54 protein-coding genes and 4 pseudogenes (1 of these 58 cut by a window edge) are annotated in these 55,485 nt (G+C 66.8%); 35 read left to right on the forward strand and 23 right to left on the reverse strand.

Going from position 1 to position 55,485, the window contains the following annotated elements; all coding sequences use genetic code 11:
- A protein-coding gene (locus WS70_RS23440; protein WP_059598425.1) for an amino acid permease crosses the window boundary here: on the forward strand, positions 1-254 show its end. 1,132 nt of this gene lie to the left of the window's left edge; only the last 254 of its 1,386 coding nucleotides appear in the window; its start codon lies off the left edge, out of view; the stop codon is at positions 252-254.
- A gap of 484 nt (positions 255-738) precedes the next feature.
- On the opposite strand, the gene WS70_RS23450 is transcribed toward WS70_RS23440, so the two are convergent.
- Positions 739-981, reverse strand: a complete 243-nt coding sequence (locus WS70_RS23450; RefSeq protein WP_066483931.1) for a helix-turn-helix domain-containing protein — start codon at positions 979-981, stop codon at positions 739-741.
- A 149-nt stretch (positions 982-1,130) separates the two neighbouring features.
- Between WS70_RS23450 and WS70_RS23455 the strand changes: the two genes are divergently transcribed.
- Positions 1,131-1,421: an H-NS histone family protein gene (locus WS70_RS23455; RefSeq protein WP_162498996.1), complete on the forward strand. Its 291-nt coding sequence runs from the start codon at positions 1,131-1,133 to the stop codon at positions 1,419-1,421.
- Between the two features lie 598 nt (positions 1,422-2,019).
- On the opposite strand, the gene WS70_RS23465 is transcribed toward WS70_RS23455, so the two are convergent.
- Together WS70_RS23465 and WS70_RS23470 are read right to left on the reverse strand one after the other, a co-directional pair.
- A complete protein-coding gene (locus WS70_RS23465; RefSeq protein WP_059472441.1) occupies positions 2,020-2,517 on the reverse strand; it encodes a DUF6632 domain-containing protein in 498 nt (165 codons plus the stop codon).
- Between the two features lie 120 nt (positions 2,518-2,637).
- Positions 2,638-3,522 carry a metal-dependent hydrolase gene (locus WS70_RS23470; RefSeq protein WP_059598424.1) on the reverse strand — a complete coding sequence of 295 codons (885 nt, stop codon included), beginning with the start codon at positions 3,520-3,522 and terminating at the stop codon, positions 2,638-2,640.
- Between the two features lie 495 nt (positions 3,523-4,017).
- Between WS70_RS23470 and WS70_RS23475 the strand changes: the two genes are divergently transcribed.
- Positions 4,018-4,362, forward strand: a complete 345-nt coding sequence (locus WS70_RS23475) for a DUF3088 domain-containing protein (protein ID WP_059472407.1) — start codon at positions 4,018-4,020, stop codon at positions 4,360-4,362.
- Positions 4,363-4,467: 105 nt separating this feature from the next.
- Positions 4,468-5,816, forward strand: a pseudogene (locus tag WS70_RS23480) (LLM class flavin-dependent oxidoreductase).
- Positions 5,817-5,828: 12 nt separating this feature from the next.
- Here WS70_RS23480 and WS70_RS33165 read toward each other — a convergent pair.
- Positions 5,829-6,005: an ANTAR domain-containing protein gene (locus WS70_RS33165; protein WP_231747174.1), complete on the reverse strand. Its 177-nt coding sequence runs from the start codon at positions 6,003-6,005 to the stop codon at positions 5,829-5,831.
- A gap of 76 nt (positions 6,006-6,081) precedes the next feature.
- Positions 6,082-6,363 (reverse strand): hypothetical protein, encoded by a 282-nt coding sequence (locus WS70_RS33170; RefSeq protein ID WP_226382954.1) that lies wholly within the window; start codon positions 6,361-6,363, stop codon positions 6,082-6,084.
- 136 nt (positions 6,364-6,499) lie between these two features.
- On the opposite strand from WS70_RS33170, the gene WS70_RS23490 reads away from it, so the two are divergent.
- Positions 6,500-7,471, forward strand: a complete 972-nt coding sequence (locus tag WS70_RS23490) for a nucleoside hydrolase (protein ID WP_059598448.1) — start codon at positions 6,500-6,502, stop codon at positions 7,469-7,471.
- Here the strand turns inward: WS70_RS23490 and rbsK are convergent.
- Positions 7,461-8,441 carry a ribokinase gene (gene rbsK / locus WS70_RS23495; RefSeq protein WP_059598423.1) on the reverse strand — a complete coding sequence of 327 codons (981 nt, stop codon included), beginning with the start codon at positions 8,439-8,441 and terminating at the stop codon, positions 7,461-7,463. The two genes, WS70_RS23490 and rbsK, sit on opposite strands and share 11 nt — an antisense overlap.
- Before the next feature lie 62 nt (positions 8,442-8,503).
- Between rbsK and WS70_RS31830 the strand changes: the two genes are divergently transcribed.
- The 4 genes from WS70_RS31830 to WS70_RS23510 all read left to right on the forward strand — a co-directional run bounded on the left by WS70_RS31830 (position 8,504) and on the right by WS70_RS23510 (position 13,766).
- Entirely contained in the window at positions 8,504-8,746 is a 243-nt protein-coding gene (locus WS70_RS31830) for a hypothetical protein (RefSeq protein WP_156438268.1), read from the forward strand.
- Complete coding sequence (locus WS70_RS23500) at positions 8,743-9,228, forward strand: hypothetical protein (RefSeq protein WP_059472410.1); 486 nt, start codon at positions 8,743-8,745, stop codon at positions 9,226-9,228. The genes WS70_RS31830 and WS70_RS23500 overlap by 4 nt, the downstream gene beginning before the upstream one ends.
- Positions 9,229-9,783: 555 nt before the next feature.
- Positions 9,784-11,502 carry a VRR-NUC domain-containing protein gene (locus WS70_RS23505; RefSeq protein WP_059598422.1) on the forward strand — a complete coding sequence of 573 codons (1,719 nt, stop codon included), beginning with the start codon at positions 9,784-9,786 and terminating at the stop codon, positions 11,500-11,502.
- Positions 11,499-13,766: a helicase C-terminal domain-containing protein gene (locus WS70_RS23510; RefSeq protein WP_059472412.1), complete on the forward strand. Its 2,268-nt coding sequence runs from the start codon at positions 11,499-11,501 to the stop codon at positions 13,764-13,766. Before WS70_RS23505 ends, WS70_RS23510 begins: the two co-directional genes overlap by 4 nt.
- Positions 13,767-13,873: 107 nt before the next feature.
- Here the strand turns inward: WS70_RS23510 and WS70_RS33175 are convergent, their stop codons facing one another.
- Positions 13,874-14,008, reverse strand: a complete 135-nt coding sequence (locus WS70_RS33175; protein WP_226382955.1) for an HHHH-motif protein — start codon at positions 14,006-14,008, stop codon at positions 13,874-13,876.
- A gap of 315 nt (positions 14,009-14,323) precedes the next feature.
- On the reverse strand, positions 14,324-15,232 hold the full coding sequence (locus WS70_RS23515) for a LysR substrate-binding domain-containing protein (protein WP_059472413.1): 909 nt from the start codon (positions 15,230-15,232) through the stop codon (positions 14,324-14,326).
- A gap of 197 nt (positions 15,233-15,429) precedes the next feature.
- Here WS70_RS23515 and WS70_RS32490 point away from each other — a divergent pair, with 197 nt between their 5' ends.
- The 4 genes from WS70_RS32490 to fliD all read left to right on the forward strand — a co-directional run bounded on the left by WS70_RS32490 (position 15,430) and on the right by fliD (position 20,627).
- Positions 15,430-16,716, forward strand: coding sequence for a branched-chain amino acid ABC transporter substrate-binding protein (locus tag WS70_RS32490; RefSeq protein ID WP_059598421.1), 1,287 nt, complete (start codon positions 15,430-15,432; stop codon positions 16,714-16,716).
- Positions 16,717-16,738: 22 nt separating this feature from the next.
- A complete protein-coding gene (locus WS70_RS23520; protein WP_082716334.1) occupies positions 16,739-17,608 on the forward strand; it encodes an L-2-amino-thiazoline-4-carboxylic acid hydrolase in 870 nt (289 codons plus the stop codon).
- Entirely contained in the window at positions 17,598-18,842 is a 1,245-nt protein-coding gene (locus tag WS70_RS23525; RefSeq protein ID WP_059598420.1) for a Zn-dependent hydrolase, read from the forward strand. The genes WS70_RS23520 and WS70_RS23525 overlap by 11 nt, the downstream gene beginning before the upstream one ends.
- Positions 18,843-19,085: 243 nt before the next feature.
- Positions 19,086-20,627: a flagellar filament capping protein FliD gene (fliD, locus tag WS70_RS23535; protein ID WP_059598419.1), complete on the forward strand. Its 1,542-nt coding sequence runs from the start codon at positions 19,086-19,088 to the stop codon at positions 20,625-20,627.
- Between the two features lie 178 nt (positions 20,628-20,805).
- Here fliD and WS70_RS23540 read toward each other — a convergent pair whose 3' ends face one another.
- A complete protein-coding gene (locus WS70_RS23540) occupies positions 20,806-21,705 on the reverse strand; it encodes a LysR family transcriptional regulator (RefSeq protein ID WP_059598418.1) in 900 nt (299 codons plus the stop codon).
- Between the two features lie 104 nt (positions 21,706-21,809).
- On the opposite strand from WS70_RS23540, the gene WS70_RS23545 reads away from it, so the two are divergent.
- The 4 genes from WS70_RS23545 to WS70_RS23560 all read left to right on the forward strand — a co-directional run bounded on the left by WS70_RS23545 (position 21,810) and on the right by WS70_RS23560 (position 25,700).
- A complete protein-coding gene (locus WS70_RS23545; RefSeq protein WP_059472418.1) occupies positions 21,810-22,487 on the forward strand; it encodes a DsbA family protein in 678 nt (225 codons plus the stop codon).
- Between the two features lie 318 nt (positions 22,488-22,805).
- Positions 22,806-23,753 (forward strand): aldo/keto reductase, encoded by a 948-nt coding sequence (locus WS70_RS23550; RefSeq protein ID WP_059472419.1) that lies wholly within the window; start codon positions 22,806-22,808, stop codon positions 23,751-23,753.
- A gap of 265 nt (positions 23,754-24,018) precedes the next feature.
- Entirely contained in the window at positions 24,019-24,870 is an 852-nt protein-coding gene (locus WS70_RS23555) for a molybdenum cofactor biosynthesis F family protein (protein ID WP_059472420.1), read from the forward strand.
- On the forward strand, positions 24,867-25,700 hold the full coding sequence (locus tag WS70_RS23560; RefSeq protein ID WP_059472421.1) for an SDR family oxidoreductase: 834 nt from the start codon (positions 24,867-24,869) through the stop codon (positions 25,698-25,700). Before WS70_RS23555 ends, WS70_RS23560 begins: the two co-directional genes overlap by 4 nt.
- Positions 25,701-25,726: 26 nt before the next feature.
- Here the strand turns inward: WS70_RS23560 and WS70_RS33180 are convergent.
- A pseudogene (locus tag WS70_RS33180) lies at positions 25,727-26,009 on the reverse strand (SDR family NAD(P)-dependent oxidoreductase); the annotation flags it as partial.
- A 124-nt stretch (positions 26,010-26,133) separates the two neighbouring features.
- On the opposite strand from WS70_RS33180, the gene WS70_RS23570 reads away from it, so the two are divergent.
- The 8 genes from WS70_RS23570 to WS70_RS33920 all read left to right on the forward strand — a co-directional run bounded on the left by WS70_RS23570 (position 26,134) and on the right by WS70_RS33920 (position 35,216).
- A complete protein-coding gene (locus WS70_RS23570; RefSeq protein WP_162499013.1) occupies positions 26,134-26,904 on the forward strand; it encodes a response regulator transcription factor in 771 nt (256 codons plus the stop codon).
- A gap of 190 nt (positions 26,905-27,094) precedes the next feature.
- Positions 27,095-28,597 carry an aldehyde dehydrogenase family protein gene (locus WS70_RS23575; protein ID WP_059472422.1) on the forward strand — a complete coding sequence of 501 codons (1,503 nt, stop codon included), beginning with the start codon at positions 27,095-27,097 and terminating at the stop codon, positions 28,595-28,597.
- Between the two features lie 36 nt (positions 28,598-28,633).
- Entirely contained in the window at positions 28,634-29,980 is a 1,347-nt protein-coding gene (locus tag WS70_RS23580; RefSeq protein WP_059598417.1) for an aspartate aminotransferase family protein, read from the forward strand.
- A 135-nt stretch (positions 29,981-30,115) separates the two neighbouring features.
- Positions 30,116-31,603 (forward strand): APC family permease, encoded by a 1,488-nt coding sequence (locus tag WS70_RS23585; protein ID WP_059472424.1) that lies wholly within the window; start codon positions 30,116-30,118, stop codon positions 31,601-31,603.
- Positions 31,603-32,223, forward strand: coding sequence for a DUF3156 family protein (locus WS70_RS23590; protein WP_059472425.1), 621 nt, complete (start codon positions 31,603-31,605; stop codon positions 32,221-32,223). Before WS70_RS23585 ends, WS70_RS23590 begins: the two co-directional genes overlap by 1 nt.
- An 87-nt stretch (positions 32,224-32,310) precedes the next feature.
- Positions 32,311-33,249: a helix-turn-helix domain-containing protein gene (locus WS70_RS23595; RefSeq protein ID WP_059472426.1), complete on the forward strand. Its 939-nt coding sequence runs from the start codon at positions 32,311-32,313 to the stop codon at positions 33,247-33,249.
- Positions 33,250-33,471: 222 nt separating this feature from the next.
- Positions 33,472-34,674: a porin gene (locus tag WS70_RS23600; RefSeq protein ID WP_059598416.1), complete on the forward strand. Its 1,203-nt coding sequence runs from the start codon at positions 33,472-33,474 to the stop codon at positions 34,672-34,674.
- 227 nt (positions 34,675-34,901) lie between these two features.
- Entirely contained in the window at positions 34,902-35,216 is a 315-nt protein-coding gene (locus WS70_RS33920) for a GNAT family N-acetyltransferase (protein WP_418230169.1), read from the forward strand.
- Between the two features lie 125 nt (positions 35,217-35,341).
- Here WS70_RS33920 and WS70_RS23610 read toward each other — a convergent pair whose 3' ends face one another.
- Positions 35,342-35,953: a LysE family translocator gene (locus WS70_RS23610; RefSeq protein ID WP_059472444.1), complete on the reverse strand. Its 612-nt coding sequence runs from the start codon at positions 35,951-35,953 to the stop codon at positions 35,342-35,344.
- Between the two features lie 96 nt (positions 35,954-36,049).
- Between WS70_RS23610 and WS70_RS23615 the strand changes: the two genes are divergently transcribed.
- The gene (locus tag WS70_RS23615; RefSeq protein WP_059472429.1) at positions 36,050-36,601 is read left to right on the forward strand and encodes a GNAT family N-acetyltransferase; all 552 of its coding nucleotides are present in this window, start codon (positions 36,050-36,052) and stop codon (positions 36,599-36,601) included.
- 137 nt (positions 36,602-36,738) lie between these two features.
- Here the strand turns inward: WS70_RS23615 and WS70_RS23620 are convergent, their stop codons facing one another.
- The 3 genes from WS70_RS23620 to WS70_RS23630 form a co-directional block, all read right to left on the reverse strand.
- Positions 36,739-37,800, reverse strand: coding sequence for an alkene reductase (locus WS70_RS23620; protein ID WP_059472430.1), 1,062 nt, complete (start codon positions 37,798-37,800; stop codon positions 36,739-36,741).
- A 50-nt stretch (positions 37,801-37,850) separates the two neighbouring features.
- Positions 37,851-38,156, reverse strand: a complete 306-nt coding sequence (locus WS70_RS23625) for an ArsR/SmtB family transcription factor (RefSeq protein ID WP_059598414.1) — start codon at positions 38,154-38,156, stop codon at positions 37,851-37,853.
- Between the two features lie 302 nt (positions 38,157-38,458).
- On the reverse strand, positions 38,459-38,866 hold the full coding sequence (locus tag WS70_RS23630; protein WP_059598413.1) for a YXWGXW repeat-containing protein: 408 nt from the start codon (positions 38,864-38,866) through the stop codon (positions 38,459-38,461).
- 588 nt (positions 38,867-39,454) lie between these two features.
- On the opposite strand from WS70_RS23630, the gene WS70_RS23635 reads away from it, so the two are divergent.
- Positions 39,455-40,579, forward strand: coding sequence for a porin (locus WS70_RS23635; RefSeq protein ID WP_059472433.1), 1,125 nt, complete (start codon positions 39,455-39,457; stop codon positions 40,577-40,579).
- Between the two features lie 342 nt (positions 40,580-40,921).
- Here the strand turns inward: WS70_RS23635 and WS70_RS23640 are convergent.
- Positions 40,922-41,140: pseudogene (locus tag WS70_RS23640) on the reverse strand (IS110 family transposase); the annotation flags it as partial.
- A gap of 271 nt (positions 41,141-41,411) precedes the next feature.
- Here WS70_RS23640 and istA point away from each other — a divergent pair.
- The 3 genes and pseudogenes from istA to WS70_RS23655 form a co-directional block, all read left to right on the forward strand.
- Positions 41,412-42,935, forward strand: a complete 1,524-nt coding sequence (gene istA / locus WS70_RS23645) for an IS21 family transposase (RefSeq protein ID WP_082722130.1) — start codon at positions 41,412-41,414, stop codon at positions 42,933-42,935.
- Positions 42,936-42,944: 9 nt separating this feature from the next.
- Entirely contained in the window at positions 42,945-43,727 is a 783-nt protein-coding gene (gene istB, locus WS70_RS23650) for an IS21-like element helper ATPase IstB (protein ID WP_108034042.1), read from the forward strand.
- A gap of 129 nt (positions 43,728-43,856) precedes the next feature.
- A pseudogene (locus WS70_RS23655) lies at positions 43,857-44,179 on the forward strand (transposase); the annotation flags it as partial.
- 477 nt (positions 44,180-44,656) lie between these two features.
- Here the strand turns inward: WS70_RS23655 and WS70_RS23660 are convergent.
- Positions 44,657-45,055, reverse strand: a complete 399-nt coding sequence (locus WS70_RS23660; RefSeq protein ID WP_059472454.1) for a GreA/GreB family elongation factor — start codon at positions 45,053-45,055, stop codon at positions 44,657-44,659.
- Positions 45,056-45,568: 513 nt separating this feature from the next.
- Between WS70_RS23660 and WS70_RS23670 the strand changes: the two genes are divergently transcribed.
- Positions 45,569-45,910 carry a DUF4148 domain-containing protein gene (locus WS70_RS23670; protein ID WP_059472453.1) on the forward strand — a complete coding sequence of 114 codons (342 nt, stop codon included), beginning with the start codon at positions 45,569-45,571 and terminating at the stop codon, positions 45,908-45,910.
- A gap of 197 nt (positions 45,911-46,107) precedes the next feature.
- On the opposite strand, the gene WS70_RS23675 is transcribed toward WS70_RS23670, so the two are convergent.
- Positions 46,108-46,572: a CBS domain-containing protein gene (locus WS70_RS23675; protein WP_010118439.1), complete on the reverse strand. Its 465-nt coding sequence runs from the start codon at positions 46,570-46,572 to the stop codon at positions 46,108-46,110.
- A gap of 176 nt (positions 46,573-46,748) precedes the next feature.
- On the opposite strand from WS70_RS23675, the gene ribA reads away from it, so the two are divergent.
- On the forward strand, positions 46,749-47,402 hold the full coding sequence (gene ribA / locus WS70_RS23680) for a GTP cyclohydrolase II (RefSeq protein ID WP_059472452.1): 654 nt from the start codon (positions 46,749-46,751) through the stop codon (positions 47,400-47,402).
- Here the strand turns inward: ribA and WS70_RS23685 are convergent.
- From WS70_RS23685 to WS70_RS23700, 3 genes are all read right to left on the reverse strand, one after another.
- Complete coding sequence (locus WS70_RS23685) at positions 47,365-48,165, reverse strand: hydroxymethylglutaryl-coenzyme A reductase (RefSeq protein ID WP_059472456.1); 801 nt, start codon at positions 48,163-48,165, stop codon at positions 47,365-47,367. The genes ribA and WS70_RS23685 overlap by 38 nt on opposite strands.
- Before the next feature lie 88 nt (positions 48,166-48,253).
- Positions 48,254-48,865 carry an N-acylhomoserine lactone synthase BspI1 gene (gene bspI1, locus WS70_RS23690; RefSeq protein WP_059472451.1) on the reverse strand — a complete coding sequence of 204 codons (612 nt, stop codon included), beginning with the start codon at positions 48,863-48,865 and terminating at the stop codon, positions 48,254-48,256.
- Between the two features lie 207 nt (positions 48,866-49,072).
- Positions 49,073-49,516 (reverse strand): DUF4902 domain-containing protein, encoded by a 444-nt coding sequence (locus tag WS70_RS23700; RefSeq protein ID WP_059472450.1) that lies wholly within the window; start codon positions 49,514-49,516, stop codon positions 49,073-49,075.
- Positions 49,517-49,589: 73 nt separating this feature from the next.
- Here WS70_RS23700 and bpsR point away from each other — a divergent pair, with 73 nt between their 5' ends.
- The gene (gene bpsR / locus WS70_RS23705) at positions 49,590-50,309 is read left to right on the forward strand and encodes an autoinducer-binding transcriptional regulator BpsR (protein WP_059472449.1); all 720 of its coding nucleotides are present in this window, start codon (positions 49,590-49,592) and stop codon (positions 50,307-50,309) included.
- 30 nt (positions 50,310-50,339) lie between these two features.
- On the opposite strand, the gene WS70_RS23710 is transcribed toward bpsR, so the two are convergent.
- From WS70_RS23710 to WS70_RS23725, 3 genes are all read right to left on the reverse strand, one after another.
- On the reverse strand, positions 50,340-51,056 hold the full coding sequence (locus WS70_RS23710; RefSeq protein WP_059472448.1) for an MgtC/SapB family protein: 717 nt from the start codon (positions 51,054-51,056) through the stop codon (positions 50,340-50,342).
- A 618-nt stretch (positions 51,057-51,674) separates the two neighbouring features.
- Positions 51,675-52,838, reverse strand: a complete 1,164-nt coding sequence (locus tag WS70_RS23720) for a metallophosphoesterase (RefSeq protein ID WP_059473924.1) — start codon at positions 52,836-52,838, stop codon at positions 51,675-51,677.
- Positions 52,839-52,891: 53 nt separating this feature from the next.
- Entirely contained in the window at positions 52,892-53,476 is a 585-nt protein-coding gene (locus WS70_RS23725) for a malonic semialdehyde reductase (protein ID WP_059474045.1), read from the reverse strand.
- Positions 53,477-53,608: 132 nt separating this feature from the next.
- On the opposite strand from WS70_RS23725, the gene WS70_RS23730 reads away from it, so the two are divergent.
- Both WS70_RS23730 and WS70_RS23735 read left to right on the forward strand, forming a co-directional pair.
- Positions 53,609-54,235, forward strand: a complete 627-nt coding sequence (locus WS70_RS23730; protein WP_059473925.1) for an alpha-ketoglutarate-dependent dioxygenase AlkB family protein — start codon at positions 53,609-53,611, stop codon at positions 54,233-54,235.
- 78 nt (positions 54,236-54,313) lie between these two features.
- Positions 54,314-55,264 carry an IclR family transcriptional regulator gene (locus WS70_RS23735; protein WP_059598486.1) on the forward strand — a complete coding sequence of 317 codons (951 nt, stop codon included), beginning with the start codon at positions 54,314-54,316 and terminating at the stop codon, positions 55,262-55,264.
- The last annotated feature ends 221 nt before the right edge of the window (positions 55,265-55,485 follow it).

The following is a 55,485-nucleotide window of genomic DNA, read 5'->3' on the forward strand; positions in this document are numbered from 1 at the left end:
TCGCGCAGTTGCGCTTTCGCCGCCGCGTGTCGGTCGAGCGTCTCGCGCGGCTGCCGCTGCGCGTGCCGTTCCATCCGGTGTCGTCGCTCGTCGCGCTCGCGTTTCTCGCCTTCGTCGTCGTGCTGATGGCGTTTTCGCCCGACACGCGCGTCGCGCTCGTCATCGGGCCGCTGTGGATCGCCGCGTTGACCGTGTATTACTACGCGTATCAAGCGGGGCGGCGCGCGCAGTTGACGTCGCCGACGGACGGGTGAGCGTAGCGCGGCGCCGGACGAGGGCGATCGGGCGACAACGGGCACGCGTTCGCGCGCTCGTTGTCGATTGCGCTGGCAGGCGTGTTATCGCGTCGCTGCGCGACGGATGCGTTCGTGCGTTCGCGGCTGTTTCATCGTTCGATTTGCAAGGGAAAAGCGCGCTGCGGGTGTGCTCGATGTCGGCACGCGATGCGGCTTCCGATTGCGTGCGGGAGTTGCGGACGTGATCGCAAGCGCGACGTGTCGCGTTGGCCCACGCGATCGATTCGGCCGCGCCACGGAAAGCGCCCGCAAAGCGATCCGCACCGCACGTGTCATACGCCACGCATGCGGCGAACCTGCGCATCGCGCATCACACGCAATCCGTACGCGCGATGCGTGGCATGAAGGAAGACATGTGAACGAACACACCGACAAACGACGCGACAGGTGCTGCTCGCGATTCAAATCGTTTCAAATGGCGAGATGAAGCTGCGCTCGTCTTTCAGACGCCCGCATCGATTAATTCCGATACGGCCTGGTTGGGCTCGACGCCGCAATGACGACACCAGTCGAGATAAAAGAGAATATCGACATAACGTTCTCCTCGTTCGATCTTGGAGAGATAGGACTGGTCGATGCTCAGACGCTCAGCCAATTGAGTCTGGGTGAGGCCTGCCGCTCTTCTCAGCGCGCGCAAATGCGTGCGTAGAATGACATAACGAGGGTGATGAATGGAAGGGAGCATGGGCGAATGCTCCCTGCTGAATCGAAATAGTCCACCTTGGCCTAATTGGGCTATGATAGCCGAAAACTGACTTCGACACTATTCAACACAACAACGCGGTTTTCGATTGTCGGTCGAAAAGAGGCAGTGGAATCTACGGGGAAATGGTAATGGCAACATACAAGGAATTGCTTGCCCAATTAGATGTTTTGAAGCAGCAGGCGAAGACCGCGCGCGCGGTCGAACTGCCCGACGTGCTCGTCGAGCTCCGCAGAAAGATCGTCAAGTACGGTCTCACGCAGAAAGATCTGTTTCCGCCGCGTCTCGGACGTCCGAAGAAAGCCGACGCGCTGCCGAAGCCGCGCTATCGCGATCCGGAAACGGGCGCGTCCTGGACGGGGCGCGGCCGCGCGCCCGCGTGGATCGCGGGGCAAGATCGCGAGCGATTCCTGATCGAATAGCGCACTGACTGTGATCGCACGTGATGCGCTTCGTGCGCGTCTGGCCGCGGCGCGCTGTCGAGTAGGGCGTCGCTTGTGCGCGTTCGTGCGTTCGTGCATTCGCACGTTTGCGAATGAGGTCTTCGCGAATGACGATAGTGTGCGTTCGCGCATGCAGCCCGTGCAGTTTCGATCGACATGATGGGATGCGTGGCGGTTGCCGTCGGCATCGGCGACATACGACGTTCGTGTAATTCGAGGCATCCGAAGCATCGATCCGATATCCGATGCCGACGTCACGACACGTCGCCGCGCTTGTGCGACGACGTGACGATCAACGCGCGGCGTCCGTCCGCGCAGTCCCGACGCGCTCGCCGAAGCGCTCGTAATTCTCATGCGGCTGCGTGGGTTCGCGCGACGGCGAAGTTTGCTTGCCGTCGGCGATCGATGCGCGTCGGGCATGTTCGGCGATACGTCTCGTCTCGTCGAGCCGAGTCGAGCCGGACATCACGCAACGCAGCATCGCGCAACGTCGGGCCCACCGCCGTCATGCGCGATCGGAAATCGCGGCGCAACGTCGGGCCCGGCACCCGTTCGTGCGTATGCGCGAGGCGCCCGGCTAGCGTCCGGAATTCGAGATCCGCAGCCTTGCCGCCTTGCTCCGGGCCGGAATCCACGTCGCGGCAAACAGCGCGAGCGCGACCCCGCCGAGCGCGACGTCGCCCACCAGATGGATGTGCTCGCCCGGCATTATCAGACCCTGCACGAACATCAGGCCGAAATGAGCGACATTCGCGACGACCGTGAAGTCGAGAAACAGCTTGTGCTCGAACAGATCGTTGGCGGCCTCCCACAGGAAGACGCCCCACACGACGTAGATCGCCGAGATCATCAATTCGTAGTGCTCACCGCCACCGTGCACGCCGCCCCACCGCACGAGGCGCAATATCAGAAGGCCGACGGGATCGCCCGCGACCTGATGGTCGATGCCGAGCAGGATCGTGACGATCGCCGTGCCGAAGAACAGCAGGAACGACACGCCGAGCAGGCGCGTGATCAGCGATAGCCACGGCGAGGCTTGCGGCCAGTCGCGCCGCTGTATCGAATTCGAAGACATGAAATACACCGTTTGCGTGAGATTGGACGTGCCGAGCGATTCGACGCGAGGCCGCCGCGCTCGTGCTCGCGGACGGCGCAGCGATCGCCAACGCATCGCGTGTCGGCGATCGCGCTTCGCTCAGCTCGCTTGGACCGTCATCGGATGCAGCGGAATGCGCCGCGGCGCCGCATTGGCCGCATATCGCGCATTGCTCGCGTCGATGTTCGCGAGCAGCCGGTCGAGCGTCGCGAAGTGCCTGCGGTTGTCGTGATCCCAAGGATGGAAGCCGGGCTTGAAGTAGGCAAGCGTTCGCGGCGTCAGTTTCACGAGGCCCTTCGCGAAGAATCTCGCGAACGCCCACTTGCCGGAGACCTTGCCGTGCATGCGCCGGTGCGCGTTCATGAGCGCGATGTGGAAATAAAAGTTCGTTCCCCAGAACACGGCGCTCGTCAGCACCATCGATCCGACGCGCATCAGATAGCGCATCGGCCCCGGCTTCATTACCGCGTTCCACACGTCGAACGCGACTGCCTTGTGCTCGGTTTCTTCCATCGAATGCCAGAGCCACATGTTCGCGTACGCGTCGGCCGAGTCGTGGAAATGCTCGAAATTGCTGAGCAGCATGTCGGTCATGATCGCTGTGTAGTGCTCGAACGCGATCGTCTGCGCAAGCCGAAGCGGCGGCGGCAACACCTTCTGCATCAGGCCCGTGAATTTCCAGAAGCCTCGGTCGAGCCGGTGAGCCGGATAGCCGGCGGCTTCGGCGACGTCGTTGAATTCGACGTGTTCGCGGCTATGCATCGCCTCCTGCCCGATGAAACCCTGGACCTGATTCAGTAGTTCGGGATCCTGAATGCGATCCCGATAATGGCGGACCGAATCGATGAAAAAGCGCTCGCCTGCCGGGAACATCAGCGACAGCGCGTTGAAGTAATGCGTGTTGACCACGCCGTTCACGTGCCAATCGCCGATGCGATCGGGCGGAAGGGCGAAGCGGACGTCGCGGCGGACAATAGCAGGCATCGGGTCTCTCCATATCTTGCGAATCGATGGTGCGTCCGCATCGAATTGGCGCATCGCGGGCGGACACGGAAGGTCGAGCCGTCCTGGTTCCGTGCGCGGAATCCCGGTGACTCTTTTTGATAACGATCGTTACGCAATGAACGCTACGCCGCGATTTGATCGTTGTCAACTGGGTCAGTGTTTGATGTATTGACTGGGCGGCCCAGGGCGGAACGATTCCGTCGACGAGGGCGTTGATCACACGGGTCCGTTTGGCCGGAGACTCGAGCCCGGAGCTTCAGGGCCGGCGCGTGCCCGATACGTTGTGCAATGCAGCAGCGCGTCGAGACCCACCGCGTGGCGTGCCTTGCCATGACGCGTCGATCACGCCGCCGCCGCCCGCTTAACGCCGCCGCGCATATCGATCTGCGGATAAATTCGTGGCGGCTCGCATCCGACCGGCCCAGAATCGTCGGCATTCCCAACGACACGCTTCGCAAGCGAGGCCGACCGCCGATGAGCCGAGATCTGTTGCTCCTGCTGGAACCCGGGTTTACTGATCCCCAACACCCGGGCGAGCGTTTCGTCTGCCCCGGCAGCGTGCCGATCGAAGGCTTGCTCGCGAGCGATCCGTCGAAGCAGGCGCGTCTCGACATTCGACGGCTGCCATTCGCGCGGCCGCGCGAAGCGGCGATCGCCGCGCTCGACGCCGATCACCAGGGGCTGCCCGCGCTCGTCTTCGGCGACGATGCGCCGCCGCCCGACGATGCGCTGACGCTCGGCGACAAGCGCTTCGTTACCGATTCGCGCCGCATCCTCGAACTGCTCGCGGAGCGGCACGGCTTTCCGAAGCTGCATTGAGCGGCGACGCGGCCCGAGAGCGGCGCGGCCGCGCAGTGTGAGTCGAAGCGCGCATCGACGCACGCCGTCGCCAGTTCGCCGTTTCCGCGCCGCTTTCCACGATCATTGACGACCCACGTCCTGAAACGGCCGCCGCGCCGGCGATTGCATCTGAACGTCAACATCCTGCATTCGGGCTTCGTACCGTCCGCGTGGCGGGTCGACGAAGCCGATCCGCGCGCGTTCGTCGACGTCAGGCATTACGTGCGCGTCGCGCGGATCGCCGAGGCGGCGAAGTTCGACGCGGTGTTTCTCGCGGACAACGCGGCGATCGTTGATCAGATCGACTTTCGTCCGATCACCGCGCTCGAACCGGCGATCCTGCTCGCGACGATCGCCGCCGCGACGACGCATATCGGCCTCATCGGCGCGGCGTCGACGAGCTACAACGAGCCGTTCAATCCGCACGCCGCTTCGCGTCGCTCGATCACGCGAGCGACGGACGCGCCGGCTGGAACGTCGTGACGACGGCCGATCTCGGCTCCGCGCGCAATTTCGGCCTGGACGCGGTGCCCGATCATGCGCAGCGCTATGCGCGCGCGGCGGAGCTCGTCGACATCTTGAAGGCGCTGTGGGACAGCTGGGACGACGATGCGCTCATTGGCGACAAGGCGAACGGCCGCTTCGTCGACACGCGCAAGGTGCGGCCGATCGCGCACCGCGGCGCGCATTTTCGCGTGCACGGGCCGCTGAACCTGCCGCGTCCGCCGCAAGGGCATCCGGTGCTCGTGCAGGCGGGCGGCTCGGCCGACGGGCGCGCGTTCGCCGCGCGGCACGCGGAGGCGGTGTTCTCCGCCTCGCAATCGTTCGACGAGGCGCTCGGCTATGCACGCGAGCTGAAGGCCGCGGCGGCCACGTTCGGCCGCGGCGACATCAAGGTGCTGCCGGGTCTCACGACGATCGTCGGCGCGACCGACGCCGACGCGCTGCGCCGCCGCGACGCGCTCGTCGACCTGATCCCGCTGCGCTACAGCCTGAACCGGCTCGCGGGTACGCTCGGCGTGCCGGTCGAGCGGCTCGCGCCCGACGCGCCGCTGCCCGACGATCTCGCGCTGCCGGACGGCGGCAACGGCGATCACACGTTCTTCGAGGCGACGCTCGCGAGCGCGCGGCGGCACCGCTACACGGTGCGTGAGCTGATGCGCGCGATGGCGAGCGGCGCAGGGCATCGGGTGATCGTCGGCACGCCTGAGCAGATTGCCGACGACATCGCGCATTGGCTCGAAGCCGGCGCGGCCGACGGCTTCAACCTGATGCCGGACGTGCTGCCGGACGGCCTGCAGGATTTCGTCGACGGCGTCGTGCCGATCCTGCAGCGGCGCGGGATCTGCCGCACCGAATACGAAGGGACGACGCTGCGCGATCATCTCGGTCTCGTGCGGCCAGGTAGTTCGGGCGGACGCGAGCGCGCGTGAGCCGCGATCCGCTCAGTCGGGCCGCTTCGGCGGCGCATGCGCCTGCTCGATCTGCTCGGCGAGCCGATGCGCGGCGATGCGCTTTTTCGTCGCCTGTCGCCCGATTTGCCGATACGCTTTCTCTTCCCTGATTCCATGTATTCGTAATAGCGGCGTCTTCGCGTCGTCGAGCGCGCGCTGCGATTCCACCCGCTGCTCGAGTTGCGCGATTCGCCGCGATGTTCATCTTCGCGCCAGCGCCGGCGGCATGCGAGCGCCATCGCGCTCAGGAGCCCGAACGACCGGACGGGCGTCGACAGCATGCATTCGACGTCGATTCGTAGCAGCATGTCGAGAATCGCCGGACTCTCATGGTCGCGATCGCGCAGACAGGCGGGCGTCCATCGTCCTCGAGCCACGGGATCGACAAATCGGGCCGCACCGCCAGCACGACGAGCACGACGAGCACGACGAGCACGACGAAATCGGCGCGCTCGGGCAGCGCGGCGGGCGACGGCCATCGCCGTTGCGGCGGCGGGAACGATCGATGCATCGCAGCGGTGATCATGCGAATCGCGGCGCGAGTGCGAACGACGCTTCACGCGACGCAACGCCGGCGCGCAGCGAAGCAGCGGCGCGGGTATCATTCGACGCTTCCGAGCCATCGCGCGGCGGCTTCGTGCCGCGCCCACCACGGGATACCCATGAGCTTGCACAAGATCATCTATGACACGGACCCGGGCGTCGACGATTCGATGGCGCTCGTGTTCCAGGTGCTTCATCCGGACATCGAACTGCTCGGCGTGACGAGCGTGTTCGGCAACGCGACGATCGACACGACGACCCGCAACGCGCTCTATCTCGCGGGCCGCTTCGCACCCGGCGTGCCCGTCGCGCGCGGCGCGGCGGCGCCATTGCGGCGGCCGGCGCCCGAGCCGCTCGGCGGCATCCATGGCGACGACGGTCTCGGCAACACGGGCCTCAGCTTGTCCGTCGACGTCGCGCACGCGCCGAATCTCGATGCGCGGCCCGCGCATCGCTTCATCATCGACACGGTGCGCGCACATCCGCACGAAGTCACGCTGCTCGCGGTCGGTCCGCTGACGAATCTTGCCCACGTGCTCGCCGAGGACCCCGAGGTCGCGACGCTGGTCAAGCAGGTCGTCATCATGGGCGGCGCGTTCGGCACCGCGGGCGTGCTCGGCAACGTGTCGCCCGCCGCCGAGGCGAACATCTTCGGCGATCCCGACGCGGCGGACATCGTGATGTCGGCGTCGTGGCCGCTCGCGATCGTCGGGCTCGACGTCACGCAGAACACGATCATGACGACCGAGTACCTCGCCGCGCTGCGTGACGACGCGGGCGACGTCGGCCGCTTCGTGTGGGACGTGTCGCGCCATTACGAGGCGTTCCATTGCGCGAGCGCGGGGCTCGCGGGCATCTACGTGCACGATTCGTCGGCGGTCGCGTACGTGGTCGCGCCGCAGCTGTACAAGACGCGCACGGGCCCGGTGCGCGTGCTGACGGGCGGCATCGCGGCCGGCGAGACGATCCAGAAGCCGGCGACGATGACCGTGCCTGCGCCGGACTGGGACGGGCGGCCGCCGCGCGACGTGTGCGTCGGCGTCGATGCGGACGCGATGCTCGCGCTTTATCGGAAGACGCTCATCGGCTGACGGGCGGCTTGCGGCTCGCGGAGGATGTCGTGCTCGATGCGGCGTCGAAGCCGACCGTCTGCAGGAAGCGCTCGAACGTCGCCGCGTCCGCGTACGATTTCTGCGTGCCGAAGCCCGTCACCGAATGCGCGGCATATGCGGATGCGAGCCGCATCGCGGCGGGCACGTTGCCCGTCGCGACATAGTGGCGCGCGAAGCAGCCGATGTACGCATCGCCCGCGCCCGTCGTGTCGCGCGCATCGACCGCGACGGGCGGCACGCGCACGATTCCCGTGCGCGACACGAGCAGCGAGCCTTTGTCGCCGAGCGTGACGAGCACGTTCTTCAACCCGCGCTTGACGAGCGAGCCCGCCGCGCGCGTGACCGCATCGAGCGTGTCGGTCGACATGCCCGACACGAGCGCGAGCTCGGTTTCGTTCGGCACGAGGAATTCGAGCTTGGCGAGCCGCGCGAAGTCGAGGCCGGAGACGCCGGGCGCGGGATTCAGCAGCACCGGGATGCCGCGCGCGGCGGCGAAATCGATCGCATAGTTGACCGTATCGATGTCGATCTCGAGTTGCAGCACGACGAGGCGGCTCGCCTCGATCTTCGCGGCCGCCGCGTCGATGTCGGCCGGCCTCAGATGCAGGTTCGCGCCCTTGACGATCAGGATCCGGTTGCGCGAATCGGGGCTCACGAAAATCGGCGCGACGCCGCTCGATACGCCGGACACGCGGCGCACGTGCTCGGTATCGATGCCGACGCGCTCGAAGTTGCGCAATGTGTTGTCGGCGAACAGATCGTCGCCGACCTTCGACACCATCACGACACGTGCGCCGAGCTTCGACGCGGCGACCGCCTGGTTTGCGCCCTTGCCGCCGCAGCCGATCTCGAAGTTCGGCGCTTCGAGCGTTTCTCCGTCGGCCGGCATCCGCGTGACGTAGGTCACGAGATCGACCATGTTGCTGCCGATTACGGCGATCGTCTCCATCTGTGGTGTCCTCGGAATGGTTGTCATGATTATCGTGATTGTCGTGATTGTCGTGCGAGCGCGTGTCGGAACTCGCCTCCGAATGGAATCACATCGGCGGCGCGCACTCAATCGTTTTTGCGGGCGCGGTGCAATCGATGCGGGCAGCCGCGATCGGTCGCCTGTTCGTTCGTGCGCGGCTTGAAAGACGTTTTGGCATCCGACATTTTTACGTGGGCGCAGCGAAGTCGGGGACAATCGCGGAATCCGGCGAATCGGCTGGTATAGTGGCGCGCTTTGTTGCCGATGTCGTTGTCAGTGAATGAATAAGTTGTTTCTCGTGCTCAAATGGTCTTTCGTATCGCTGATCGTCGTCCCGGCGACGGCGAGCCGGGCCGGCGGACAGAACCCGTTCGACATGGCCGACGTATCGCCGCACACGTTCGCCGCGAAAGAGATCAATCGATCGGCCGCCGATGCGTCGAGCTACGGATCGCCCGTGACGTCGGTGTTCGGTGATGCGAAGGGCGCGCTGCCATCGTTCGAAGCGAAGCGGCGGAGTGGGGCGGGCGCCGTCAAATTCGCCGACGAGCTCGGGGCGGCCGAGCGACGCCAACGGCTCGCGGAAGAAGATCGCGCCGTGCAGCGATTGCGCGATTCGCATCATGATCCGCGCGGCAAGTGGCCGGGTCGGGCTAGTTCGCCGGGCGTGCCGGGCCGCCCGGAAATCGTGGTCGAAAAGCCCGTGCCCGGCGTCACGTGCGCGAGCGAGGCGGGTAATTCCATCGGGTGCAGCACGGGCTTTTGAGCGTCACCGCGCAGGGGGTTCTGCGGCGGCGCGTTGGCGGCGGGTTCTCGCCAATCCGGAGCCGCGTGACGCTCACGGCGCGAGGCCGATGAGCGCGGATGGCGACGGCCGATATGCGCACGCGCTGCGACATGTTCGCCGCGATTGTTTTGCCGGACGAATGCATGCGGCTTGCCGCTGGAAGGAAGGCGATCACGCCAGCGCCCGCGCGACACGGAAGCCGAAATACAGTTTGCCGTGATTGCGCGTGAGCGTCGCGATTGTCGGGCGTCGTCGCGCAGAATTCCGACGCATGCCGGACGGCGCACGCGGCGCGCGAACACGCGGGCCGCGGCCACTGCAATCGTGGTGTGACCGGCGTCGGACCACGAAGCGCGCCACCCACCACACATGAGCGCCGCCACGACCGTTCACGCCACGCGCGAACGGTGCCGGCCACTGTCGCAAAGCCACTGGCCGGCCGTGCGCTATCATGCGCGGATGACTCGTCTGGTCACGGTTCGCAGCCCCCGTAATTGGGGATGCACCATCGACCGCTCGTAATCGCCGAATCCCGTGCCGCCCGATCCGTCGTCTCCTCCCGCGTTCTATTACCTGTCGAATTTCGAGCGAGCGCTCGCGTGGCTCGTCGAGCGCTACGACGACGTGCTCGACGCCGACGAGCACGCGTTCGTCGCTGCGTTCTGCCGCCTGCCGCGCGCGTCGCGCGCGCTGCTCGTGCGGATGCTGATGCGCAAGGGGCCGATCTTCCGCGCGAGCAAGCTCGTCTACGACGAGATCGACTGCTCGCTCGCGGCCGCGGCGCCGCTCGTCGAACTCGGCTGGATCGATCCGGAGCCGGCGCTCGCGCTCGACGAACTGTTCGCGCTCGCGACGAAGCCCGAGCTGCGCGACGCGTTTGCCGACACGCCCGCGAGCGGCGCGATCCGCAAGGCCGACTGGCTCGACGCGTTGCGCGCGGCCCACGACGGCGAGCAAACCTGGGCGCAGTGGCTGCCGTCGATCGACGACCGCGTGCTGCGCGTGACGGTCGATAGGCTCTGCAACCGGCTGCGGCTGATGTTCTTCGGCAATCTGCATCAGGACTGGTCGGAGTTCGTGCTCGCCGATCTCGGGCTGCTTCAGTACGAGACGGTCGCGTTCGCGCCGTCGTCGCGTGCGTTCCAGCGGCGCGGCGACGTCGACGCTTATCTGCAATTGCACGCGTGCCGCGAGCAGCTCGAACGCTGGCCGGAAGAGACGCCGCTCGCGCCCCTCGTCGCGGTCGCGGCCGCGATCGACTGCGGGAACGCGTGGCTCGCGATGCGGCGCGCGAAGCTGTCGTTCGCGATCGGGCAGGCATGCGAGCGCCGCGCGGATTGGGACGGCGCGCTCGCCGCATACGAATCGAGCGCATGGCCCGGCAGCCGGCAGCGGCGCGTGCGCGTGCTCGAACGCGGCGAGCGCTTCGACGCGGCGCTCGCGCTCGCCGACGAAGCGACGCGCGCGCCCGAAAACGAAGCGGAGGCGCAGCAGATCGCACGGATGCTGCCGCGACTGCGGCGGCGCGTCGGCTTGTCGGCGACGCGCGCGGCGAGTGCGGCGAGTGCGGCGAGTGCGGCGAGTGCGCAGGCGATTCCGCGCGACTGCATCGAGCTCGCGCATCCGGGCGCGCCGTATCCGGTCGAATACGTCGCGCGCGATCACCTGAGCCGCGCGGATGCGCCCGTCTTCTACGTCGAGAACACGCTGATCAACTCGCTGTTCGGGCTCCTGTGCTGGGAGCCCGTGTTCGCCGCGGTGCCGGGCGCGTTCTTCCACCCGTTCCAGCGCGGCCCGGCCGATCTGCATGCGCCCGACTTTCGCGCGCGCCGCGCCGCGCAGTTCGATGCGTGCCTCGCGCAACTCGACGGTCCGCAATACCGCGACACGATCCGCCGCCACTACGCGCAGAAGATGGGCGTGCAGTCGCCGTTCGTGTTCTGGGGCGCACTCGACGACGCGCTGCTCGAGCATGCGCTCGCGTGCCTGCCCGCCGAGCATTTGCGGCTGTGGTTCGAGCGGCTGCTCGGCGACGTGCGCGGCAACCGCTCGGGACTGCCGGACCTCGTGCGCTTCTGGCCCGATGCGCGCCGCTACGAACTGATCGAAGTGAAAGGCCCGGGCGACCGGTTGCAGGACAACCAGATCCGCTGGCTCGACTACTGCGTGCGGCACCGGATGCCGGTGCGCGTGCTCGACGTGCGCTGGGCCGGCGACGCGCACGCGCCGCACGACGAGGAGGCGCTCGCGTGAGCTATGTCGTCGCGGTGCGCGCAATGTGCGAGTTCACCGCGCGCGAAGGCGATCTCGATCTGCGCTTCACGCCCGCGCCGAGCGCGCTCGAAGGGATGGCCGGGCACGCGACGGTCGCGTCGCGGCGCGGCGCCGGCTACGAGAAGGAGATCGCGCTCGCGGGCGAGCATCGCGGCCTGACGGTGCGCGGCCGCGCGGACGGCTACGATCCGGTGCTGAACCGCCTCGAAGAGATCAAGACGCATCGCGGCGATCTCGGCAAGATGCCGGCGAACCAGCGCGCGCTGCATTGGGCGCAGGCGCGGGTGTACGGGCATCTGCTGCGCGAATCGCGCGGGCTTGCGGAACTGACGGTCGCGCTCGTTTATTTCGACGTGGGAACGTTGCGCGAGACGGTACTGACTGAAACGCACACGGCCGCGACGCTCGAGGCATGCTTCGTCGAGCAGTGCGAGCGCTTCGTCGACTGGGCGGCGCGCGAGGACGCGCATCGCGCCGCGCGCAATGCGGCGCTGCGCGCGCTCGCGTTTCCGCATGCGCAGTTTCGGAGCGGGCAGCGTGAGCTCGCCGTCGCCGCCTATCGCGCCGCGCGCGACGGCCGCGCGCTGCTCGCGCAGGCGCCGACCGGCATCGGCAAGACGCTCGGCACGCTGTTTCCGCTGTTGAAGGCGTGCGCGGAGGATCATCTCGACCGGCTGTTCTTCCTGACCGCGAAGACGCCCGGCCGCGCGCTCGCGCTCGACGCGGCCGATGCGCTGCGCGCGGCGGCGGGCGGCGCGCTGCCGCTGCGCGTGCTCGAACTCGTCGCGCGCGACAAGGCGTGCGAGCATCCGGACGCCGCCTGTCACGGCGAATCGTGTCCGCTCGCGCGCGGCTTCTACGACCGGCTCGCGGCCGCGCGCGCCGCCGCGCTCGAACACGGCCGGCTCGATCGCGCGACGGTGCGCGCCGCGGCGCTCACGCACGACGTGTGCCCGTACTATCTCGCGCAGGAGCTCGCACGCTGGTGCGACGTCGTCGTCGGCGACTATAACTACTACTACGACGGCCGCGCGCTGCTGCACGGCCTCGCGCAGCAGAACCAGTGGCGCGTCGGCGTGCTCGTCGACGAGGCGCACAACCTGCTCGACCGCGCACGCGGGATGTACAGCGCGGCGCTCGATCAGCGGGAGCTCGCCGGGGTCCGCAAGCTCGCGCCCGCGCCGCTCACGAAGGCGCTCGAGCGATTGAACCGCGAATGGAATGCGCTCAATCGCGAGCAGGAGACCGCGTACACGGTGCACGCGGACGTGCCGCCGCGCGTGCTGTCGGCCGCGCAGAACCTGATCGGCCGGTTTTCGGAGCTCGCGGCGGAAGCGCCGCTCGCGCTCGACGCCGCCGTGCTGCGCTTCTGCTTCGATGCGATCCACTTCGTCGCGCTCGCCGAGCAGTTCGACACGCATTCGATCTTCGATGCGACGCTCGTGCGAGCGATCGCGCCGCGCCGCGGCAAGCAGGCGTCGGTTCTTTGCGTGCGCAACGTGATCCCGGCCGATTTCCTCGCGTCGCGCCACGACGCCGCGCGCGCGACCGTGATGTTCTCGGGCACGCTGAGCCCGTTCGATTTCTACCGCGACACGCTCGGCCTGCCGGACGACACGGGCGCGCTCGACGTCGAAGGGCCGTTCCGTGCGGAGCAACTGACGGTGAAGGTCGCCGCGCACGTGTCGACGCGTTGGCGCGACCGCGAGCGCTCGCTCGAGCCGATCGTCGAGCTGATCGCCGCGCAGTACGCGGCGCGGCCGGGCAACTACCTGGGGTTCCTGAGCAGTTTCGAGTACTTGCAGCAGGTCGTCGCGCGGCTGCGCGAGCGCCATCCCGGGCTGCCCGTCTGGGAGCAGGCGCCCGGCATGGACGAGGCCGCGCGCGATGCGTTTCTCGCGCGCTTCGAGCCGAACGGGCGGGGCATCGGTTTCGCGGTGCTGGGCGGGGCATTCTCGGAGGGCGTCGACCTCGCGGGCGACCGGCTGATCGGCGCGTTCGTCGCGACGCTCGGGCTGCCGCAGGTCAACGACGTCAACGAAGAGATGCGTCGCGCGATGGACGCGCGCTTCGGCCGCGGCTACGACTATGTCTACCTGTTTCCGGGATTGCGCAAGGTCGTGCAGGCGGCGGGGCGGGTGATCCGCACCGAGCACGACGAAGGCGTCGTGCATCTGATCGACGACCGGTTCCGGCGCGGCGAGGTGCGGCGGCTGTTGCCGCGGTGGTGGCGGCTGAGCTGACGGACTGCGGAGCCGCGAGCGCGGCGCGCGCGGCCGGAAGGCTCCGACCTTCGTCCAATGGGGTGCCGGCCGGCGACATCAGGCGCCGGCCGGCCTATATGGGGCGATCAGCGGACCCAATGGCACACGCGGTGGTGATGATGATCGAAATGGCATGCGCGATGCGGATGCGCTTCTGCCGACGGCACGAGCGCCGAGAGGGCAACGGCGGCGACGAACGCCGACATCAGCGGGTTCTTCATGTTTCAGTCCTTTTCCCGGGCGAATGAGGGTGTGGCGGAGCAGTCGCGAACGCAGTGCCGCGCGACCGCTGGAGGCCATCATGCGAACGTGCACTATTTCACATGTAATGAGTTGCAACGGCCGACGACGGATCACACGAGCGGTAATCGGCGGAAATAAAGTGGCGCACCGTGGTCGTCTTGCGAACCGAACGGTTGAGTGAGTCCGATCGGCGGCTGCGCCGTCAATGGAGTCTCGCCGACATCGAGCGGTTTTGCGATCCGCTCCCTTTGCCGATGTCGGCGGCGCGCACATCGCTCGCTTCAATTCACCGCTCACGCCAATCGGCGCGTCCCTATCGTCTTCCTCAGCCAATCGGCGAGCCGCTGCGCGCCGTCCGGCAAATCGGCGTCCGCGCGGCTGCACAGGTAGTAGTCGCGCCCGTCGTCGAGCGCGTGATCGAACAGCTTGACGAGCTCGCCGTTCATCAGCTCCCGCTCGATCAGCGGCGCGCGCAGCAGCGCCGCGCCGAGTCCCGCGCGCGTCGCGGCGAGCGTCAGCTGGCCGTCCTCGAAAAGCGGCCCGACTGCGTGCGTGACGTGTTTCACGCCCGCGCCCTGAAACCAGTTGACCCAGGTATTGCGATCCTCGTCGTGCACGAGCGGCACGGCCGCGAGATCGGCGGGCCGCTTGAACGGCCCGTGGCGGCGCGCGAACGCCGGACTGCACGCGGGAACGACTGCGCCCGACAGCAGCCGCTCGCAGCGATAGCCGCGCCAATCGCCGACGCCGAAGCGAATCGACAGATCCGACGCGTCGCTCAGGTAGTTGCGATGGTGCGCGTACAGCACCGTCACGTCGACGTCCTGGTTGTCCGCGAGGAACGTGTGCAGGCGCGGGATGAACCAGCCGATGCCGAACAGCGGAATCAGGCTGATCGTGATCTGCCGCAGCGACGAGCGGTCGCGAACGAACCCCGTCGCGCTGCGCAGCACTGAGAACGCCGCGCTGATCGACCGGTAGTAATCGCGCCCTTCGTCGGTGAGCGCGAGCGTGCGGCCTTCGCGGACCGTGAGCGGTGTCTGCACGAAGGTCTCCAGCAACTGCAACTGGTGGCTGACCGCGGACGGCGTGATGTCGAGCTCGGCCGCAGCCGCCGTGACGGAGCCCACGCGCGCGAACGCTTCAAACGCGCGTACCGCGCGCAATGGCGGATCGTTGGTCAATCGTTCGATATTTTTCATGAATCGAATTTTATCGAAACGTCTTTCGTTGCGGAAACGAAAAAAATTGACTTGAATACAATGCACTGGAACTTGGGTGCAGTATCGGCATAAGTATCGAACAATTGGATATTTGTGGCCATTGAGCACAATTATTTAATATTTTTCATGTTTGGCGCGCTTTCATTTCCCCCTCGATCCCCAGGTTCCGCTCTCAGATGAAATTCCCTGCCACGCTGTCGCTCGGCGCCGCACTGTCGGTCGCCGCCGTGTTCGCCGCGTCCGCTGCACAAGCGCAGACGCCCGCTCGAACCGCCGCATTCGCTCAATCCGCTCAATCCGCTCAATCCGCTCAATCCACGCAGTCCGCGCCGCGAACCGTGCTGATCGGCCTCGCCGCGCCGCTGACCGGCCCGTCCGCGCGGATCGGCAAGGATCTGCAGAACGGCGCGCAGCTCGCGCTCGACGACGCGAACAGCCGTCATCCGGCGCTGGGCGGCAAGCCGGTCGTCTACAAGCTCGTCGCCGTCGACGACCAGTCCGATCCGCGCACCGCCGTGACGGTCGCGCAGCAGCTCGTCGAGCGGCGCGTGATCGGCGTCGTCGGTCATTGGAATACCGGCTGCAGCGTGCCGGCGTCGCGGATCTATCGCGACGCCGGCATCGCGCAGATCGCGCCGGCGTCGACCGGACATCAGTACACGCGGCAGGGCTACGCAACGGCGTTCCGGATCATGGGCCACGACGATGCGGGCGGTGCGCACGCGGGCGCGTACGTCGTGAAGGCGCTGCACGCGAAGCGGATCGCGGTGATCGACGACCGCACCGCGTTCGGCGCGGGTCTTGCCGATCAATTCGTAAAAGGCGTCGAGGCGAACGGCGGCGCGATCGTCGATCGTCAGTACGTGAATGACAAGACGACCGATTTCAGCGCGGTGCTGACGGCCGTCAAGGCGAAGCGCGCGGACGTCGTGTTTTTCGGCGGGCTGGACGCGCAGGCGGCGCCGCTCGCGCGACGGATGCGCCAATTGAAGCTGAGCGCGACGCTCGTCGGCGCGGGCGGTTTCGTCACGCAGACGTTCCTGTCGCTCGCGGGGCCGGACGGCGACGGCGTGACGGCGCTCGAGCCGGGACTGCCGCTTGCCGGGATGCCAGGCGGCGCGGCGTTCGACGCCCGCTATCGTGCGCGCTATCGCGCGCCGATCGAGCTGCACGCGCCGTTCGCATACGACGCCGCGGCGATGTTGATCGCCGCCGCCGAGCGCGCGAATTCGACGGACCCGGCGCGTCTGCCGGCGGTGCTGCATGCGCTGAAACGGCAAGGCGTGACGGGCGCGATCGCGTTCGACGCCGAAGGCAATCTGCAAGACCCGGCGTTCACGATCTATCGCGCGGGCGGCGGCAAATGGACCGCGGTCGACGTGCTCGGCGGCGGCGCTGCAACCGGCACCCGAGTCGCGTCGCGTACGTCGCAGACGTCGAATGCATCGACCGCATCGAAATGACAACGAACCAGGAGACACGCTGATGACGATCATTCCCATTCATCCGGCCGAGGTCGGCGCGGCGGACGGCGAGCCGCTCGGCATCCTCGCGCGGCGGCGCATCGAGGCGGAGATCATCAAGCCGATCTACGAGATCATGAAGCGCGAGTTCGGCGTCGAGCGCGCGCAGGCGGTGATCGCGGAGGCCGTGCGCGGCGCCGCGCGCGACGCGGGACGCGCGTTCGCCGCGAAGGAGCCGGGCGGCACGAGCATCGCGTCGTTCGTCGCGCTGCAGGCGCTGTGGGAGAAGGACGATGCGCTCGAAGTCGACGTGCATCGCGCGGACGACGCGCATTACGACTACGACGTGCGCCGCTGCGCGTATGCGCAGATGTATCGCGAGATGGGCCTGGGCGAGATCGGGCATCTGCTGAGCTGCGCACGCGACAGCGTGTTCATCGAGGGCTATGACCCGCGCATCGCGCTGACGCGCACGCGCACGCTGATGCAGGGCGGCACGCACTGCGATTTCCGCTATCGGCTGATGGAGTCGCCGGAAGACGAGGCGCGCGAAGAAGCGAGCGGCGCGCGGCAGACCGCCGGCGCGCAGCGCGGGACGCCGGCCGGGCCGCGGGAGCCCGGCCTGCGCGGCGACGCTTCCGCCGCGCGGCCGGAGGCGCGTGCGCACGGCGGAGAAGCGAGTGCGCCGCAACGGGCCCCCGCATGTGAAGACGCCCGGAGCGGGGCGCGCGAGGTGCGTCCGCATCGCGGCGCGCAGGACGAAGCGGGGAAATCGCAAGCGGACGGCGGGGCGTGCGCCGCGCCGCGGCAGGTGCATGCGCGCGACAGCGCATTCGATGCGGCGGAGCCTGCCGATTCACGCACGAAACCGGAGGCGAGCGATGCGGCGTGATGAAGCGCTGCGCGTCGATGGCGCGCGCCTGTGGATGTCGCTCGAGCGGATGGCGAGCATCGGCGCGACGCCGAAAGGCGGCGTGTGCCGCCTCGCGCTGACCGACGAAGACCGGCGCGCGCGCGACCTGTTCGTCGAATGGGCGCGGGCGGCGGGCTGCACGGTCCGCGTCGACCGGATCGGCAACATCTTCGCGCGCCGCGCCGGCCGCGATCCGCGCGCGGCGCCCGTGCTGACGGGCTCGCACGCGGATACGCAGCCGACGGGAGGCCGCTACGACGGCATCTACGGCGTGCTCGGCGGGCTCGAGGTCGTGCGTGCGCTGAACGACGCGGGCGTCGAGACCGGGCGGCCGATCGATGTCGTCGTCTGGACCAACGAGGAAGGCTCGCGCTTCGCGCCGCCGATGATCGCGTCCGGCGTGTTCGCGGGCGTCTATCCGCTCGATTTCGGGCTGTCGCGCGCGGATGCGGCCGGCGTGACGCTCGGCGACGCGCTCGCGCAAATCGGCTACGCGGGCGACGCGCCCGTCGGCGGCGCGCTGGTGCATGCGGCGTACGAGTTGCACATCGAGCAGGGCGCGATTCTCGAGCGCGGCGGCCATACGATTGGCGTCGTGACGGCCGGGCAGGGGCAGCGCTGGTACGAGGCGACGCTCACGGGCGTCGACGCGCACGCGGGCACGACGCCGATGGCGCTGCGGCGCGACGCGCTCGTCGGCGCCGCGCGGATGATCGACTTCGTCGACGCGCTCGGCCGCCGCCATGCGCCGCACGGCCGCGCGACGGTCGGGATGATCGAAGCGCGTCCGAACTCGCGCAACACGGTGCCGGGCGCGTGCTTCTTCACGATCGAGTGCCGGCATCCGGATGCCGCGACGCTCGCCGACATGGACGCGGCGCTGCGCGCGGAGCTCGCGCGAATCGCCGAGTCGGCCGGGCTGTCCGCGCGGATCGAGCAGATCGCCGACTACGCGCCGGTGCCGTTCGCGCCCGCGTGCGTGGCGGCGGTGCGCGACGCGGCGGCCGCGCTCGGCCTGCCGCATGCGGACATCGTGTCGGGCGCGGGACACGACGCATGCCATCTCGCGCGGATCGCGCCGACGGGGATGATCTTCGTGCCGTGCGTCGACGGCTTGAGCCACAACGAGGCGGAAGCGATCACGCCGGAATGGGCGGCGGCGGGTGCGAACGTGCTGCTGCACGCCGTGCTCGCGAGCGCGCTCGAAACCTAGGCGGCAGGCCACGCGTCGCGCCGATCGATCCCGGATTTCGGATGCGCCGCGCCCGGCGCCGCCGCCGACATGCGTGCCGGCGGCGGCCGGATTCGCCGGCTTTCGCGCCGCGGGCTCCGGCGGTCGTCCGGGTTGAATCAAGACTTACAACAATCTTCACAATCAGATTCCAATAATTGCGATATGCTTTCATATTACGAATAACCATGAAATAAACCAACCACACAGAACGGGGGTAATTCGATGGCGATCACTCAAACGGGGGCTAATTCGCTTCTCGCGGCAAACTCGCAAAGCGACGCTTGGGCGCAAGTGCAGGACGCCGCGCAGTCGCTCATCAACGGTTCCACGGGCAAGTCGACGATGGACGTGAACGGGCTCGTTACGGCGCTCGTCAATGCGAAGACGGCTGGCCAGGCTGCGGAGATCAAGAGCCAGGTGTCCTGGAACAACACGCAGATCTCGGCGCTCGGTGCGTTGAAGCTGGCGCTCAGCAATCTGCAGACGGGCGTCGAGTCGCTGTCCGACGGCACGCTCGCGCAGAAATTCACGTCGAAGGCGAGCGGCAAGGGGATCACCGCGACGACCGACAAGGGCACCGTCGCCGGCGCCTATCAGGTCGAAGTCAAGCAGGTCGCGCGTTCGCAGACGCTCGTGTCGGCCGGTTTCGATCCGAAGCAGAGGCTCGGCTCCGGCACGCTGACGCTCAAGGTCGGCGGCCGCTCGACGTCGGTCGACATCGACGCCGCGAATGACACCCCGGCCGGCATCGCGGCTGCGATCAACTCGGCGAAGAACAATCCCGGCGTGACTGCGACGGTCGTGACGGGCACCGACGGCGCGCACCTCGTGCTGCGTTCGACCGCATCGGGCAGCGCGAACGTGATCGACGTGAGCGTATCGAACGTGAAAGACGACGCCGGCCTGTCGGGCCTCGCGGTCAAGTCGACGGCCGACGACAAGGGCGGCAAGTCGACGATCGCGTCGGCGGGCGATGCGTGGAAGCAGAGCGATTTCGCGCAGGATGCGATCGTCACGGTGGGCGGCGTGATCACCGCGCGCAGCGCGGACAACAAGGTCACGGGCGTGATCGCCGGCGTGACGATCAACGTGACCGAAGAAGCGATCGGCGCGCCGCAGACGCTGACGATCGCCCGTGACATCGACGGCCAGGCGAGCGCGGTGACGAACTTCGTGGATCTGTACAACTCGATGATCGGGACGATGGCGCAGCTCACGTCGTTCGACAAGACGGCGAAGCCGGGGCAGCAGGGCGGCCCGATGATCGGCGATTCGATGCTCAACGGCATTCGCAACTCGCTCGCGCACATCGTCGGCGGCGGCGTGCCGCACGGCGATAACAAGCGCGCGTCGCTCGCCGCGCTCGGCGTCACGTTCGTGCGTCCCGGCGACAAGCTGCCGGAGGGCTCGCTCGTCGTCGACAAGAAGAAGCTGAACGAGGCGCTGCAGAACGATCCGCAGGCGGTCGAGGCGCTGTTCAACAAGACGAACGGCGTCGGCGCGCAGATCACGAAGACAGTCGACGTGCACCTGCGCAAGGGCGGCACGTTCGACATCCGCTCGGATGCGATCGACCGCGACATGAAGAGCATCACGCAGCGGCAGGCGCGGCTCGAGACTTATACGTCGCAGCTGACCGCGCAATACAAGGCGCAGTTCACCGCGCTCGACGCGCTGATGGCGCGGATGCAGCAAAACACCAATTATCTGACGCAATTGTTCGGCGGCGCGAACAGCTCCGGCGCGCTCGCGAACAACAAGTAGCGCGAACGGGAACGCGGCGGGCGACGCGCGTAGCGTTTTCGCTCACGCGGCGGTTCGCATCGCGCGAACGGCGGCTTTTCTCGACGGCGGCGGTATGCGTGGCGGCAACACGCGTACCGCCGCCGTTTTTCGTTGTCGTTTCGTTGTCGTTTCGTCGTCCTGGAGCGACGTCGGGCGGCTAGGCATCCCACGCGGGCGTGTCGCCGAAACGCTCGGCAAGGAAATCGATCATCGTGCGCATCGCGAGCGGCATCTGCTTGCGCGACGCGTAGACCGCGTAGATGCCGAGATCGGGCGCCGTGCAGTCGGCCAGCACGCGCACGAGCGCGCCCGCGCGGATCGGTTCGGCCGCCGCGAACGTTGGCAGCAGCGCGACGCCGCCGCCCGCGATCGCTGCGCGCAGCAGCACGAGCGCGTCGTTCGCGCTCAGATTGCCTTGCACGGGCACCGTCGCTGGTTCGCCGTCGCGCGTCAGGCGCCACAGGCTCTGCCCGAAATATGCATATGTCAGGCAGTTGTGCCGCGCGAGGTCGTGCGGCTGCTTCGGCGCGCCGTGCTCGGCCAGATAGCCGGGCGACGCGCACAGCACCGAGCGGCACGTGCCGAGCCGGCGCGCGATCAGGCTCGGATCGACTTCGTTCGTGATGCGGATCGCGAGATCGATTCGCTCATCGACGAGATCGGCGGTGCGGTCCGTGACGAGCAGATCCACCGATACGGCCGGATAGCGGGCCAGATAGTCGAGGACCGCGTCGGTCACGTGCGTCTGCGCGAAGATCGCGCTCGCGGTGATCCGCAGCGCGCCGCGCGGCGCATCGCCCGGATCGGCGACGACCGTGGCGACGTGATCGGCGAGCCCGAGCATGTCGCGGCAAAGCGGCAGCATCTGCGCGCCGGCCGCGGTGAGCGTCAGGCGCCGGGTGGTCCGATGCAGCAGCCGCGCGCCCGACCATTGCTCCATGAATGCGACGTAGCGCGAGGCCATCGCGCGCGACATGTCCAGATGTTGCGCGGCTGCCGACACGCTGCCGCGCTCGGCTGTCTCGACGAACACCTGCATCGCGGTGATTCGATCCATATTCGATCAGTTTATGCAACAAATTGTCGATTTTGGCATTGTATTCGATCGATTGGATATCGAATAGACTTGCTTCACTTTCTTCAAGAACGCGTTTCCGCACGATGAACAGCTTCCAACTTCAGTACTTTTTCGATCCGCTTTGCGGCTGGTGCTATGCGAGCGCGCCGGCGCTCGCCGGGCTCGACGGCGCTTATCCGGGCGTGCTCGAACTGATGCCGTCGGGCCTCTTCGCTGACGAGGGCGCACGCGATCTGACGTCCGAATGGGGCGAGTACGCGTGGCGCAACGATCAGCGCATCGAGCAGGCGACGGGGCAGCGCTTCACGCACGCGTATCGCGAGCAGGTGCTGCTGCGCGGCGGCGTGCGCTTCGATTCGGGGCCGGCGAACCGCGTGCTGACCGCGCTGCGCGGCGTCGATGCGCGGCTCGAACGGCCGCTTCTCGAAGCAATTCAGCTCGCGCGCTATGTCGACGGCCTCGACACCGCGCGCGCGGACGTGCTCGCGCGTGTCGCGGCGGACGTCGCCGCGAAGGCCGGTGTGGCGATCGACGCGGACGAACTCGCGCACCGGATCGAGGGCGACGCGGCGCTTGCGAGCGCGACGGCCGCACGCATCGACGGCACGCAGCGGGCGATGCGGCAGCTCGGTGCGTCGGGCGTGCCGCAACTGCTGGTGACGGTCGGCGAGCACGGCTACGTGCTGCACGGCGCGAGCCTGTATGGCGGCGCGCAGGCGGCAGCCGCGGCGGTCGAGCGGGTGCTGCGCGAAGCTGCATAACGCCGATCGCGAGCGTGGCGATTCGGCGTGATGTCGCGCGCCGAATCGAGTCGAGCCGAAGCGCGTCGGAGCGTCTTTCTCTTCGCCATTCTTGTCTTTCCGCCGACGGACGGCGGCTCGCCCGCTGATGCCGACGGCGGTCCCGTCGAGCGGCTCGCGCCGCCGATCCTTTGTCAGCGCACGGTCTTTGGAAATGAGGTTTAATCGGTTTGAACCGCGCCGGCCGCGCGTTGGCATCGACCGTCGAATCCCGGCTTGTCGCGCCGCGCGACGCGTGCCGCATGCGTTGGCCGGATCATCATCGATCGGAGAGAAAAGATGGCACTACGCTCACTCGGCATTTCGACGATTCAAGTTTCGCCGCTGGTGTTCGGCGGCAACGTGTTCGGCTGGACCGCCGACGAGAACACCTCGTTCTCGCTGCTCGACGCGCTCGCTGACACCGGCATCAACTTCATCGACACCGCCGACGTCTATTCGGCCTGGGCGCCCGGCAACCACGGCGGCGAATCGGAAACGATCATCGGCAAGTGGCTCAAGCGCTCGGGCAAGCGCGACCAGGTCGTGATCGCGACGAAGGTCGGGCTGCTCGAAGCGCGTGCGGGCCTGTCGCGCGAGAACGTCCTGAAGGCCGCCGAGGATTCGCTGCGGCGTCTGCAGACCGACTACATCGATCTCTATTTCTCGCACCGCGACCTCGCCGACACCGCGCCGCTCGAAGAGACGCTCGGCGCGTACCAGACGCTGATCGAGCAGGGCAAGGTCCGGATCATCGGCGCGTCGAACTATAGCGGCGCCCGGCTGCGCGAGGCGGCCGAGCTGAGCCGCCGCACCGGCCTGCCCGCGTATCAGGTGATCCAGCCCGAATACAACCTGTACGATCGCGCCGAGTACGAACGCGATCTCGAGCCGGTCGCGACCGAGCTGAAGCTCGGCGTCGTCACCTATTACGCGCTCGCGAGCGGCTTTCTGTCGGGCAAGTACCGGTCCGAGGCGGACCTGAAGAAGAGCGCGCGCGGCGGGCGCGTCGAGCAATATCTGAATCCGCGCGGCTTGCGGATTCTCGCGGCGCTCGATGCGGTCGCGGCGAAGCACGACTCGACGCCGACGTCGGTTGCGCTCGCGTGGCAGATCGCGCGGCCGAGCGTCACCGCGCCGATCGCGAGCGCGACGTCGCTCGCGCAATTGAGCGCGTTCGGAGCGGCGATTCGGCTGCCGCTCGACGCGGAGGACATCGCGCAGCTCGACGACGCGAGCGCGCCGTAAGCGGGCGACGTCGTCGATCCGATGCGGGCCGAACGCGACGCGCGGTCGCGGCGGCCCGGCCGCGCTTTCGTTCGGCGGCTGCGCCGTCGCGTGCCGCTTTTCACGGCTCGTTCGTGCCGAGCCCGCGGAACGTTTGCCGCGCACGAGCCTCCGCCGCCAACACCGTTCATCCTTTCGGTTGATACCGCACGGCCGGGCACGCGGGCACCATGACCTCCTGTTTCGCGACCGTGCCTGACGGCGCGGCGCTCAATCGGAGGAATGCATGGAAGCAGATCCGTTGTTCATTCAAGTCGGTGCGCTGGCCGAAGGCTTCGCACCCGAAAGTCACATCCTCGAACCCGTCGGCGATCTCGCCGGGCGCACGCTCGCGCTCGCCGCGACGGACGGCGCGACGCTCGAATACACGTTCGCCGATCGATCGACGTTGCGCTGGCGTGAGCGCCGCGCGGCGCGCGGCGCGGGTGGCGGCGATGCAAGCGGCGCGAGCGGCGAGGCCGCGTACCGCGCGACGCAACTGCGCGACGGCATCTGCTTCGTCGACTACATCGATCCGACCCGGCGTGCGACGTCGGTCAGCATCGTGCTCGATCTGACGCGAGGCGTCTGGACATCGATCGAAGGCGTGCTGCCGACCGAGGACGACGTGCGCGTCGACGCGTTTTCGCGCGTCGCGCGCGGCCTGCCGCTGACGGGCGTCGAGGCGACGTTCCGCCACGGCGCGATCGTAGGCGCGGCTGCGCCCGGCCCGCTGCACGCACCGACGCGCGAGCTGATCGGCAAGCGGACGATGTACCGCTACAGCCCGACCGAGTGCTACGAGCACATTTATCTGAACGACGCGTTCTACGCATGGCATTGCCTCGAAGGCGTCGAGCGCGGGCTCGCGGACGTCGACCGCTGCCATTACTTCAAGCTCGCCGACGCGCTGTATCTGTTCGTCTGGCGCGAGAAGATCGTGCCGACGCTCGGCGTCGTGCTGATCGATCTCGACCGGTGCAAGACGGACGGCAAGATATTCGGCTATCGCGAAGGCGACTTCGGCGCGCTGTCGAATTTCCCGATTGGCGCCCATGCGCAAGTGCTGAACGAAACCGTGCATCCGCTCGCACGATGAGCGGCGCCGACTCGAAGCGCGCGGTGCTGCCGCGCGGGCGGCTCGTCGCCGATTTTCGCGGCCGCACCGTGCTCGTCACGGGCGGCGCGCAGGGGATCGGCGCGGCGATTGCCGATGCGTTCGCCGCTGCCGGCGCGACCGTCGCGATCGCCGACTTGCAGGGCGACGCGGCGGCCGCGCTTGGCGCGCGGCTCGCCGCGCGCGGGCTCGACGACGGGCAGACCGTGCGCGCGTACCGGGTCGATGCCGCGCGGCGCGACGAGCTGTTCGGGCTCGTCGCGCAGTTCGAGGCGGACAGCGGCCGGCTCGATGTCGTCGTCCACAACGCCGCGTATTTTCCGCTGACGCCGTTCGACGCGATCGCCCCCGACGTGCTCGAACGCACGCTCGCCGTCAACCTGTCCGCGCTGTTCTGGCTCACGCAGGCGGCGCTGCCTGCTTTCGAGCGCGCGGGGCAGGGGCGGGTGCTCGCGACGTCGTCGGTGACGGGGCCGCGCGTCGCGTATCCGGGGCTCGCGCATTACGCGGCGTCGAAGGCCGGCGTGAACGGCTTCATTCGCGCGGCGGCCCTCGAGCTTGCTCGCCGGAACGTGACTGTCAACGGCGTCGAGCCCGGGATGATCCGCACGCCGGCCGCAGGCAATCTCGGCGATGCGGCGCACAGCGAGCGGATCGCACGCGGCGTGCCGCTCGGCCGTCTCGGCGAGCCGGACGACATTGCGGCCGCGATGCTGTTCCTCGCATCGGACGCGGCGGGTTATGTCACCGGACAGACGATCGTCGTCGACGGCGGCGCGACGCTGCCGGAGGCTGGTGCGATGCTCGTGTAGCGCGGCCGAGTCCGCGGCCGTGTCCGTCCGCCTGCGCATGCGCAGGCGATCGATGCGCCGATCGGGCCGAAGCGCGGGTGAATCCGTTCGACGTGCCTGGCCCAGCCGCCCGTGCTCACGGCATCGGCATCGCCAGCGAGCGCAAGGCCGCCCGTGTTGTGCGGCGACCGCGTCGAGCGGCGCCTGCCGACGGCCGATCAGCACGACGTGGTCGCCTTGTGCGGCGAAACGCGCGGCGCACGCGGCGCCGATCCCGATCCAGGTTCCGGCGCCCGTCACGACGACGGTGCGCGGCGAAGCGCTTCCCATGCGAGATCCTCCTTGCATCGATGGCAGTGGTTACAGGACGAGTGTAGGGACCGGACGCGCGTCCCGGTATCGACCGTTCGGCTGAATGGACACCCGCACGATTTGCTGATTCGTGCTCATTGCGATGGCGGCGGCGCAACTAAGCTGCCGAAGCCGCTCGCCCGCGATCGAGGTGTCCGCCGCCATGACGCACGACCCCGCCAGACCCGATGCCGACGCCGATGCCGCGTCGTACGCGCACGCGCTGCGCACCTGCGTGGCTTCGTTGCAGGCGCTCGCGCGCCCGACGGCAACGGTGTTCTACCGGATCGACGCGAGCGGCGAGCCCGTCGATTTCGAGCTGTTCGGGATGGCGGCCGCGATGCATCGCGCGTATGTCAGCCGCTACCGGCCGCTCGATCCGCTGCATCCGTCGCGTTGCGCGGCGCAGCCGGGCGCGGTCGTCACGCTCGCCTCGCAATTGCCGGACGAGCGGCGCGCCGCGTCGTCGTACTGGACGGGCTTCCTGCGGCGGCACGGCGTCGCCGACGTCGTCGAAGTGCTGCTGCGCGACGGCGGCGTGGCGATCGCCGCATTCTCGCTGCTGCGTCTGGCGGGCGACGGCCGCTACTCGGCGGACGAGTTCGCCGCGCTGCGCGCAGTCCAGCCGGTCGTCGAGGTCGCGCTGCTGCCGCCGTTGCGCGCGGTGCGAGGGATTCGCCGGATCGCTTGCGACGCGCGGCTCACGCATCGCGAGGAGCAGATCGCGCGGCTCGTGCGCGACGGACGGTCGAACAAGGAGATCGCGCGCGATCTTTCCCTCGGCCAGCCGACCGTCAAGACGCATCTGCTGCGGATGTTCCGCAAGCTCGGCGTGTCGAACCGGACCGAGCTCGTCGGCGCGCTATTTTTTTGACCCGGCGAGCGACCGGTGCGGCGGTTCGAAGGCGCGGACCGCGTGCGGTTTCGTCTGCTCACCCCCCGCATCACCTCCCTTCAACCTGCCAATTTGCGCTAACCGGCCGCGAAACGGCGTCGCTACAGTGGTGCGCAACCGTCCGCGCCGTCGTTCCGCGCGGACGTCAAACCACTATCGCGAGACGCCCATGACACAGACGGACATCGTCACCGTGACCGACACGGTGCGCGCATTCACCGAGCGCGAATTCGGAATCTTCTTTGACGGCGCGATGCACGCCGCCCATTCGCCGCGCCGGCTCGACGTGTTCGACCCGGCGACGGGCGAGCGGCTCGCGCGCGTGCCCGACGCCGATGCGCACGACGTCGACGCCGCCGTCGCGAGCGCGAAGCGCGCGTTCGACACGCGCGCGTGGAGCGGGCTGCGGCCCGCCGATCGCGAGCGCATCCTGCTGAAGCTCGCCGACGTGCTCGAAGCGAATGCGGAGGCGCTCGCGCAGCTCGAGACGCTGAACCAGGGCAAGTCGATCCTCGTGTCGCGCGGCGTCGAGGTCGGCGCGACGATCGAGTACGTTCGCTACATGGCGGGCTGGGCGACGAAGATCACCGGGCAGACGCTCGACGTGTCGATTCCATTTCCGCCCGGCGCACGCTACACCGCGTACACGCGCAAGGAGCCGGTCGGCGTCGTCGCCGCAATCGTGCCGTGGAATTTTCCGCTGATGATCGCGGCCTGGAAGCTCGTGCCGGCGCTTGCGGCGGGATGCACGGTCGTGCTGAAGCCGTCGCCCGAGACGCCGCTCACGGCGTTGAGGCTCGCCGAGCTCGCGCTCGAAGCCGGCGTGCCGGCGGGCGTGTTCAACGTCGTGACGGGCGGGCGCGAATGCGGCGCCGCGCTCGCGAGCCATCCGTCGATCCGCAAGATCTCGTTCACCGGCTCGACTGCGACGGGCAAGCTCGTCGGCGCGGCCGCCGTGCAGAACATGACGCGCTTCTCGCTCGAGCTCGGCGGCAAGAATCCGGTCGTGATGCTCGAGGATGTCGATGTCGGGCAAGCGCTCGAAAGCGTCGCGGCGGGTGCGTTCTTCAACCAGGGGCAGGTGTGCGCGGCCGCGTCGCGCATCTACGTGCACCGCAGCAAATTCCGTCGGCTCGCGGACGGCCTGGCCGGCGTCGCCGCGTCGATGCGGCTCGGTCCGGGCCTCGATCCGGCCGCGCAGATCAACCCGCTCGTGTCCGCGCATCATCGCGACAAGGTCGTCGAGCACGTCGAGCGGGCGCGCCGCGACGGCCTCACGTTCCTCGCGGGCGGCACGCCGGCCGACGACCTGCCCGGCTACTTCGTGCGCCCAGCCGTGATCGCCGACGCGACGCACGACAGCGCGATCGTTCGCGACGAGGTGTTCGGCCCGGTCGTCGTCGTGCTGCCGTTCGACGATCCGGCCGAAGCGGTGCGGCTCGCGAACGCGTCGCCGTACGGGCTCGCGGCGAGCCTGTGGAGCAACGATCTGAAGGCTGTGATGGATCTCATGCCGCAGATCGAGGCGGGTACGGTCTGGGTCAATTGCCACATTCCGCTCGATCCGTCGATGCCGTTCGGCGGCTACAAGCAATCGGGCATCGGCCGCGAATTCGGCCAATACGCGATCGAAGGCTTCACCGAAACCAAATCCGTCTGCATCGCGCACTGAACGCGCGGGCTGTTCGTTTTTTCCTGGAGCAATGCAATGAGCTACAACGATTCCCGTTTCTGGCATCCGATGCTGCACCCGAACGACATGAAGCGCCGCGAGCCGATCCGCATCGTGCGCGGGGAGGGCTGCTACGTGTACGACGAGCGCGGGCGCCAGCTCGTCGACGGCGTCGCGGGCCTGTGGAACGTCAATGTCGGCCACAACCGCGCCGAGGTCAAGCAGGCGATCGTGCGCCAGCTCGACGAGCTCGAGTACTTCCAGCTGTTCGACGGCGTCACGCACCCGCGCGCCGAGGAGCTGTCGAAGCTGCTGATCGACATGATGGAGCCCGAAGGGATGCGCCGCGTGCTGTACAGCTCGGGCGGCTCGGATTCGGTCGAGACCGCGCTCAAGATTGCGCGCCAGTACTGGAAAGTGCGCGGGCAGGCGGACCGCACGAAGTTCATCTCGCTGAAGCAGGGCTATCACGGCACGCATTTCGGCGGCGCGTCGGTGAACGGCAACACGGTGTTCCGGCGCAATTACGAACCGAATCTGCCTGGATGCTTCCACGTCGAGACGCCGTGGATCTATCGCAATCCGTTCACGCAGGACCCCGAAGCGCTCGGCCGCATTTGCGCGGAGCTGCTCGAGCGCGAGATCCTGTTCCAGAGCCCGGACACGGTCGCCGCGTTCATCGCCGAGCCGATCCAGGGCGCGGGCGGCGTGATCGTGCCGCCTGCGAACTATTGGCCGCTCGTGCGCGAAGTCTGCGACCGCTACGGCGTGCTGCTGATCGCCGACGAAGTCGTGACGGGCTTCGGGCGCAGCGGCAGCCTGTTCGGCAGCCGCGGCTGGGGGGTGAAGCCCGACATCATGTGTCTCGCGAAGGGCATCTCGTCCGGCTACGTGCCGCTCGGCGCGACCTCGGTGAATGCACGGATCGAGGAGGCGTTCGCGGCGAACGCGGATTTCAGCGGCGCGATCATGCACGGCTACACGTACTCGGGACACCCGGTCGCATGCGCGGCGGCGCTCGCGAGCCTCGACATCGTGCGGCGCGAGGATCTGCCCGCGAACGCGGCGAAGCAGGGCGCGCATCTGCTCGAAGCGCTGCGGCCGTTCGTCGAGCGCTTCGACGCGGTCGGCGAGGTGCGCGGCAAGGGGTTGATGGTCGCGCTCGACCTCGTCGCCGACAAGGCGACGCGCACGCCGATCGATCCGATGTCGGGCTACGCGAATGCGGTCGCCGAGGTCGCGCGCGAGAACGGCGTGCTCGTGCGGCCGGTCGGCACGAAGATCATCCTGTCGCCGCCGCTCGTGATCCAGCGCGAGCAGATCGACCGGATCGTCGCGGGCCTCGAGGCCGGCTTCGAGAAGACGCCGTTCGCCGGCGGCTGATCGCGCGCCGATTACGGACGGCTGACGGCCGGGGCCGCGATCGCGCGGCCCCGGCCGTTTTGCCAATTTGCGCTACATGTGAGAATTTTGGCCTCCGTATTTTCTCGACATCGACGCATCAATCAGGAGACGAGGATGTCGGATTTGTCAGGTTATTCGAATGCGGAGACTCGGGCGGCGTCCGGCGGGCCGGGCGGGAAGCCCGCGCTGGCGGCGGGTGCGGTGGGTTTTCCGACGGCGCTCGCGAGCGCCGTCGGTCTCATCATGGCGAGCCCGGTGATCCTGACCGCGACGTCCGGTTTCGGGATGGGCGGCTGGGCGTTCGCGGTCGCGATGATCATCGCGTTCGTGATGATGCAGGCGCAGGCGACGACGTTCTCCGAAGCGGCGGCGATGCTGCCCACGGCCGGCTCGGTCTACGACTACCTGTCGTGCGGGCTCGGCCGCTTCTGGGCGATCACCGGCACGATTTCCGCGTACTTCCTCGTCCACGTGTTCGCCGGCACGGCGGAGACGATCCTGAGCGGCATCATGGCGCTCGTCAACTTCGAGTCGCTGAACGCCGCGTTCGAGCGGCACAACAGCGCGTGGCTCGTCGGCGTCGGCCTCGTCACGACGTTCGCGATCACCAACATCATCGGCATCAAGGTGTTCAGCAGGCTCGAGATCGTGCTGACGATCGGCATGTGGCTGTCGCTGATGATCTTCGGCGTGCTCGGGCTCGCGGCCGCGCCCGCCGTTCATCTCGACGGCTGGTTCGGGCGCTCGGAGGTCGGCGCGTCCGTGCCGGCCGTGCTGTCGCTCGTCGGGATGGCGATGTTCATGTTCGTCGGCTGCGAGTTCGTCACGCCGCTCGCGCCCGAGATGAAGACGCCCGGCAAGACGATTCCGCGCGCGATGGCGCTCGGGCTCGCCGGCGTCGCAATCTGCATGTTCCTCTACGGCGCGGCGATCAAGCGCCAGGTGCCGAACGTCGCGGTGACGCCGGACGGCCTCACGCATCTGCTCGACACGCCGGGCGCGATTCCCGCATTCGCGCTGCAGGTGCTCGGCCCGTTCGGACGCGTGTGGTTCGGCGTCGCGTTCCTGTTCGCCGGCGCGGCGACGATCAACACGCTGATGGCGGGCCTGCCGCGCATCCTGTACGGGATGGCGGTCGACGGCGCGCTGCCGAAGTGCTTCGCCTACCTGCATCCGCGCTTCAGGACGCCCGTCGTCGGCATCGTCGCGGCGGCCGCCGTGCCGATCCTGCATGCGTGGATCATCCACGGCGATCTCGACAGCATCATGCACCTCGTGCTCGCCGCGACCTGCGCATGGGGCACCGCGTATCTGCTCGTCACGCTGTCGGTCGTGATGCTGCGGATTCGCCGCCCGGACCTGCCGCGGCCGTACCGGTCGCCGTGGTTTCCGCTGCCGCAGATCGTGTCGAGCGTCGGCATCGTGCTCGCGATCTGGTATATCGCGCCGCCGGGGATGAACAGCCGCGACATCTACGTGCCGTTCGGCACGATGCTCGGGCTCACCGCGCTCTATGCGTTGTTCTGGACGCTCGTCGTGCAGCGCAAGCATCCGTTCAAGCCGGTGCCCGTCGAAGAAGTGTTGCGCAACGAGCACGTCTGATGAGCAGGCGAACGTTGGCGATTGGCAGCGTCGCGCCCGCGGCCGGATGGCGGCGCTGGCTCGCGCCGGGCCCGGTGCCGGGTTATCGGCGCGGCGCGACGCTCGTGCGCGTGGCCGCGGATCTGGATGCGGCACTCTCGATGCCGGACAACGGCGCCGCCGCGCGGATGATGTTGAGCGACGGCATCGCGCTGCGCGCCGCCGAGCGCGTCGACCGGCAATTTCTGCTGCATACGGTCAGCGTGCAATTGGAGCGGACGCTTGCGGGACCCGATGCGAACGGCTCGGCGTCAATCGCCCCGAGCGGCTGGGTGCGTCGCGGGCCGGTCGCGGCGACGGTCGCGCGCGGTGCCGGCGCGCATTTCGCGGCGCACGTCGCGACGCTGCTCGCGATGCCCGCGCTCGGCGCGCCGCTCGCGGCGCTCGATCTGACATACTGTGAAATCGTCGCGGACGGCCCGCGCTGGATGCTGCGCATCGTGCCGTTCGGCGGCAGCGAAGTGGTCGGCCGGATGCCGTCGTTTCGGCGCTACTTGCGTCTAGCCGGCGCGCAGCGCGATGCGCTGCGTGCCGCGTTCGCGGGCTTCGAAGCCGCGCTTGCGCGCGTGTCGGGCGACTGATGCCGGCCCGCCGGACGAACGGGCACGCCGCGCAGGCGCATGCAGGCGCCGTTCGTCACGCCGCATCGGAATTCTCTGGAGGCATCCATGTTGTTCCAGTCGCGTTCGCTCGAAGACGTCCACGATCACGGACTTGCCATTGCCGGCTGGCGCCAGGTCTACCGGCAGATGACGCCCGGCCGCTTCAAGGGTACGGTCACGCAGGTTTTGTATGACGATTTCCATTTCTTCCGCGAAACGACGAACCGCCGCGTCGCGCAGACGGGCATGTCGCCGGAGGGGCGCACGTCGCTCGCGGTGCCGGTGCTCGCGCCGCTCTCGGGGACGTTCCAGCGGCAGCACGTCGACGGCTACGCGCTCCTCGCGCTGCGCCCCGGCGAGGATTTCGAATTCCATACGCCCGAGGGGATGCGGCTCGTCGGCATCAGCGCTGCTCCGGACATGATCGATGAGCTGTGCGAAGCCGAGTTCGGGACGCGCGAGAGCCGCCCGCCGCGGCACGTGATCCGCCTGACGGACGAGCAGGGCGCGGCGCTCGGCGCGCGCCTGTCGTCGTATATCGACGATGCGCAGCAAAACCCAGCGTGGCTCGAATACGACGCGACCCGCAAGATGTTCCGCGACGCGATGCTCGGTGTGTTCCTCGACGCGCTCGCGGGCGCGGTCGGCGAAGCACGGCGCGACATCACGCATGCGACGTACAGCGACATCGTCAGGCGCTGCGAGCGCTATCTTTGGGCGCGGCCCGAAGAGCCCGTGACGGTGCTCGAGCTGTGCCGCGCGCTGCGCTGCAGCCGACGCACGCTGCAGACGAGCTTCCAGCGTGTCGCCGACGTGACGCCCGTCACGTACCTGCGCACGATCCGCCTGAACGCGGTGCGCCGTTTGCTGCGCACGACGTCCGCCGACGCACTGTGCGTCGGCGAGGCCGCGGCGCGGTGGGGCTTCACGCATCTCGGCTATTTCGCGCGCGGATATCGCGATCTGTTCGGCGAACTGCCGTCGCAGACGCTGCGCTTGTCCTGAGCATCCGTATCGCGCGCGCCGCGCGCATCACATGCGCCGCGTGCCTCATGCGCGCGAAGCGGCGATATGCGCATTCGCCGTTCCATGCCTGTTCCGCGCGTCGCTGACGCATTTGCCAATTTGGGATACCGGGCGAAGATTTTCGCTGGATAGAGTGCCTCCACCGCCGCCGATCGAGTCGATCGATTGGCAATCCAAATCAACGACGGGAGGTGAGGGGACATGAGGATCAGGACCTGGATCGCGGCCGGCGTCGCCGGCGCGGCCGCCGCGCCCGCTTGCGCGCAAAGCAGCGTGACGCTGTACGGCACGGTGGATACCGGCATCATCTATTCGACGAACCAGCAGTTCACGCGCGCGGACGGCAGTGTGAGCGGCGGCCACGCGTGGCAGATGGGCGGTGGGAATCTGGTGCCGTCGCGCTGGGGACTGCAGGGTGCGGAGGCGCTCGGCGGCGGATTGAAGGCAGTGTTCGCGCTCGAGCAGCAGTTCCTGTCGGCGAACGGTCAGGCGCTGCAGGGCGGTGCGGCGTTCAGCCGGCAGGCGTGGGTCGGCTTGCGTCATGACGCGTACGGCACGCTCGGCCTCGGACGCCAATACGATTCGTACACCGATACGCTCGGCGCATACGTGTCGAGCAACAGTTGGGCGACGCCGTACGGCTCGCATCTCGGCGACGTCGATAATCTGAACGCGGCGTTCAACTTCAACAACGCGGTCAAGTTCACGAGCGCCGATTTCCACGGCCTGACGTTCGGCGGCACGTTCAGCTTCGGCAGTCAGGCGGGGAATTTCTCGGCGCGTCGCGGCTATTCGGTCGCCGCCTCATACAATCGCGCACCGGTCTCGTTCGGCGTCGGCTATTTGAATCTTCGGCAGCCGCTCGACGCGGCGCTCGGCGGCGCAAGCGGATACATCGGCGATTTCGCGTGCGGCAACGCGGGCGCGATGTACTGCCTGCTGCAGGATGCGGCGTCGATGAAGGCGTTCGGCGTCGGCGCCTCGATCGCTTTCGGCGACGGGGCCGTCGCGCTGACCTATACGCACACCCGCTTGGGCAACAGCGCGTATTTCGCGACTTCGACGCATCCGCAGCGGGCGTCGATCGCATTCGACATCGCCGAGCTGAACGCGACGTATGCGTTCACGCCGATGCTGCGCGGCGGCGTCGCGTACATCTTCAACAACGCGAAGACGGACAGCCGAGGGACGACGCGCTTTCACCAATTGAACGTCGGTGCGAACTACAGTCTGTCGAAGCAGACCGCGCTCTATGCTGTTGCGATTGGTCAGATCGCATCGGGCCAAGGGCTCGGTACCGGCGCGAACGGCGCGCCCGCGAACTACGCGCAGATTCCCGTGCTCGCGAACAGCAATTCGAGTCGGCAGCTCGCGGTGCTGGCGGGAGTGAAGGTCGATTTCTGACGGGCGAAGTCCCTGTAGGCCGTGTTTCAGGCGCGAGGACATTCTCCATTTCGGCGCGAGCCGCATGAGGAGCGTCGCGTGCCGCTACGTTGGCGCATGGTGCGGCAACAAGCGATTGCGTGTCATCGGCCGGGGCCGCCAATGGACGAAACGAATCGCATGCCGAGACAAGCCGGTCATCGCGACGTGCGGGCGATTTGTTCGCTGAAGCGAGCGGCATATGCTAAATGGATTTTGATAATCGGCCGCGAGCCCGGGCCGATTGCTGTGGGCCATTCGGAAGCGGTGCGGAATCACCTTGTCTACGTCATGGACGTCGACGAGATTCCTGCGCGCCGACCGAACTGGTGCTCAACGACGACTACGTCCTGATAGAGAGCGTGGCGGTTCGGCCGGCGTATCAAGGGCCGTGCCTGGCTCGCCGATTGCTGGATCAAGCGGAACAGATGGCGGCGTCGAGCCGCCGTGCGGAGATCCGGCCGTACACGAACAAGCAGTTCGCGCGGGACGTCGGGATGTACGTCAGCCCGGCTATCCGATAGATTGCGGAGAAGCACTCAAAGGCGGTCATCTCGTGCACTTCTCCAAGCGGGTCCGATGCCGATGCGCCGCGCTGAGATGCCGCCCCTGCGGAATGCCGCTCAACTGCGCGGCGTTGCCGCTATGCCTAGCGCGTCGCGATCGCGACCGCAGCGCCCGCCATCGCGGCCGCGCTCGTGCGATTGGCCGCCTTCACCGCGCGACGGCTCGTCAGCAGTTTGCGGGCGCGCGTCGCGAGCAACGCCCATGCGCAGTCGATTGCGATCAATACGACCAGCAGCGTCGGTGTCAACTCGAGCCATGCAACGGCGCCGACGTGCGACAGGTCGACCATCGTCGGCAGCAGCGCGACGTAGAAAATCATGATTTTCGGGTTGCCCAGCGTGACCGCAAGGCCGGCCAGAAACATGCGCAACGGCGATTGTCCGCTCGGAAGCGCATCGGATCGCACGTCGGACGGCGCGAACCACATCTTCCACGCGAGGAACAACAAATAGGCGATGCCGACGAACTTCAGCACGAGAAAGCCGACCGCGAACGTGCGCGCGACCACGGCAAGGCCGGCTACCGCGCACGTGAGCCAGATCACTTCGCCGAGCCACATTGCCGCCAGGAACGGCAAGATGTCGCGAAACCCGTTCGTCAGCACGCGGGCAACCAGTGCGGCGATGCTCGGGCCGGGCGAACCGGCTGCGATCAGCAGCGCGGCGGCGAATACGGCCAGGCTGGACAGCGATATGTCGAATCTCCTGTTGCAATGCGCGATGGCGGCAGGTGCGAGGAATTGATTATAGTGGCGCGGCTCAAACCCGATCGACTCCTTAGCCATTCGACAGTGACCGAACTCGACTCCGCCACGCAACGAATTCCGATCCGCATCCGTGCCGCGCGCGCGGACGAAGCCCCGCTGCTGGCCGACATCGAAGCCGCCGCTGCGCAGCGTTTCAACGACATCGGCATGCCGCACATCGCGTCGAGCCCGCCGACCGACCTCGCCGATCTGCGCGCGCGGATCGACGCCGGCCGCGCGCTCGTCGCCGTCGATGCCGACGAGCGCATCGCCGGTTTTGCGATATACAGGATGCTCGACGCGTCGCGTCTCTATCTCGAGGAGGTGGACGTGGCGCCCGAGCATGCGGGACGGCGAATCGGCTCCATGCTGATCGATGCCGTCGCGGGGCGGGCTCGCGGGGCGGGCGCGCGGCAGATCGTGCTCTCGACGTTCCGGCACGTGCCGTGGAACGCGCCTTATTACCGCTGCCTCGGCTTCATTGATCTCGACGACGAAGCGCTCGATCCCGCTCTGACCGCGGTACGCGCGGCGCACGTCGCGCACGGGCTCGACGAATCGCAGCGCGTGTTCATGAGTTGCTCGCTTGGCGATTAGCCGACTGGCGTCGCCATTGGCGGCGAATGCGCGACACCCATCGGACTGACGACGCTTGACCACCGACCGTCGACCTCAGAGCCCCGAGCCCCGAGCCCGAACCGCCCACAATCAGGCGGCCCGTTCCCGAGACAGTCTCACGCCGCGCTTTCCAGCGCCGGATAGTCCGTATATCCCGTTTCGCCTTCGGAGTAAAAGGTCGCCGAGTTCGGCTGGTTGAGCGGCGCATTCAGCTCGAAGCGGCGCGGCAGATCCGGATTCGCAATGAAGAGCTTGCCCCACGCGACCGCGTCCGCGCGTCCGGTTTCGAGCGCCCCCTGCGCATTTTCGAGCGTGAAGTTCTCGTTCGCGATGAACGGCCCGCCGAACGCTTCCTTCAACTGCGGGCCGAGGGAATCGCCGCCGAACGATTCGCGCGCGAACAAGAACGCGATGTTGCGGCGTCCGAGCGCTTGCGCGACATAGCCGAACGTCGCCGCGGGGTTCGAATCGCCCATCGTATGCGAATCGCCGCGCGGCGCCAGATGCACGCCGACGCGCGCCGCGCCCCAGACGTCGATCGCTTCGTCGACCACTTCGAGCAGCAGGCGCGCGCGATTCTCGATCGAGCCGCCGTACGCGTCGGTGCGGCGGTTCGAGCCGTCCTGCAGGAACTGATCGAGCAGATAGCCGTTCGCGCCATGCACTTCGACGCCGTCGAAGCCGGCCGCGCGTGCGTTCTCGGCGCCGCGGCGGAACGCGGCGACGACGCTCGGGATTTCGTCGAGCTCGAGCGCGCGCGGCGTCACGTAGGGCCGCTGCGGGCGCACGAGGCTCACGTGGCCGCCGGGCGCGATCGCACTCGGCGCGACGGGCAGCGCGCCGTCGAGGAAGACCGGGTCGGACACACGGCCGACGTGCCAGAGCTGCAGGAAGATGCGGCCGCCGGCCGCGTGGACGGCGTCGGTCACGAGCCGCCAGCCCGCGACCTGTTCCGGCGACCAGATGCCCGGCGTGCTCGCGTAGCCGACGCCCTGCGGCGCGACCGACGTCGCCTCGCTGATGATGAGCCCTGCCGACGCTCGCTCCGCGTAATAGCGCGCCATCAGCGCGTTGGGAATGCGCGTGTTGCCGGCGCGGGCGCGGGTCAGCGGCGCCATGATGATGCGGTTCGGGAGCGTCAGGTCGCCGATGGTCAGCGGATCGAACAGAGAAGGCATGAGGAGACCTCTTCGAGTGTGGCTAAGCCCTTGCGGCGAATGGGCGGGTGTCAAAGGCCGCGATGCAGCGAATCGAGAAACGCTTGAATCACCGCGTCGTTGCGCTTGAAGAACGCCCATTGACCGACGCGGGTCGACGTGACGAGTCCGGCGCGCTCGAGCGTCGCGAGATGCGCGGACACAGTCGATTGCGACAGTCCGCACAACGCATCGATCTGGCCCGCGCAGACGCCGTGCGAAAACGACCCTGCGCGCGATGCGGGAAAGTGCTTGTCCGGCTCCTTCAGCCACGCGAGGATCGCGCGGCGAACGGGGCTGGCGAGCGCTTTGTGGACTGCGTCGACATCGATGGTCATGGACAGGGCGATGGGATCGTGCGAATCGTCGGTTTCCGAAGCTTATATCGGTCAATGACGATATGAACAGCAACACTCTATTGACTAGGGGCGATAGAGACCTGCAATCGATGCGATAGCGGCTGAGGTCGCGCGGCGACGGGCGGCGGACCGCGCTCCGCGAGGGTATTGGCACGGTCGCCGGATGAACCGGAACCGCTCGCCGGGCGGCGAGCACGCGCGCGGCTCGTCGAAAGCCTAGGGTTGGCGCTTGCCGCGCACAACACGCTTCGCGGAAAGCAGCCGCACGCTCCGGAACGCGCTCAATTCCAGCGCCCGTCGATATGGATCCATGTTCCTCCCCGCTGCTGCCAATAGCCTGGCACCCAGCGATGGCCGGGGCGCTGCGCGACCCAGCGGCCCGGAATCCACACGTATCGGCCCCCGCGCCAGCCCCAGGAGCCGTTCGCCCACACATAGCCACGCGGGCGCGGGGGCGCGGGACGGCGCTCGTGACGAAGCGGCGGGGGCGGCCGGTTCGGACGATCGGGATACGGCGGCCGGGCGGGCTGCGTCTGCATCGGCGGGCGGTAATCGGGCGGTCGATAGCCGGGCGGCGACTGCGGTGGTCCAGGCGGCTGTTGAGCGGTCGCGGCGGCGCCGAAGCCGAGGCCGCCGGCAAGCGCGGTGCCGGCGAGCGAGAGCGTGCGAAGAAAATGGCGTCGATTCATGGTTGCTCCGTGTAGTGGAACCGGATGCGGCGCGAGCCGAAGCGACGCCGCAGGTTCGACCCTAACGCGTCGCGCGCCGTCCATCGTTACGAATGCTGTAACGGCTGTTACGGTGCTCGATGGCCGTGCAGAAAGGAAAATTAATCTGGATCTATCGAAATTGATCTTTCGATAGCCTTTATTTTTGATGACGCCGATTGCATTGGAATGGGTAAAAAATACCGATTTCGTCTATTTTGCACGCAGGTCGTTGTTGTTTATACGCAACCGTCAAGACGCTGACACAGAAGAATGCTCGTACCGACTCCGCCAAAAATACAGTGTCAAGAAGCCAAAAACGTTATATAAAACAAATACTTATAAGGCGCTAGCATTTCTATTATTTCTAGTTCTGGAAAAGCTTATTTCTTTATTCGCGAATGGCGGCCCTAGGGTACACCCCTAAACTCACGGTTCCCATAACGGGCAACCATCCGGGCGCGGCCATGCAGGTAGTTTTGCAAGCCGATGTGGCGCTTCCGGGCGGTTGCAGACCGTTTATCGAAACGAGGTCGCAAGGCCTACCTTTTTAAAAAGGGAGCTCCACGCATGAACAAGACTCTGATTGTTGCAGCAGTTGCTGCATCGTTCGCCACCGTTGCACACGCACAAAGCAGCGTCACGCTGTATGGCGTGCTCGACGCGGGCATCACGTACCAAAGCAACGTCGCGACGCCGTCGGGCTCGGGCAAGTCGCTGTGGTCGGTTGGCTCGGGCGTCGACCAAAGCCGCTTCGGTCTGCGCGGCTCGGAAGACCTGGGTGGCGGCCTGAAGGCGATCTTCACGTTGGAAAGCGGCTTCAGCATCGGCAACGGCAAGTTCCAGAACAACGGCGGCATGTTCAACCGTCAAGCGTTCGTCGGTCTGTCGAGCAACTACGGCACGGTCACGCTGGGCCGTCAGTACGACGCAACCCAAGACTACCTGTCGCCGCTGTCGGCAACGGGCACCTGGGGCGGCACGTACTTCGCACACCCGCTCAACAACGATCGTCTGAACACGAACGGCGACGTCGCAGTGAACAACACGGTCAAGTTCACGAGCGCGAACTACGCTGGTCTGCAATTCGGCGGCACGTACTCGTTCTCGAACAACTCGCAGTTCGCGAACAACCGTGCTTACAGCGCGGGCGCTTCGTACCAGTTCCAAGGCCTGAAGGTCGGTGCTGCGTACTCGCAGGCTAACAACCCGGGCGTGAACACCGTGGGTGCGACGGACCCGCTTACGGGCCTCAGCCTGAACGGCTCGAACGTGACGAACGTGCAAGGTCGTTCGCGCGTGTACGGTGCTGGCGCAAGCTACGTGTACGGCCCGCTGCAAGGCGGTCTGGTGTGGACGCAATCGCGTCTCGACAACCAGGCTAACGGTTCGCCGACCCTGCGCGCGGACAACTACGAAGCCAACGTGAAGTACAACCTGACGCCGGCTCTGGGTCTGGGTGCTGCTTACACGTACACGAACGCCAAGGTGAATGGCGAAAGCGCGCACTGGAACCAAATCGGCGTTCAAGCCGACTACGCTCTGTCGAAGCGCACCGACGTGTACGCACAGGCTGTGTACCAGCGTTCGTCGAAGAACGCGAACGCGTCGATCTACAACGGCGACCTCAGCACGCCGTTCAGCACGTCGATCAACCAAACTGCAGCGACGGTTGGTCTGCGTCACCGCTTCTAAGGGTGATGGCTGGCTTGTCCAGTCTCGAAAAGGCGCCTTCGGGCGCCTTTTTTCATGGTGCGCCCAGCATGGGCGCACTTATATGGACGCCTCCCGGTTTGCCAGGTGATATTCGTGTTCGGCGGACAGGATCAGGCTGCAGACTTATATCCGGCCTACGGTGCGGATGTCGGTCCGCTGACCCTGATGGAATTTGCTGGGGAAGGCCTCAACTCCTGGAAGTCCTCGAAGGACCTACGCCCATTCAGGCTTGCTTGCCCACGGTCCGACCTGTTTTGCCATCACGCGTACATCAACCTGCGCAACCTATTGGCGACCCATTCCCTATAGTGAGTTGAACAATTACGCGGCTCGCGCCGCGTCGCCGGGTTCGTACGTGCGATCGTGAGCAAGAAGCGCCCAGATCGTGCGCGCGATTTTGTTCGCCAGAGCGACGACCACCACGTTGAACGGTCGTCGCGCGAGCAGTCGTTGCAGCGCTTCGCTCAAATGCTTAGCGCGTGCGAGCACGGCACGCGCACCGTGAATCAGCAAAGTACGCATGTAGATGTCGCCGCGCTGATATGACTCCCGATGTCAATCTGGTGTCAATGATCGCCGCTATGGAGCCAAACCGGGATCGGCGTATTGGCGCCACCTCAGGATCGGCGTAATGGAGCCAGCGGATGATCGCCGTATTGGCGCCACCCCAGGATCGCCGTAAAGGCGCCAGCCGATGATCGGCGTAATGGCGCCCCCCCCGCCGTAATCGGGAACGCGTTTCGAACTTCCATCAACTGGTTACCCTTCGAGCTTTTTGCTCGGAGGGGCCGTGAGTAACCGGAGGTTCGAAGTGTTTGAGTACCGCCAAGTCCTCGCGCGCATGCGCCAGGGCGATTCCGATCGCGACATCGCCCGCGCCGGGCTGATGGGCCGCAAGAAGTTAGCGACCATCCGCCAGGCTGCCCTCCAGCACGATTGGCTCACCCCCACCCGGCCACTGCCCGATGACGCCGTGCTGGCCGGCATGTTCGGCCGCAATCCGCAACTGCCGCGCACCTGCGTGTCGACGCTGGAGCCGTTTCGCGAGTTGATCACGCAATGGTTCCACGCCGACATCCAAGGCACCACGATCCACAGCGCGCTGCAGCGCAATCACGGCTACAGCGGCAGCTACTCGGCCGTGCGGCGCTTCCTGCAAGCGCTGGTCGTCGAGCGCGGAGTTCCGGCCACCACGGTGCTCGACTTCGCACCGGCCGACGCCGTGCAGATCGACTTCGGCGCCGGCCCGCAACTGCTCGACGCCGCCGGCAAGCCAGTCAAGACCTGGTTTTTCGTCGCTACGTTGTGCTGGTCACGCCACCAATACGCAGAGCTCGTGCTCGATCAAACGGTAGCGACGTGGCTTGCTTGTCACCGCCGAGCATTCGACTGGTGGGGTGGCGTCCCGGCGCGAACCGTGATCGACAACGCCAAGTGCGCCATCACACGGGCCTGCATGTATGACCCGGAAGTTCAACGCTCCTACGCCGAACTGGCCGAAGGGTATGGCTTCAAGATCGATGCATGCCCGCCGCGTGACCCACAGAAGAAGGGGATCGTCGAATCAGGAGTCAAATACATTAAGAAGTCCTTTGCTCCTTTGCGCGAGTTTCGTGATCTCGCCGATGCCAACCGTCAATTGCGCGAATGGATCATGAGCGAAGCCGGCAATCGCCTACACGGCACGACGCGCGAACAGCCGCTGGCGCGCTTTGCGCTCGAGCGATCGTTACTGGCGGCGTTGCCCGATGTGCCGCCGGTGCTCGCTGAATGGACCAAGGTCAGCGTGCACCGCGACTGCCACGTGCAGTTCCATAAAGGGCTGTACTCGGCGCCGTGCAAGCTCGTGGGCCAGACGTTGTGGCTCAAGGCGACGGACACCACGGTGCAACTGTTTCGTGAGCATGAGCTGGTCGCCGCGCACCCGCGGCTACATCGCCCTGGCGCTCGCTCCACCGTGCGTGATCATCTGCCGCCCGAAGCCCAGGCTTGGCAGATGCATGACCCGCAATGGTGTTTGGCCGAAGCCAAACGCATCGGCCCGGCTTGCCATGCCGTGATCCTCGCGTTGTTCAACGATCAAGTGCTGGTCAACTTGCGGGGCGCGCAGGGCATCTTGCGGCTCGAAGCGAAGGTCGGCGCCGCTCGTCTGGAAGCCGCCTGTCAGCGCGCGATGTCCTTCAGCAGCCCGCGCTACCGCACCATCAAGACGATCCTCGACAAGGGCCTGGATCAACTGGCCGAGCCCGTCCAGCCCGATCTGATCGACGTCGCCGACACCTATGCCCGCGGCGGCCGCTTCTGCCGTGACCTGCCTTCCATGATGAGCCACTGAGATCCCGACATGAATCCGATTCCCGAACTGAGCCCGATGCTCAAACAACTGCGCCTGTCCGGCATCCTCGACTCGCTCGAGCAACGTAACCGCCAAGCCATCGACGGCAAGCTCGCCTACACCGAGTTTCTCGCGCTGCTAATCCAGGACGAGATCGCCCGGCGTGAGCACAAGAAGCTGAGCACGCGGCTGGCGCGCGCGAGCTTCCGGCCCGGCAAGACGCTCGAGTCGTTCGACTTCGATCGGCTGCCCAAACTGAACCGCGCCGTCATCCAGGACCTGGCCACCGGCCGTTACCTACAGGAGAACGCCAACGTGCTGATCGCCGGCCCCACCGGCGTCGGCAAGTCGCATCTGGCGCAGGCGCTGGGCCACTGCGCCGCGCGTCAGGGGCACGACGTGCTGTTCCTCACGCAAACCAAGCTGCTCAACACGCTGCATGCCGCGCGCGCCGTCGGCAACTACGAGCGCCGGCTGCAGCAACTGGTGCGCGTGCCGCTGATCATCGTCGACGACTTCGCCCTCAAACCCATCACGGCGCCGCATGACGAAGCGTTCCACGACCTCGTCGCCGAGCGTTATGAGCGCCGCGGTTCACTGGTCTTGACGAGCAATCTGGACTTCAGCGAATGGGGCGACGCGTTCCCGGCCAACCGCATGCTCGGCGCCGCCACCCTCGACCGGCTGCGCCACGGCGCCTACCGGATCATCCTCGACGGCGACAGTTATCGAGTGCCCAGACAGTTATCGAGTGCCCAAATCGATGCCGGAATCGCCTGTTTCAGGCATTGAAAAACGCGGCAAAAACTAGCATTCTTGACGGCGTTCGAAACTGCGTTTCCCAACCCTTCCAAGTGGCGCCTTTACGCCGATCTTCCCAGGCTCCATTACGCCGATCCGTGACACCAGGTGCTTCGGTAGCGCTCGGCTCGGCAATTGGCAGCTTGGCCGGGTCTGGTGCCCAGGCAGCATTCGAGCGGAGGCAGCCGCTGTTGCTGGGCATCACCAAGCGCGGCGACACGTACTTGCGGACATTGGTGGTCCACGGGGCGCGCGCGGTGGTTCGCTACCTTGCCGACAAAGATGATCGGTTCTCGGGCTGGCTTCGCCGTCTCCTGATGCGGCGGCACAAGAACATCGCCGTCGTGGCAGTCGCGAACCACAATGCCCGGATCGTCTGAGCATTGCTGACACGAGGCACTACGTTCCGATCGGATTACGCGTCGTCTGGCGTCGCCGTGTAATCCGATCGGTTTGATAAGAACAGTTCTCCCCAGAGGTTGCTCAGGCAGTCACGACGTGATGACAAGATAGGTTGGACCGGGATCGAAAAACTCTGCCCTCCCACAGGCGCTTCGAGCGCGAGGTGGTGATTAGAGTCCGATCAGCAGATTCCATCAGGGGCAGAGGCAGCGTAACGCGCCTCGCAACAGTCCGGATGTATGGCCGCAATCTCGATCATCGAGCCGTCATCAACGAAGGCCTGGCAAAACAGGGGCGTCCGTGTATGGGGGAGGGGATCGGTCAGACCACCTGACCGCCCCTATTCCGATTACTGCGCCGATGTCGAGCGCGTTGCGTGGAAACAAAAAAGCGAGGGCTGCATACGCATCCGCGCTTTTTTCTTGATCGTCGGGTGTCGTAGGCGGCACGAGGGTGCCGGCGTTCGCGTGCAAGGCCGGCGGCGTTCCGACAACCGTGGGGCGCCCGGGGCTGCCAGTTCAGTGCGTGTAATCGCCGCTCGCTTCGGGCTGGTAGACGATTTCGGCGATTTTCAACGTCGCGTCCGCGCCGCCCGGAAGCGTGATCTTCACCTGCTCGTCACAGCGCGCGCCGAGGAGCGCCATGCCGACCGGCGAAAACACGTTCAGCCGGCCTTGCTCGAAATTGGCGGCGTCCGGATAGACGATGGTCCAGGTCATGTCCTGGCCGGCGGCCTCGTCGATCAGCTTGATCTGCGAGTTCATCGTCACGACGTTCGCCTGAATCTTGTCAGGTTCGACGATATCCGCGCGCTCAAGCAGCGTATCGAGCATTTCCTGATAGCGTGGGTTGCGTTCCGCGTGCCTTTCGAGGCGCGCGACGTCGAGTTCGGTGAGCTGGTAAATCCTGTTTTTCATGACAGTCTCCAAATGATCGGCTTGGGTGGCGTGGCCAACCTGCGGGATCGCCCGGAGCCTGGCTGACGCGGCTCCGGGATGGGGCTGCTGTCAGGTCAAGCGCCGGGCCGCGGCGAGCGGCGCCGCAAGCGTGCTTCGAAGGAGGGGGCACATCGCGACGGAGGCCACGGCCGTGCACGAACCGCGTGGGCGGCGCGCAAAGCAAGCGTGGAAGATCGGTGTGCGCATGATCGGGGCGATGAAGCAACGGATGAGACAAATTTTACAAATATACAACAAAACGACAGATCAGACAGCCTGCAGGCCGTTCCGCCGGGCTGCTGCCCATTGTTGCCGATACGATGCTTTTAACGACCTTTCGATCGTGATACGGCTGGTAATTATTGTCATTGGTGCAACGCTGTATGTCCAAACTAGGGGTTTCCCCGCGTTGTGCCGGTAACTAGACTGGAATCAATCGCTTAGGGCAACGATGCCTGAAGCGACGCAAATACAACATTCCGGAGGTTAATCATGAAATCGTTCGTCTATGCAGCCGTCGCCGCTTCGATTCTCGCCATGCCGCTTGCTTCGTTCGCGCAAGCCGACCAGCAGCAGCCGCTGACCCGCGAGCAAGTGAAGTCCGAACTCGTCCAACTTGAGCAGAACGGCTACAAGCCCGAATCCGGCGAAACCCAGTACCCGGCAAACGTCCAGGCTGCATCGCAACGCATGCAACCTGCGCAGCAGACGCTTACGCACGCCGACACGAGCGGCTATGGTGTACAGGCGACTGGCGCGTCGGAATCCGGCGGCCGTGCGAGCATGTCGCCGACGTCGCCGTCGTTCGGCCATTCGGTCTACTTCGGCAACTGAGACGAGCGGGCCGAATTCGCGCCCGGCGGCGCCGGGCGCCCGTCAGCAAACGTGAAGAGGTCGATTCTATAAACCGCGAGCCGGCATGATGCGCCGAGCTCGCGATACAGGAGCCGAACCTCCGTCGCCGCATTCCGGCGGCTTTGCCCAGACGCGCAGCGTTTGGGCATTTTTTGATGGATGCCGCCGGCGCGCGCTTACTGCGAATGCACGGCGGCGGGAATTCCGTGGATGTAATGCTCCAATTGATCGATCGTGAACTGCTGGTCGGCGATCACGCTCTTCACGAGATCGCCGATCGACACGAGACCGATGAGTCTGCCGTCGTCGAGGACGGGCAAGTGGCGCATCCGGTGTTCCGTCATCAGCGCCATGCATTCGTCGCTCGTTTGCGTCGGTTCGACGTAGCGCACCTTCGACGTCATGATTTCCTCGACGCGCGTCGCTTTCGACGAACGGTCGAGGAGTACCACCTTGCGTGCGTAGTCGCGTTCCGTCACGATGCCGGCAATGTCCGCGCCGTCCATCACGAGCAGGGCGCCGATGCTCTTTTCAGCCATCAGCTTGATCGCGTTATAGACGGAATCGGACTTTTCGATCGTGTGAATCGTGCGTCCCGAATCAGGCTTGGACCTGAGAATATGTGCGACGGTGAGGCTCATACGCTGTCTCCCTTGGCTGGGCGATTCGCGAAAGGCGGCGCGCGGCCGCCGCGTCGGGTGAAGCGTTCAGTATAAATCCGTGTCCGCGGGCGGGTGCGTCCAGTTTGCAGATTAGCGGTAAACTCCGTGCACTCGCTATCCAGAACATTCCTTAATTCTTTCGTTTGATGCATTCCATGATGTCTTCGCATCCTGAATCGCCGCAGCCTGACGACGGCGCCGCGCCCGAGTGCGTGACGCTTGTCGCCACGGCGACGCTTCCCACCCGCTACGGCACTTTCACGTCGTATGCGTTTCGCGTCGTGGGCGGCGATGCCGAGCACCTCGCGCTCGTGATGGGCGGCGTCGCCGAGCAGCGGTCGGTGCTGACGCGGCTTCATTCCGAATGTCTGACGGGCGATGTGTTCGGCTCGTATCGATGCGATTGCGGCGAGCAACTCGATCTCGCGTTGCGCTACATCGCCGCCGAGGGGCGCGGCGTACTGCTGTATCTGCGCGGGCACGAAGGCCGCGGGATCGGCCTGAGCAACAAGATCCGTGCGTACGCGCTGCAGGAGCAGGGGCGCGACACCGTCGAGGCGAACCTCGACCTCGGCTTGCCGGACGACGCGCGCGAGTACGATTCCGCCGCCGCGATCCTGAGGATCCTGAAGGTTACGTCGGTCCGGTTGATGAGCAACAATCCGAAGAAGTTCGACACCCTCGTGCGGCATGGCATTCCAGTCTGCGAGCGCGTCGCGCTCGCGGTGCCGGTGCGTGAGGAGAACGAGCGCTATATCCGCACGAAGCAACTCAAGTTCGGCCACTATTACTTCGACGAAAACGAGTAGACCGCACCGCACGGCGCGGCTTGCGCGCGCCGAAGCGCTGCTCGGCGATCGGCAGATCGAAGCGGCGGCGCACTTCGGTCGCGATCCAGTCGCATGTCTGCCGTGCGCAGTCGGTGAGCATTCGGCGGTCCGCGTGGCCGTCGATGTCGTAGACGAATCGCACATCGACTTCGTCGCCCGTCAGGTGCCGCTCGAGCTCGTTCAGATGCAGCCGGGGCGACAGGCCTTGCGCGAGCGCGCGCAATTCGTCGAAGTGGTATTCGAGCCAATCGGCGAAAAAGAGCGCGTCGCCGCGGTCCGCGAGGCGGAACGCGGCGCTTCGCGTCACGCGCATGCCGGCTCCGGCCTTAGCCGTGTACTGGGCGCCCGATTCGTCGCGCTTCGCGGCGTCGTTCCGGTGCGCCGGTGCCGCCGCGCGGCGGTCGGGCGCGCGTTGTGCGAGCAGTGCGTCCGCATGCCGGCAGCGCGTGCGCAGCGCATGCCAGAGAAGCGCGTCGCCGCTCGCGGCCGACGGCTGCATCGTCAGGTCGTGCGCGCCGTCGTCGCATGGCTCGACTTCGCGGATCACGAGCCGCAGCGTGCACAGCGGCTCGTCGTCGAGGTACAGCGTCGCCGAGCGCGGCAGTCCGCAGACGGGCGGCATCGCGCCGCGCGCGCGGAATACCAGCCCTTGCCTGTCGAGCCGCACGAGCGGCAGACGCACGGCGAACGACGGGAACGCGACGGCAATGCGGGTTTCGCCGGCGTCGAACGTGGGGAGCATCGCGCGAAATACCGATGAATGATCCACGGGGTATTGACCTCCTTGAATGACGAACGGCATGGTTCCGAGGACCGTCGATCGGGCGCGCTCAAGCCGCTTCGGCGCGCGGCGCGCACAGCTCCGGGTCGAGGCCGAGCGCGGCGAGCGTCTGGCTGTCGAGATCGATCCAGCATGCGACCACCATGCGCCCGTCGATCTGCTGCGCAGGCCCCGCCCGGTGCGCGTGCACGCCGATCCGGCGGAACAGGCGCTCCATGCTGAGGAACGTCACGCCGATCAACTGCTTTGCGCCGAGCCGGACCGCGCACTCGACGACGGCCGAGAGCATTGGCCGCACCGCCCAGGCCGGATTGCCGCTTCCGGTCGGATCTTCGGCGTTCGCGGCGAAGCGCGACAACTCCCAGACGGAGGCCGACTGCGGCAGCGGCATGTCGTTCGCGACCAGGGTGGGGAACAGCTCTTTCAGCAGGTACGGGCGGGTCGTCGGCAGCAGCCGGGCGCAACCGCAGATTTCCTCGTCGTCGTCGCGGGCGACCACGTAGACGGTATCGTCGCGATCGTACTGATCCCGCTCGAACCCTTCGCTTGCCGACGGTAACTTCCAGCCGAGCTGTTCGACGAAAACGCGGTGCCGATAAAGGCCCAGATCAGCCGCCAGGTCGCTCGGCAGGCGCCCATCGCCATGAACGAAAGTTCGCATGGTGTCGTCCTCGTGCGTGTGCTTTGGAATGGGCGCATTACATCGCGCGCTCCGAGGACAGGTAACTGTTAACCCTTACAGGGTCGGAAAAGCGGGGCGGGTTGGAGGAGGCGGGCGGTTGCGTCAGTGTCGGACCGCAAAGATTCGATAATTTGCTTGTCAATCCGCAACGTTCGAGGAAAATTGGACAATATGCACTGACGCGAATCACTGCAGGGTGGGACCTGCATACGAAAAATCGCTGCGACGAAGCATCGCGGCGGCGACGGCCGCCGGCCAGTTCAACTGGGCGAGCCGGCGCGACAGCGCGGCCGACGTCTGGGCCATCCCGATGTCGACGCCGTCGCTGTCGATGCCCATCGCGTTGCTGCGCACGTCGCCCCATGCGATGACGAATGCGCCCGTGGCGCCGTCGATGTACCAGTCCCAGCCGATCGTGAGGTGCGCTGCGCCTGCGCTCGACGGCCGCTCCCATTCGGTGTAGCCGGCGAGGCGGGCGTCGACCTCGCTCGCGCACAGTTCGACGAGCAATCCGGAATCGATTCCGGACGACACGTGGACGAGCTGCAGTTCGGCGAGCGCGTGCAAGGGCAGGCGCACATAGCCGTCGGTGGATGGGCCGCGAAAGCGGTGGAGCAATGGTGAATTCATGCCGCGGAATGTATCAGTCCGCGCGCGTGCTGAAACCTAGCAAGTATGACAGCGTGAAGCTGCTGGAGAACGAATGGAACTGCGCTGGCAAGATGCCTATCTTCAATTTAGCGCCGCAGAGAACGAGCAGCAGCTCTTCCGACAAATCGCCACGTATTCGAAGCGGCTCGGTTTCGAATATTGCTGCTATGGCATACGCGTGCCGCTGCCGATTTCAAAGCCGGCCGTCGCGATCTTCGATACCTATCCGAACGGCTGGATGGAGCGCTATCAGGAGATGAACTACCTGGAGGTCGATCCGACCGTGCGCGACGGCGCGCTCAGCTCGAACATGATCGTCTGGCCCGAAGCGAGCCGCAGCGACGAGACGACGCTGTGGAACGACGCGCGCGATCACGGGCTCGCCGTCGGCGTCGCGCAGTCGAGCTGGGCGCCGCGCGGGGTGTTCGGGCTCCTGACGATCGCGCGGCATACGGATCGGCTGACGTCCGCCGAGATCAATCAGCTGACGCTGCAGGCGAACTGGCTGGCGAACATGTCGCATTCGCTGATGAGCCGCTTCCTCGTGCCGAAGCTCGCGCCCGAGTCGGGCGTCGCGCTCACGCATCGCGAGCGCGAAGTGCTGTGCTGGACGGGCGAAGGCAAGACAGCATGCGAAATCGGCCAGATTCTCAGCATCTCCGAGCGCACCGTGAATTTCCACGTGAACAACATCCTCGACAAGCTCGGCGCGACGAACAAGGTGCAGGCCGTCGTGAAGGCGATCGCGATGGGACTGATCGAGACGCCGTGAGCGGACGCCGCCGCGCTCGCGCGGCGGCGGTCACTCCATCATCGGTTCGACCTCCTTCGCAGTCCAGCTCACGCTCGAGATGCTCTTTTCCATGCTCATCCGGCTCGCGATCTGCTCGAGCTTCTGCTGATCCTTCGGATGCAGCTTGAGGGTCGCCGTCACCTTGATGCGCTCGGGCGCGTCGGATTCGCGCGGCACGTCCTCGCTCGTCAGGCTCTGGAACGACAGCGGCTTCGCATACATCGAGTTCGACAGCAGCGTCCGGATGTGCACTTCTTCCGATGCGAGGCAGATCGCCGTGATCTGATATTCGCGCACGAGATCGGCGTTCGACACCGGTGTCGCGTTGATCGCCTGGCTCACGCCACGCAGCAGCGTATTCGTCAGGAGTACGACGCCCGTGCCCGCGAGCGCGGGCAGAAAGTGGCCGGCGCCCGACAGCACGCCGACCGCGGCGGAGCACCAGAGGGTCGCCGCGGTGTTGATGCCCTGGATCGAGCCCTTGTCGCGCATGATGACGCCGCCGCCGAGAAAGCCGACGCCGGAGACGACGTACGCGGCGATCTGCGTGACGCCGGGAATCCCGTTGCCTGTCAGGACGCCGAGCGTGACGAACAGACACGCGCCGCTCGCGACGAGCGTGATCGTGCGCAAGCCGGCCGTGCGCTGGCGGATCTGCCGTTCGAGGCCGATGGCGACCCCGCAGGCGAACGCGGTGAAGAGGCGAAGTGCGAATTCGAAAGTCATTGGTGTTCTGCCATGCCGAGTGCGATGCGACGCGGCGGCGCGAGCGGCCCTCGCGGGCGCGCGTGCATCACTGCGTCGCGCGCCACTTTAGCGCGCGAATGGATGCGATTGTGTGAAACGGGGAATCGCACGCGTCCCGGTGAACGCGCGCGGCGCGCGGATCGGCGCGGCAGGCTGGCGTTCAGGCGGAGCGGCGTGCGGACGTTGTGCTGCTACTGTCCACGACGGTTCCTGAAAGAATGGATGGCGGGCATTCTAGGCGCGACCCATTGAGAGAGTCAACCCGCGGGGAAGGCAGTGCGGGGAGCGGCGAGGCTGCGGTGGCGGTCTTCTGGCGGCGTTTCGCGATGGCTGTGCCGACGCGGGAATGCGGGTGGGTTGGCGACGTCGCGGCGGAAATCGTCGATATTTCGCACGAGTTCACGTGATCTGTGGGGGGCGCCCGGACGCGCGCGTTCGCTTTCGGCCGACGTTCGACGTTCGACGTTCGACGTTCGACGTTCGACGTTCGACGTTCGACGTTCGACGTTCGACGTTCGACGTTCGACGTTCGACGTTCGACGTTCGACGTTCGACGTTCGACGTTCGACGTTCGACCATGAACGGCGGCGCGCTCGCTTAGTTCCCGCTGCCGCGCACGAGCCGCACGCGCGTGATTTCCGACGGCGCGCCAAGCCGCTTCGGCGGTCCCCAATAGCCGGTGCCGCGGCTCGTATAAACCCACAGCCCGTCGAGCCGCGCGAGCCCCGCGGTAAACGGCTGCTGCAGCCGCACGAAGAAATTCCACGGAAAGAACTGGCCGCCGTGCGTGTGGCCGGACAATTGCAGCGTGAAGCCTGCGTCGGCAGCGGCCGTCGCGCTGCGCGGCTGGTGCGCGAGCAGCACGCGGATGCGCACGTCGACGGGCGCGCCCGCGAGCGCCACGCTCGGGTCGCTCCGATGCGCGGGATCGAAATGGCCCGCCGAGTAGTCGGTGACGCCCGCGATCACGAGGCGGCCGTCGCCGTGTTCGAGCGTGCGGTGCTCGTTGAGCAGCACGTCGAGGCCGAGGCGGCGGAACTCGGCGATCCATTCGTCGGCGCCCGAGTAGTACTCGTGGTTGCCCGTCACGACGTACGCGCCGTGCTGCGCGCGCAGCCGGCCGAGCGGCGCCGCGTGGCCCGCGAGTTGCGCGACCGTGCCGTCGACGACGTCGCCCGTCACCGCGACGAGATCCGGCTCGAGCCGGTTGACCGCATCGACAATCGCCTCGACATAGCCGCGCTTGATCGTCGGGCCGACGTGGATGTCGCTGATCTGGACGATCGTGAAGCCGTGGAGCGCGGCGGGCAGATCGTCGATCGGCACGTCGACGTCGACGACGCGCGCGCGGCGTCTCGCATTGACGAAGCCGACGACGCTGACCGCAAGCGCCGCGAGCGGCACGCCGGCAGCCGTCAGCGTGCGCCAGTGCGCGAGCGACACCGCGCCGGGCGCGAGCGCGTCGACGGTGACGAGCGACGCGAGCAGTACGTCGCGCGCGAGCGTCAGCACGAGCAGCGACGAGAAGAAGCCCATCGCCATGAGCCCGACCCATGCGACGCGATCGCCGAGCGGCTGCCGCTCGAACACGCGCGACAGCATGCCGAGCGGGATCAGGAGGCACGACGCCACGAGCCACAGCGCGCCCGCTACGCGGGCGGCGGGCGATGCGAGGTCCGGAACAAGACGAAAGCCGACGTATACGTGCAGTAGCACGCCGATGATCGTGAGGCGCAGCAGAAACGATGAGATGCGTCGCATGGGGCGGGGAGCGGGAGAGGCGGCGGCGCGCGAACGCGCCGCCCGTTGCGCGATTACTCGATGCGTGCGATTTCGTCGAACGAGAAGCGCGGGCTGCGCGGGAATAGGCCGGCGGGGTCGCCGTAGCCGAGGTTCACGAGGAAGTTCGACTTGATCGACGTGCCGGCGAAGAACGCGGCGTCGACGGCCGCCTGATCGAACCCGGACATCGGGCCCGCGTCCAGGCCGAGCGCGCGCGCGGCGACGATCAGGTACGCGCCTTGCAGCGACGAATTGCGGAACGCGGTCGCCTCGATCAGCGCTTCGTTGCCGGCGAACCAACTGCGCGCGTCCGCGTGCGGGAAGAGTTTCGGCAGATGATCGTAGAACGCGAGATCCATCCCGACGATCACGGTGACGGGCGCGGCCATCGTTTTCGCGAGATTGCCTTCGGACAGCGCGGGCTTGAGCTTTGCCTTCGCTTCGGGCGACTTCACGAACACGAAGCGCGCGGGGCTCGAGTTGGCCGACGTCGGGCCGAACTTGACGAGATCGATCAACTGATGGAGCAGCGCGTCGTCGACGGGCTTCGGCTGCCAGGCGTTGTGCGTGCGCGCGGTGCGGAAGATTTGATCGAGAGCGGCGTCGGAAAGTGTCATGTCGAGATCCGGATGAGCGCGCAAACGGCGTGGCGTTCGAGCGGCTAGAATTTGAACAGGGCGGCGCGGCGCCGCAGGGTGCGGTCCGCGCCATTCCGCGATGATAGCCGGATGCGGAGAATTTCACCGACCATGTTCGATTTGTTCGACGACTTGCCGAAACCCGATGTCGACTGGTATCCCGACTGGCTCGCGCCCGCCGACGCAGGCCGGTTCCATGCGCGCCTCGTCGACGAGGTCGCTTGGCGGCAGGACACGATGCGCACGCCGCGCGGCTCGCTGCCGCTGCCGCGCCTGACCGCGTGGCAAGGCGTGCCGGATGCGGTCTACGTGTATTCGGGCATCCGCAACGAGCCGACGCCGTGGACGCCCGCGGTGTTCGAGCTGAAGCGGATGGTCGAGGCGACGAGCCGCGCGCGGTTCAACAGCGTGCTGCTGAACCGCTATCGCAACGGCTTCGACAGCATGGGCTGGCACGCGGACGACGAGCCGGAGCTCGGCGCGGAGCCGGTGATCGCGTCGCTGAGCCTTGGTGCGACACGCGTCTTCGATCTGCGGCACAACGAGAAGGGCGTCGCGCATGCGTATCGTCTGACGAACGGCAGCCTGCTCGTGATGCGCGGGCGCACGCAGCAGGAATGGCGGCACCGTGTGCCGAAGGAGCCCGCCGTGCAGGGCGAGCGGATCAACCTGACGTTTCGCTGGGTGATCGCGCCGGCCGCCGCCGGGCGCCGCGCCCGGACGTGCGCAGGCGGTTGACGGCCGGGGACGCCGGCGCGTCAAAACCGTGCAGCCTTCGCGTTATGATTCGGTTTCTTTCCGTCCTCTGCAGCCGACATGGCCAAAACCACTACGACAGCCTCGGCGAAGCATGCCGCCGACGCCGAATCGGGCAATCCGCGCGATCCCGCGGTCGCCGCGGTCGCCGCGCCTGAAGCGGCCGACGATGAAGCCGCGGGCGGCGCGTCGTCCTATCTCGTTCCGGGGCTCGAGCGCGGGCTGCGTATCCTGTCCGAATTCTCCGCGCGCGAGCCGGTGCTGAGCGCGCCGGAGCTGTCGAAGCGGATCGGCATTCCGCGCACGACGACGTTTCGCCTGCTGCAGACGCTCGAAGCGCTCGGTTTCATCGAGCGCGCGAACGGCGACCGACACTTCCGGCTCGGCGTCGGCGTGTTGCGTCTCGGCTTCGAATATCTGAACTCGCTCGAGTTGACCGATCTCGGCGCGCCGGTGCTCGAACGCTTGCGCGATACGACCGGTCTGTCGACGCATCTGTTGATCCGCGACCGGCGCGACGTCGTGTTCGTCGCGAAGGCGCAGAGCAATGCTCCGATGTTCGGCTCGGTGAAGGTGCACGTCGGCACGCGGCTGCCCGCGCACGCGACTGTCCATGGCCACGTGCTGATGGGCGACCTGACGCGCGATGCGATGCGCCAGCTCTATCCGGAAAAGCGGCTCGAGGCGTTCACCGAGCATACGCCCGCGACCGTCGACGAACTGTACGAGCGTGTGCGTCACTATGCGCGTCTCGGCTACGCGGTCAGCGAGGGCGCGTTCGAGAGCGGGATCTCGGCGGTGACGGCGCCCGTGCGCGATCATTCGGGCTCGATCGTCGCAGCGATCACCGCGACGGTGCCGCGCTCGGAGATCGGCTCCGCCGACGAAAAGGAGCGGCTCGTCGAGACGGTGTGCGGCGCGGCCGTCGATCTGTCGCAGCGCCTCAACTATCGGCCGCTCGACAGCGATCCGACCGTCGCGCATGCGCGGCACAAGGTTGCGTTGTTTTAATCGCATGCCCGGCTGCGGGCGGCGTGGAGTGTGCGCCGCGATGATCGGCAGCCGTACCTGCGGGGCGAATCGATTGATGCTCGTTGCGCCAGCCGACCGCAAGAAGACGAAGCCCTCGCGCGAAGCGGGGGCTTTTTGCATCTGCGCGCGGCGCAGCGTTGCCGCGATGCGAAGCCGCGCTGCGCGCATACCATGAAGCACGTACGCACGTACGCACGTAC

The organism is Burkholderia mayonis, assembly GCF_001523745.2.
Lineage (GTDB): Bacteria > Pseudomonadota > Gammaproteobacteria > Burkholderiales > Burkholderiaceae > Burkholderia > Burkholderia mayonis.

Coding starts and splice junctions, on each gene's coding strand:
- WS70_RS23450 (WP_066483931.1), bottom strand. CDS start 981: ATGCTCCCTTCCATTCATCACCCTCGTTATGTCATTCTACGCACGCAT.
- WS70_RS23455 (WP_162498996.1), top strand. CDS start 1,131: ATGGCAACATACAAGGAATTGCTTGCCCAATTAGATGTTTTGAAGCAG.
- WS70_RS23465 (WP_059472441.1), bottom strand. CDS start 2,517: ATGTCTTCGAATTCGATACAGCGGCGCGACTGGCCGCAAGCCTCGCCG.
- WS70_RS23470 (WP_059598424.1), bottom strand. CDS start 3,522: ATGCCTGCTATTGTCCGCCGCGACGTCCGCTTCGCCCTTCCGCCCGAT.
- WS70_RS23475 (WP_059472407.1), top strand. CDS start 4,018: ATGAGCCGAGATCTGTTGCTCCTGCTGGAACCCGGGTTTACTGATCCC.
- WS70_RS33170 (WP_226382954.1), bottom strand. CDS start 6,363: ATGATCACCGCTGCGATGCATCGATCGTTCCCGCCGCCGCAACGGCGA.
- WS70_RS23490 (WP_059598448.1), top strand. CDS start 6,500: ATGAGCTTGCACAAGATCATCTATGACACGGACCCGGGCGTCGACGAT.
- rbsK (WP_059598423.1), bottom strand. CDS start 8,441: ATGGAGACGATCGCCGTAATCGGCAGCAACATGGTCGATCTCGTGACC.
- WS70_RS23500 (WP_059472410.1), top strand. CDS start 8,743: ATGAATAAGTTGTTTCTCGTGCTCAAATGGTCTTTCGTATCGCTGATC.
- WS70_RS33175 (WP_226382955.1), bottom strand. CDS start 14,008: ATGAAGAACCCGCTGATGTCGGCGTTCGTCGCCGCCGTTGCCCTCTCG.
- WS70_RS23515 (WP_059472413.1), bottom strand. CDS start 15,232: ATGAAAAATATCGAACGATTGACCAACGATCCGCCATTGCGCGCGGTA.
- WS70_RS32490 (WP_059598421.1), top strand. CDS start 15,430: ATGAAATTCCCTGCCACGCTGTCGCTCGGCGCCGCACTGTCGGTCGCC.
- WS70_RS23520 (WP_082716334.1), top strand. CDS start 16,739: ATGACGATCATTCCCATTCATCCGGCCGAGGTCGGCGCGGCGGACGGC.
- WS70_RS23525 (WP_059598420.1), top strand. CDS start 17,598: ATGCGGCGTGATGAAGCGCTGCGCGTCGATGGCGCGCGCCTGTGGATG.
- fliD (WP_059598419.1), top strand. CDS start 19,086: ATGGCGATCACTCAAACGGGGGCTAATTCGCTTCTCGCGGCAAACTCG.
- WS70_RS23540 (WP_059598418.1), bottom strand. CDS start 21,705: ATGGATCGAATCACCGCGATGCAGGTGTTCGTCGAGACAGCCGAGCGC.
- WS70_RS23545 (WP_059472418.1), top strand. CDS start 21,810: ATGAACAGCTTCCAACTTCAGTACTTTTTCGATCCGCTTTGCGGCTGG.
- WS70_RS23550 (WP_059472419.1), top strand. CDS start 22,806: ATGGCACTACGCTCACTCGGCATTTCGACGATTCAAGTTTCGCCGCTG.
- WS70_RS23555 (WP_059472420.1), top strand. CDS start 24,019: ATGGAAGCAGATCCGTTGTTCATTCAAGTCGGTGCGCTGGCCGAAGGC.
- WS70_RS23560 (WP_059472421.1), top strand. CDS start 24,867: ATGAGCGGCGCCGACTCGAAGCGCGCGGTGCTGCCGCGCGGGCGGCTC.
- WS70_RS23570 (WP_162499013.1), top strand. CDS start 26,134: ATGGCGGCGGCGCAACTAAGCTGCCGAAGCCGCTCGCCCGCGATCGAG.
- WS70_RS23575 (WP_059472422.1), top strand. CDS start 27,095: ATGACACAGACGGACATCGTCACCGTGACCGACACGGTGCGCGCATTC.
- WS70_RS23580 (WP_059598417.1), top strand. CDS start 28,634: ATGAGCTACAACGATTCCCGTTTCTGGCATCCGATGCTGCACCCGAAC.
- WS70_RS23585 (WP_059472424.1), top strand. CDS start 30,116: ATGTCGGATTTGTCAGGTTATTCGAATGCGGAGACTCGGGCGGCGTCC.
- WS70_RS23590 (WP_059472425.1), top strand. CDS start 31,603: ATGAGCAGGCGAACGTTGGCGATTGGCAGCGTCGCGCCCGCGGCCGGA.
- WS70_RS23595 (WP_059472426.1), top strand. CDS start 32,311: ATGTTGTTCCAGTCGCGTTCGCTCGAAGACGTCCACGATCACGGACTT.
- WS70_RS23600 (WP_059598416.1), top strand. CDS start 33,472: ATGAGGATCAGGACCTGGATCGCGGCCGGCGTCGCCGGCGCGGCCGCC.
- WS70_RS33920 (WP_418230169.1), top strand. CDS start 34,902: ATGGATTTTGATAATCGGCCGCGAGCCCGGGCCGATTGCTGTGGGCCA.
- WS70_RS23620 (WP_059472430.1), bottom strand. CDS start 37,800: ATGCCTTCTCTGTTCGATCCGCTGACCATCGGCGACCTGACGCTCCCG.
- WS70_RS23625 (WP_059598414.1), bottom strand. CDS start 38,156: ATGACCATCGATGTCGACGCAGTCCACAAAGCGCTCGCCAGCCCCGTT.
- WS70_RS23630 (WP_059598413.1), bottom strand. CDS start 38,866: ATGAATCGACGCCATTTTCTTCGCACGCTCTCGCTCGCCGGCACCGCG.
- WS70_RS23635 (WP_059472433.1), top strand. CDS start 39,455: ATGAACAAGACTCTGATTGTTGCAGCAGTTGCTGCATCGTTCGCCACC.
- istB (WP_108034042.1), top strand. CDS start 42,945: ATGAATCCGATTCCCGAACTGAGCCCGATGCTCAAACAACTGCGCCTG.
- WS70_RS23660 (WP_059472454.1), bottom strand. CDS start 45,055: ATGAAAAACAGGATTTACCAGCTCACCGAACTCGACGTCGCGCGCCTC.
- WS70_RS23670 (WP_059472453.1), top strand. CDS start 45,569: ATGAAATCGTTCGTCTATGCAGCCGTCGCCGCTTCGATTCTCGCCATG.
- WS70_RS23675 (WP_010118439.1), bottom strand. CDS start 46,572: ATGAGCCTCACCGTCGCACATATTCTCAGGTCCAAGCCTGATTCGGGA.
- ribA (WP_059472452.1), top strand. CDS start 46,749: ATGATGTCTTCGCATCCTGAATCGCCGCAGCCTGACGACGGCGCCGCG.
- WS70_RS23685 (WP_059472456.1), bottom strand. CDS start 48,165: ATGCTCCCCACGTTCGACGCCGGCGAAACCCGCATTGCCGTCGCGTTC.
- bspI1 (WP_059472451.1), bottom strand. CDS start 48,865: ATGCGAACTTTCGTTCATGGCGATGGGCGCCTGCCGAGCGACCTGGCG.
- WS70_RS23700 (WP_059472450.1), bottom strand. CDS start 49,516: ATGAATTCACCATTGCTCCACCGCTTTCGCGGCCCATCCACCGACGGC.
- bpsR (WP_059472449.1), top strand. CDS start 49,590: ATGGAACTGCGCTGGCAAGATGCCTATCTTCAATTTAGCGCCGCAGAG.
- WS70_RS23710 (WP_059472448.1), bottom strand. CDS start 51,056: ATGACTTTCGAATTCGCACTTCGCCTCTTCACCGCGTTCGCCTGCGGG.
- WS70_RS23720 (WP_059473924.1), bottom strand. CDS start 52,838: ATGCGACGCATCTCATCGTTTCTGCTGCGCCTCACGATCATCGGCGTG.
- WS70_RS23725 (WP_059474045.1), bottom strand. CDS start 53,476: ATGACACTTTCCGACGCCGCTCTCGATCAAATCTTCCGCACCGCGCGC.
- WS70_RS23730 (WP_059473925.1), top strand. CDS start 53,609: ATGTTCGATTTGTTCGACGACTTGCCGAAACCCGATGTCGACTGGTAT.
- WS70_RS23735 (WP_059598486.1), top strand. CDS start 54,314: ATGGCCAAAACCACTACGACAGCCTCGGCGAAGCATGCCGCCGACGCC.